The organism is Paracoccus homiensis (genome assembly GCF_900111675.1).
GTDB classification, from domain to species: Bacteria; Pseudomonadota; Alphaproteobacteria; order Rhodobacterales; family Rhodobacteraceae; genus Paracoccus; species Paracoccus homiensis.
Genome location: NZ_FOHO01000006.1, coordinates 56231 through 111985 on the forward strand (window position 1 = coordinate 56231; position 55755 = coordinate 111985).

52 protein-coding genes and 1 pseudogene (1 of these 53 running past the window's edge) are annotated in these 55755 nt (G+C 64.3%); 22 read left to right on the forward strand and 31 right to left on the reverse strand.

What is annotated here, in order from left to right; all coding sequences use genetic code 11:
- The 4 genes in view from BMX67_RS09885 to BMX67_RS09900 are tightly spaced (at most 60 nt apart) and all read right to left on the reverse strand, a layout consistent with a single transcriptional unit that may run on beyond the window.
- A protein-coding gene (locus BMX67_RS09885; protein WP_217645832.1) for an ornithine cyclodeaminase crosses the window boundary here: on the reverse strand, positions 1 to 533 show its 5' portion. 517 nt of this gene lie to the left of the window's left edge; only the first 533 of its 1050 coding nucleotides appear in the window; the start codon lies at positions 531 to 533; its stop codon lies beyond the left edge, outside the window.
- Complete coding sequence (locus tag BMX67_RS09890) at positions 533 to 1435, reverse strand: DMT family transporter (RefSeq protein ID WP_090734509.1); 903 nt, start codon at positions 1433 to 1435, stop codon at positions 533 to 535. Before BMX67_RS09890 ends, BMX67_RS09885 begins: the two co-directional genes overlap by 1 nt.
- Positions 1436 to 1457: 22 nt before the next feature.
- Positions 1458 to 2084: a cysteine hydrolase family protein gene (locus BMX67_RS09895; protein ID WP_090734511.1), complete on the reverse strand. Its 627-nt coding sequence runs from the start codon at positions 2082 to 2084 to the stop codon at positions 1458 to 1460.
- 60 nt (positions 2085 to 2144) lie between these two features.
- Positions 2145 to 2453 carry a hypothetical protein gene (locus BMX67_RS09900; protein WP_090734513.1) on the reverse strand — a complete coding sequence of 103 codons (309 nt, stop codon included), beginning with the start codon at positions 2451 to 2453 and terminating at the stop codon, positions 2145 to 2147.
- Between BMX67_RS09900 and BMX67_RS20050 the strand changes: the two are divergent.
- The 9 genes and pseudogenes from BMX67_RS20050 to ftsY all read left to right on the forward strand — a co-directional run.
- Positions 2404 to 2811: pseudogene (locus BMX67_RS20050) on the forward strand (transposase); the annotation flags it as partial. The gene BMX67_RS09900 and the pseudogene BMX67_RS20050 sit on opposite strands and share 50 nt — an antisense overlap.
- A 339-nt stretch (positions 2812 to 3150) precedes the next feature.
- The gene (dusA, locus tag BMX67_RS09910; RefSeq protein WP_090734517.1) at positions 3151 to 4143 is read left to right on the forward strand and encodes a tRNA dihydrouridine(20/20a) synthase DusA; all 993 of its coding nucleotides are present in this window, start codon (positions 3151 to 3153) and stop codon (positions 4141 to 4143) included.
- Between the two features lie 45 nt (positions 4144 to 4188).
- Positions 4189 to 4998: a sulfite exporter TauE/SafE family protein gene (locus BMX67_RS09915; protein ID WP_090734518.1), complete on the forward strand. Its 810-nt coding sequence runs from the start codon at positions 4189 to 4191 to the stop codon at positions 4996 to 4998.
- A 55-nt stretch (positions 4999 to 5053) separates the two neighbouring features.
- Entirely contained in the window at positions 5054 to 6250 is a 1197-nt protein-coding gene (locus BMX67_RS09920) for an RSP_2647 family RNA methyltransferase (RefSeq protein WP_090734520.1), read from the forward strand.
- Complete coding sequence (locus BMX67_RS09925; RefSeq protein ID WP_090734522.1) at positions 6247 to 6786, forward strand: RSP_2648 family PIN domain-containing protein; 540 nt, start codon at positions 6247 to 6249, stop codon at positions 6784 to 6786. Before BMX67_RS09920 ends, BMX67_RS09925 begins: the two co-directional genes overlap by 4 nt.
- Before the next feature lie 60 nt (positions 6787 to 6846).
- Positions 6847 to 8298, forward strand: coding sequence for a glucose-6-phosphate dehydrogenase (gene zwf / locus BMX67_RS09930; RefSeq protein WP_090734778.1), 1452 nt, complete (start codon positions 6847 to 6849; stop codon positions 8296 to 8298).
- 2 nt (positions 8299 to 8300) lie between these two features.
- Entirely contained in the window at positions 8301 to 8972 is a 672-nt protein-coding gene (gene pgl / locus BMX67_RS09935) for a 6-phosphogluconolactonase (RefSeq protein ID WP_090734524.1), read from the forward strand.
- Positions 8973 to 8981: 9 nt separating this feature from the next.
- Entirely contained in the window at positions 8982 to 10592 is a 1611-nt protein-coding gene (gene pgi, locus BMX67_RS09940; protein WP_090734526.1) for a glucose-6-phosphate isomerase, read from the forward strand.
- Between the two features lie 121 nt (positions 10593 to 10713).
- Positions 10714 to 11730: a signal recognition particle-docking protein FtsY gene (gene ftsY / locus BMX67_RS09945; RefSeq protein ID WP_090734528.1), complete on the forward strand. Its 1017-nt coding sequence runs from the start codon at positions 10714 to 10716 to the stop codon at positions 11728 to 11730.
- A 26-nt stretch (positions 11731 to 11756) separates the two neighbouring features.
- On the opposite strand, the gene hisG is transcribed toward ftsY, so the two are convergent.
- Genes hisG through hisS form a run of 3 tightly spaced genes read right to left on the reverse strand, consistent with a single transcriptional unit; the run spans position 11757 to position 14976 of the window.
- Positions 11757 to 12437: an ATP phosphoribosyltransferase gene (gene hisG / locus BMX67_RS09950; RefSeq protein WP_090734530.1), complete on the reverse strand. Its 681-nt coding sequence runs from the start codon at positions 12435 to 12437 to the stop codon at positions 11757 to 11759.
- Positions 12434 to 13492, reverse strand: coding sequence for an ATP phosphoribosyltransferase regulatory subunit (locus tag BMX67_RS09955; protein ID WP_090734779.1), 1059 nt, complete (start codon positions 13490 to 13492; stop codon positions 12434 to 12436). The genes hisG and BMX67_RS09955 overlap by 4 nt, the downstream gene beginning before the upstream one ends.
- Complete coding sequence (gene hisS, locus BMX67_RS09960) at positions 13492 to 14976, reverse strand: histidine--tRNA ligase (protein WP_090734531.1); 1485 nt, start codon at positions 14974 to 14976, stop codon at positions 13492 to 13494. The genes BMX67_RS09955 and hisS overlap by 1 nt, the downstream gene beginning before the upstream one ends.
- Before the next feature lie 57 nt (positions 14977 to 15033).
- Between hisS and BMX67_RS09965 the strand changes: the two genes are divergently transcribed.
- The 5 genes from BMX67_RS09965 to ispG all read left to right on the forward strand — a co-directional run bounded on the left by BMX67_RS09965 (position 15034) and on the right by ispG (position 18891).
- Positions 15034 to 15252 carry a SlyX family protein gene (locus BMX67_RS09965; RefSeq protein WP_090734533.1) on the forward strand — a complete coding sequence of 73 codons (219 nt, stop codon included), beginning with the start codon at positions 15034 to 15036 and terminating at the stop codon, positions 15250 to 15252.
- A gap of 195 nt (positions 15253 to 15447) precedes the next feature.
- A complete protein-coding gene (locus BMX67_RS09970) occupies positions 15448 to 16740 on the forward strand; it encodes an adenylosuccinate synthase (protein ID WP_090734535.1) in 1293 nt (430 codons plus the stop codon).
- 69 nt (positions 16741 to 16809) lie between these two features.
- Positions 16810 to 17022 carry a DUF2842 domain-containing protein gene (locus BMX67_RS09975; protein ID WP_090734537.1) on the forward strand — a complete coding sequence of 71 codons (213 nt, stop codon included), beginning with the start codon at positions 16810 to 16812 and terminating at the stop codon, positions 17020 to 17022.
- Complete coding sequence (locus BMX67_RS09980; protein ID WP_090734538.1) at positions 17019 to 17684, forward strand: thiamine diphosphokinase; 666 nt, start codon at positions 17019 to 17021, stop codon at positions 17682 to 17684. The genes BMX67_RS09975 and BMX67_RS09980 overlap by 4 nt, the downstream gene beginning before the upstream one ends.
- Before the next feature lie 76 nt (positions 17685 to 17760).
- Entirely contained in the window at positions 17761 to 18891 is a 1131-nt protein-coding gene (gene ispG, locus BMX67_RS09985; RefSeq protein ID WP_090734540.1) for a flavodoxin-dependent (E)-4-hydroxy-3-methylbut-2-enyl-diphosphate synthase, read from the forward strand.
- Positions 18892 to 19074: 183 nt separating this feature from the next.
- Here ispG and moaA read toward each other — a convergent pair whose 3' ends face one another.
- Positions 19075 to 20088: a GTP 3',8-cyclase MoaA gene (gene moaA / locus BMX67_RS09990; protein WP_090734542.1), complete on the reverse strand. Its 1014-nt coding sequence runs from the start codon at positions 20086 to 20088 to the stop codon at positions 19075 to 19077.
- A gap of 123 nt (positions 20089 to 20211) precedes the next feature.
- Here moaA and BMX67_RS09995 point away from each other — a divergent pair, with 123 nt between their 5' ends.
- Positions 20212 to 20736 (forward strand): hypothetical protein, encoded by a 525-nt coding sequence (locus BMX67_RS09995; protein WP_090734543.1) that lies wholly within the window; start codon positions 20212 to 20214, stop codon positions 20734 to 20736.
- A 110-nt stretch (positions 20737 to 20846) separates the two neighbouring features.
- Here the strand turns inward: BMX67_RS09995 and groL are convergent, their stop codons facing one another.
- Together groL and BMX67_RS10005 are read right to left on the reverse strand one after the other, a co-directional pair.
- The gene (gene groL / locus BMX67_RS10000) at positions 20847 to 22499 is read right to left on the reverse strand and encodes a chaperonin GroEL (protein WP_090734545.1); all 1653 of its coding nucleotides are present in this window, start codon (positions 22497 to 22499) and stop codon (positions 20847 to 20849) included.
- A gap of 51 nt (positions 22500 to 22550) precedes the next feature.
- Entirely contained in the window at positions 22551 to 22838 is a 288-nt protein-coding gene (locus BMX67_RS10005) for a co-chaperone GroES (protein WP_090734546.1), read from the reverse strand.
- A gap of 189 nt (positions 22839 to 23027) precedes the next feature.
- Between BMX67_RS10005 and BMX67_RS10010 the strand changes: the two genes are divergently transcribed.
- On the forward strand, positions 23028 to 24050 hold the full coding sequence (locus BMX67_RS10010) for a TraB/GumN family protein (protein WP_090734781.1): 1023 nt from the start codon (positions 23028 to 23030) through the stop codon (positions 24048 to 24050).
- Here the strand turns inward: BMX67_RS10010 and BMX67_RS10015 are convergent.
- Positions 24047 to 25984, reverse strand: a complete 1938-nt coding sequence (locus BMX67_RS10015; RefSeq protein WP_090734548.1) for a monovalent cation:proton antiporter-2 (CPA2) family protein — start codon at positions 25982 to 25984, stop codon at positions 24047 to 24049. The two genes, BMX67_RS10010 and BMX67_RS10015, sit on opposite strands and share 4 nt — an antisense overlap.
- The gene (locus BMX67_RS10020; RefSeq protein ID WP_175479874.1) at positions 25984 to 28653 is read right to left on the reverse strand and encodes a hypothetical protein; all 2670 of its coding nucleotides are present in this window, start codon (positions 28651 to 28653) and stop codon (positions 25984 to 25986) included. Before BMX67_RS10020 ends, BMX67_RS10015 begins: the two co-directional genes overlap by 1 nt.
- Before the next feature lie 219 nt (positions 28654 to 28872).
- On the opposite strand from BMX67_RS10020, the gene BMX67_RS10025 reads away from it, so the two are divergent.
- Complete coding sequence (locus BMX67_RS10025) at positions 28873 to 29730, forward strand: SIMPL domain-containing protein (protein WP_090734551.1); 858 nt, start codon at positions 28873 to 28875, stop codon at positions 29728 to 29730.
- A 143-nt stretch (positions 29731 to 29873) separates the two neighbouring features.
- On the forward strand, positions 29874 to 31148 hold the full coding sequence (locus BMX67_RS10030; protein ID WP_090734552.1) for an MFS transporter: 1275 nt from the start codon (positions 29874 to 29876) through the stop codon (positions 31146 to 31148).
- A 16-nt stretch (positions 31149 to 31164) separates the two neighbouring features.
- Here BMX67_RS10030 and BMX67_RS10035 read toward each other — a convergent pair whose 3' ends face one another.
- The 3 genes from BMX67_RS10035 to BMX67_RS10045 form a co-directional block, all read right to left on the reverse strand.
- Entirely contained in the window at positions 31165 to 32451 is a 1287-nt protein-coding gene (locus tag BMX67_RS10035) for an O-acetylhomoserine aminocarboxypropyltransferase/cysteine synthase family protein (RefSeq protein WP_090734554.1), read from the reverse strand.
- Between the two features lie 69 nt (positions 32452 to 32520).
- Positions 32521 to 33684 (reverse strand): CaiB/BaiF CoA transferase family protein, encoded by a 1164-nt coding sequence (locus BMX67_RS10040; protein WP_090734556.1) that lies wholly within the window; start codon positions 33682 to 33684, stop codon positions 32521 to 32523.
- Between the two features lies 1 nt (position 33685).
- Positions 33686 to 34528, reverse strand: a complete 843-nt coding sequence (locus tag BMX67_RS10045; RefSeq protein WP_090734557.1) for an AAA family ATPase — start codon at positions 34526 to 34528, stop codon at positions 33686 to 33688.
- 183 nt (positions 34529 to 34711) lie between these two features.
- Between BMX67_RS10045 and dksA the strand changes: the two genes are divergently transcribed.
- Together dksA and BMX67_RS10055 are read left to right on the forward strand one after the other, a co-directional pair.
- Positions 34712 to 35134, forward strand: coding sequence for an RNA polymerase-binding protein DksA (gene dksA, locus BMX67_RS10050; protein ID WP_090734559.1), 423 nt, complete (start codon positions 34712 to 34714; stop codon positions 35132 to 35134).
- A gap of 109 nt (positions 35135 to 35243) precedes the next feature.
- Positions 35244 to 36371: an FAD-dependent monooxygenase gene (locus tag BMX67_RS10055; RefSeq protein WP_090734560.1), complete on the forward strand. Its 1128-nt coding sequence runs from the start codon at positions 35244 to 35246 to the stop codon at positions 36369 to 36371.
- On the opposite strand, the gene glmM is transcribed toward BMX67_RS10055, so the two are convergent.
- The 7 genes from glmM to BMX67_RS10090 form a co-directional block, all read right to left on the reverse strand.
- A complete protein-coding gene (glmM, locus tag BMX67_RS10060; RefSeq protein WP_090734562.1) occupies positions 36368 to 37711 on the reverse strand; it encodes a phosphoglucosamine mutase in 1344 nt (447 codons plus the stop codon). The genes BMX67_RS10055 and glmM overlap by 4 nt on opposite strands.
- The gene (gene folP / locus BMX67_RS10065) at positions 37708 to 38694 is read right to left on the reverse strand and encodes a dihydropteroate synthase (RefSeq protein WP_090734564.1); all 987 of its coding nucleotides are present in this window, start codon (positions 38692 to 38694) and stop codon (positions 37708 to 37710) included. Before folP ends, glmM begins: the two co-directional genes overlap by 4 nt.
- The gene (locus tag BMX67_RS10070; protein ID WP_245739411.1) at positions 38691 to 39476 is read right to left on the reverse strand and encodes a dihydroneopterin aldolase; all 786 of its coding nucleotides are present in this window, start codon (positions 39474 to 39476) and stop codon (positions 38691 to 38693) included. The genes folP and BMX67_RS10070 overlap by 4 nt, the downstream gene beginning before the upstream one ends.
- Before the next feature lie 53 nt (positions 39477 to 39529).
- A complete protein-coding gene (locus tag BMX67_RS10075) occupies positions 39530 to 40174 on the reverse strand; it encodes a cell wall hydrolase (RefSeq protein ID WP_245739412.1) in 645 nt (214 codons plus the stop codon).
- A gap of 287 nt (positions 40175 to 40461) precedes the next feature.
- The gene (locus BMX67_RS10080) at positions 40462 to 42987 is read right to left on the reverse strand and encodes a putative PEP-binding protein (RefSeq protein WP_090734567.1); all 2526 of its coding nucleotides are present in this window, start codon (positions 42985 to 42987) and stop codon (positions 40462 to 40464) included.
- Between the two features lie 95 nt (positions 42988 to 43082).
- Positions 43083 to 43679 carry a peptidylprolyl isomerase gene (locus BMX67_RS10085; protein WP_090734569.1) on the reverse strand — a complete coding sequence of 199 codons (597 nt, stop codon included), beginning with the start codon at positions 43677 to 43679 and terminating at the stop codon, positions 43083 to 43085.
- Entirely contained in the window at positions 43672 to 44178 is a 507-nt protein-coding gene (locus BMX67_RS10090) for a peptidylprolyl isomerase (protein ID WP_090734570.1), read from the reverse strand. The genes BMX67_RS10085 and BMX67_RS10090 overlap by 8 nt, the downstream gene beginning before the upstream one ends.
- 164 nt (positions 44179 to 44342) lie before the next feature.
- On the opposite strand from BMX67_RS10090, the gene BMX67_RS10095 reads away from it, so the two are divergent.
- A complete protein-coding gene (locus BMX67_RS10095; RefSeq protein ID WP_090734572.1) occupies positions 44343 to 45536 on the forward strand; it encodes a phosphoglycerate kinase in 1194 nt (397 codons plus the stop codon).
- Between the two features lie 70 nt (positions 45537 to 45606).
- Here the strand turns inward: BMX67_RS10095 and BMX67_RS10100 are convergent, their stop codons facing one another.
- Positions 45607 to 46074, reverse strand: coding sequence for a hypothetical protein (locus BMX67_RS10100; protein ID WP_139206482.1), 468 nt, complete (start codon positions 46072 to 46074; stop codon positions 45607 to 45609).
- A 221-nt stretch (positions 46075 to 46295) separates the two neighbouring features.
- Between BMX67_RS10100 and BMX67_RS10105 the strand changes: the two genes are divergently transcribed.
- Positions 46296 to 47222 carry a class I fructose-bisphosphate aldolase gene (locus tag BMX67_RS10105; protein WP_090734575.1) on the forward strand — a complete coding sequence of 309 codons (927 nt, stop codon included), beginning with the start codon at positions 46296 to 46298 and terminating at the stop codon, positions 47220 to 47222.
- Between the two features lie 63 nt (positions 47223 to 47285).
- Here the strand turns inward: BMX67_RS10105 and BMX67_RS10110 are convergent, their stop codons facing one another.
- The 8 genes from BMX67_RS10110 to BMX67_RS10145 all read right to left on the reverse strand — a co-directional run bounded on the left by BMX67_RS10110 (position 47286) and on the right by BMX67_RS10145 (position 55706).
- On the reverse strand, positions 47286 to 47789 hold the full coding sequence (locus BMX67_RS10110) for a lytic transglycosylase domain-containing protein (RefSeq protein ID WP_090734576.1): 504 nt from the start codon (positions 47787 to 47789) through the stop codon (positions 47286 to 47288).
- Positions 47782 to 49170, reverse strand: coding sequence for a dihydrolipoyl dehydrogenase (gene lpdA / locus BMX67_RS10115; protein ID WP_090734578.1), 1389 nt, complete (start codon positions 49168 to 49170; stop codon positions 47782 to 47784). Before lpdA ends, BMX67_RS10110 begins: the two co-directional genes overlap by 8 nt.
- Before the next feature lie 72 nt (positions 49171 to 49242).
- On the reverse strand, positions 49243 to 49632 hold the full coding sequence (locus BMX67_RS10120) for an MAPEG family protein (protein ID WP_090734579.1): 390 nt from the start codon (positions 49630 to 49632) through the stop codon (positions 49243 to 49245).
- A 1-nt stretch (position 49633) separates the two neighbouring features.
- Positions 49634 to 49888: a hypothetical protein gene (locus tag BMX67_RS10125; protein ID WP_090734581.1), complete on the reverse strand. Its 255-nt coding sequence runs from the start codon at positions 49886 to 49888 to the stop codon at positions 49634 to 49636.
- Between the two features lie 26 nt (positions 49889 to 49914).
- Positions 49915 to 50796, reverse strand: a complete 882-nt coding sequence (locus tag BMX67_RS10130; protein ID WP_090734583.1) for a sulfotransferase family 2 domain-containing protein — start codon at positions 50794 to 50796, stop codon at positions 49915 to 49917.
- Between the two features lie 98 nt (positions 50797 to 50894).
- Positions 50895 to 52388, reverse strand: a complete 1494-nt coding sequence (gene odhB / locus BMX67_RS10135; protein ID WP_090734584.1) for a 2-oxoglutarate dehydrogenase complex dihydrolipoyllysine-residue succinyltransferase — start codon at positions 52386 to 52388, stop codon at positions 50895 to 50897.
- Between the two features lie 4 nt (positions 52389 to 52392).
- Positions 52393 to 55359: a 2-oxoglutarate dehydrogenase E1 component gene (locus BMX67_RS10140; RefSeq protein WP_090734586.1), complete on the reverse strand. Its 2967-nt coding sequence runs from the start codon at positions 55357 to 55359 to the stop codon at positions 52393 to 52395.
- Between the two features lie 44 nt (positions 55360 to 55403).
- Entirely contained in the window at positions 55404 to 55706 is a 303-nt protein-coding gene (locus BMX67_RS10145; RefSeq protein ID WP_139206485.1) for a hypothetical protein, read from the reverse strand.
- Positions 55707 to 55755 lie beyond the last annotated feature (49 nt).

Below are 55755 nucleotides of genomic sequence, written 5' to 3' on the forward strand. Positions count from 1 at the left end.
TTGCGTGTCGCGACGGGGTCGATGTCGTACAGACGTACGGTGTCGATGCCGCAGACGGCCTTGAAGGCAAGGCATTGAAACTCTGCCTGCGCACCATTGCCGATCATCGCCATGCAGCGCGACTGTTCCGGCGCCAGATGCCGCGCAGCCATGGCCGAGGTGGCGGCGGTGCGCAGCGCCGTCAGCAATGTCATTTCCGTCAGCAGCTTGGGATAGCCTGTTTCGACATCGGCCAGCAACCCGAAGGCCGTGACGGTTTGCAGCCCCTCGCGGGTGTTCTTGGGATGGCCATTCACATATTTGAAGCCATACATCTGGCCGTCGGATGTGGGCATCAGTTCGATCACGCCGACGGGCGAATGCGACGCGACGCGCGGCGTCTTGTCAAAGCTTTCCCAGCGCCGGAAATCGCCCTCGATCTCGGTCGCCAGATCCAGAAGCATTTTCTCGATGCCGATCTCATGGACAAGGCCCATCATGTGCTGGACAGAAACGAAGGGCACAAGCGCACGATCAGAGGGAAGCAGGGTCATCAGGTTTCTCTTTTCTGAAGAAGGGACATCGCCAGGCCCGCGGTCGTGATGACGGCGATGCCTGCCCAGGCAAGGCTGGTCGCCGCAACACCCCAAAGCAGAAAGCCCCAGAGGCAGGCGAAGACGAGAAAGGAATATTCAAAGACCGAAACGAAGGCGGGCGTCCCGATCCGGTAGGCCTGCGCAATCAAGGATACGGCGATCACCGCGCCAATGGCCTGAAACAGGGTCAGACCCAGAAAGCGCGGGCTGGGCGTTACCCAGGCACGGGTCAGGAACGGCCCGGTTGTATCCGCGCCGGGTGACAGGCTGACAAGGGCCAGCATGGCGGCCGCGATCGTCCCGATGACAAGGAAGATCCCCACAGCCATCGTCAGTGCGGTTTCAGACGCGCAGATATGGCGGGTCAGAAGCATGCCGAAGCCATAGAACAACCCGGCGGCCAGGGGCATCAGCGATGCGGGGCCGAGGGCGGCCGGATCGGGTTGCAGCAACATCAATGCGCCCCCGAACCCTGCCAGGATCGCAAGCAGTTGCAGGCCGCCAAGACGGGTGCCGAACAGGATGGCCGACAGCAGCAGAACCCAGATCGGTGCGCTGAAAAGTCCCGCGCCGGCCTGTGCGACAGGCAGCGTTCCCAAAGCCGCGAAATAGATCAGCAGACCGGTCGAAACCGCCGCGCTGCGCAGGGCCAGACGGCTTGGGCTTGCCGCCCTGATCGGCTGGCGGAACAGCCGCGCCGCCAGAAACAGGATCGGCAGGGCAAAACCGGCGCGAAACAGCTGGAATTGCCACAACCCTGCCTCTTGTGACACGGCAAGGACGAAATTGTCGATGAAGCTGAGGATTGCCGAGGCCGCCAGTGCCAGACAGGCGGCCGCGACATTGCCGTTCGTCGTCATGTTGCAGGGTTCCGTTCGACGATCAGGCGCCCACGTGATCCATGGCGGCCAGAACCTCGTCGATGGGCCGAATGGCGCCGTGCTGAAGATATTCCATCGCCTTCAGCGAAGCCTCATGCGCCTCGAGGCTTGAACCGGCAACGCAATCTTCGACCACGCGGCAGAAATAATCGCCCTGATGGCCGTCGACAAAGGTGTAATGGACGCAGACATCGGTCAGGCCGCCGGTCAGGATCAGCGTTTCGGCCTTCAGCCCGCGCAGCAGGATTTCCAGATCGGTCCCGTAGAACGCCGAATAGCGCCGCTTCGAGATCCGATAGTCGTCGGGCCGCATGCCAAGCTCTTCTTCGGCAAAATCGGTCAACGGATTGCTGTCAAGGCAATGCACCGTTTCGTCGCCATCCAGTTCGCGCCCGAAATCGACCAGATCCGCACGGTGGATTTCCTGGATGAACACGACCGGAATGCCTTTTTCGCGGGCTTTGTCGATCACCACCTTGCTGCGTGCCATCCGTGCGGCATAGTCGGGCATATGTGCGATTGATCTCTCATCGTCCGGGATCGGGGCAAAGGTTGATTTCTGAATGTCGATGACGATCACTGCGGCGCGACCTTCGATCAGTGCGCGCTTGTTCTGGGTAGCATTCATCGGGGGAAAACCTTCTGGAAGTGCGTAAAGGGATATGCGGGATGACGGAAAGGCTGCGGGTCAGGCGGCCTTTCGGGGCTGTCCTGTCGGGACCACGTCGCGTGGCCGCAGATGTGGCAGATAGCGTTTTTCGGCCATGCGAAAGGCAAACGAGATCAGGAAGACGATCGCCATGTAGAACAGCATCGCGGTGACGAAACCTTCGTAGGCCAGGTAATAGCGTCCGTTCAGCCATCGCCCGACGCCCAGCAGATCCTGTAGCGTGACGGTACTGGCGACGACCGATCCGTGCAGCGTGAAGATCACTTCGTTCGAATAGGCGGGCACGCTGGAGGCCGACTTCTGTGTCGAGGCGCTGACCGAGGCCATCCACAAGTTCGGCCCGCCAGAGATAATGAATACGGATCAAGGGTCCCAGTTCACGTCCTTTGCCTGGACGGACCGGCTCCGACGATCTGGCGTGCGCATATCGATGGATGGGAAGGGCGTTCGCAAGCTCACCCTCGACAACATCTTCATCGAGAGGCTGTGACGCACTCTCAAATACGAGTGCGTCTACCTGCATGCCTGGGAGACCGATTCGGAGACAAAGGCGGCCATTCGGAAATGGATGACCTTCTACAACCACCAGCGCCCGCATTCAGCCCTGGGCGGCAAGCCTCCGGCGCTGGCCTACTGGCAGAGAAATGATATCCCCCCCCCCCCGATCAGCAGGTGCAAAGAGTAGCTTAATTTACGCCAGATCCTGTCCAAGAGATGGGAAGTAGCTTAATCTGCTTCTGTCGCTTCTGTCGCTTCTGTCGCTTCTGTCGCTTCTGTCGCTTCTGTCGCTTCTGTCGCTTCTGCGCTCAGCGTTCTGCCTCTTTATGAGTAGGAAAGGTTTGGCTTTCGTTGAAGTTGGCGCTGCGACGTATGATTTGTGCTAGGAATTTTATCCCACCCCTAGTGTTGTGTGTCACTATCGTAGCCATGTATGACTTTTGATCATGCTCACGGCGAGAACGAGACAAAACAAGAGCAAGCGGCGTATGATCCGCCACCTAATCGAGCGGCAGATAAAAGAGAAATGCATCTTAAATCATTGACTTGTATCGATCCTCTTCTTTCTGTAGCCCCGATGATGGACTGGACGGATCGCCACTGTCGGGTGTTTCACCGGCTGATGAGTCGTCATGCCCTGTTGTATACGGAAATGGTGACCGCGCCGGCGATCGTGCATGGCGACCGGGCCAGATTGCTGGATTATGACGCAATCGAACATCCGGTCGCGTTGCAGCTGGGGGGATCGGATCCGGCCGAACTGCGTCAGGCGACGCAGATTGCCGCGGATTGGGGCTATGATGAGATCAACCTGAATGTCGGGTGTCCCAGCGATCGCGTGCAATCGGGGCTGTTCGGGGCGGTGCTGATGAAGACGCCCGATCTGGTCGCCGAATGCGTCAGCCAGATGATGGCCGTCAGCCCGGTCGAGGTGACCGTCAAATGCCGCATTGGCGTCGACGATCAGATCGCCGAAGAGGTGCTGCCGCATTTCGTTGCGACGATGCGCGATGCCGGGGTGCGGCGGATCGCGATTCATGCCCGCAAGGCGTGGCTGCAGGGTCTTAGCCCGCGCGAGAACCGTGAAATTCCGCCGCTGGACTATCCGCTGGTGCATCGCATGAAGCAGGACTTCCCGGATCTGCACCTGTCGCTGAACGGGGGCGTCGCCTCGCTGGACGAGGTGCGCGAGCATCTGCGCGTGATGGATGGGGTGATGGTCGGGCGCGCGGCCTATCATCAACCGTGGGACATTCTGGGTGCCGCAGACCGCCTGTGGGAAGATACGCCGCCTTACGCATCGGGGGTCGAGGTGGCGCAGGCCATGCGGCCCTATATCCTTGACCATCTGGCGACGGGTGGCCGGCTGCACCAGATCACGCGGCACATGCTGGGCCTGTTTCACGGTCAGCCGGGGGCACGGGGCTGGAAACGCACCCTGTCCGAAGGCGCCTCACGGGGCGGGATCGAGGTCTATGATGCGGCACTGGCCCAGATCACCACGGCGCTTGCCGCCTAGTCAAAGGGGCTGGCAACGCGCGGGCCACCGCGCTATGGCGCTGACATGGCGGAATATCTGATCCCTCTTCTGACCTTGCTGGCGACAGGTGCCTTTGCCGGCGTGCTGGCAGGATTGCTGGGCGTGGGCGGCGGCATCGTGCTGGTGCCCGCGTTTCTGTTGGTGTTCACCGGCGCGGGCTATGACGGCCCCGATGTCATGCAGATCTGTCTGGCGACCTCGCTTGCGACGATCATTGTCACCTCGATCCGGTCCGTCATGGCGCATCACCGGCGCGGCGCGGTCGACTGGCAGATCCTGAAAACCTGGGCCATCGGCATCGGCATCGGCGCGGTCATCGGCGTGCTGACGGTCGGCGCGCTGCGGACCGAGATGTTGCAGGTCATCTTTGCCGTTCTGGTGGTGATCATCGCGACCTATATGGCGATTTCGCGATCCCACTGGCGGCTGGCCAAGGATATGCCCAAGGGGCTGCGTCGCGCGATCATCGCCCCGATGATCGGCTTTGTTTCGGTTTTGCTGGGCATCGGCGGCGGCAGCATCGGCGTACCGCTGATGACGCTGCATGGGCGCAGCGTGCATCGCGCGGTGGCGACGGCGGCGGGTTTCGGGGTGCTGATCGCCGTGCCGTCGGTCCTGACATTTCTGGCCTATCCGGCAGATGGCGCGCCGCCCTACACGATAGGTTCGGTGAATATCCCGGCCTTTCTGGTCACCATTTCGATGACGTTGCTGACTGCGCCGCTTGGCGCGGCGCTGGCCCATCGGACGGATGCGGCGCGGCTGAAACGTTATTTCGCCATCTTCCTGATGCTGGTCGCGGCGAACATGCTGCGCAAGGCGCTGACAGGCTAGGGCGCTTGTGCGCAGGCGGGGGCCGTGCCAATTGGGCTGCGAAAGGAATCCCGCCATGACCGATATCCCAGTTATCCGACTTCGTCCCAAATCCAAGCCGCAGGCGATCCGCCACGGCTTTCCCTGGGTCTTTGCCGATGAGGCGGTGCTGGATCGCCGCACCCGCAACCTGCTCGCGGGCGGCTTTGCCCTGCTGGAAGACCCCGAGCGGCGGCCAATGGCGCTGGTGACGGTGAACCCGAATTCCAAGATCGTGGCGCGGGTGATGGATGCCGATCCGCAGGCGGTGATCGACACCGAATGGCTGAAGGTTCGGTTGGCGCGGGCGCTGGCCATGCGACAGCGGTTGTATGGTGCCCCGTTCTATCGGTTGATCCATGCCGAGGCCGACGGCCTTCCGGGGCTTGTCATCGACCGTTTCGGCGAGACGGCGGTGATGCAGCCCAATGCCGCCTGGGCCGATGTGATGGCCGAACAGATTGCGGATGCGCTTGTGCAGGTCACCGGCGTGTCGCGCGTGATCCTGAACGGGCAGGGCCGCGCCCGCGGTCTGGAGGGCCTGGATGAGCGGATGGAGGTTCTGCGCGGCAGCGCCCCCGATCAGCCGGTTCCGGTGCAGATGAACGGCGCGACATATCTGGCCGACGTGATGGGAGGGCAGAAGACCGGGCTGTTCTTTGACCAGCGGCCCAACCATGCCTTTACGCAGCAACTGGTCAAGGACGCGCGGGTGCTGGACGTGTTCAGCCATGTCGGCGGGTTCGGCCTTGCCGCGCTGGCCGCCGGGGCCAAGGCGGCAACCTGCGTCGATGGCAGCGCCCCGGCGCTGGAACTTGCCAAGGGCGGTGCGCAGGCCATGGGCATGGCGGATCGGCTGGATCTGGTTCAATCCGATGCCTTCAAGGCGATGGAGCGGATGGCCGAAGAGGGGCAGCAATTCGATGTCGTCATTTGCGACCCGCCTGCCTTTGCGCCCTCGAAACCCGCGCTGGAGGCTGGCCTGCGGGCCTATGAACGTGTGGCCAAGCTGGCCGCGCCGCTGGTCGCGCCGGGTGGCTATCTGGTTCTGTGCAGTTGTTCCCACGCGGCCGATCTGACCCAGTTCCGCAATGTCAGCGCGCGGGGGATCGGTCGTGGGGGGCGGCGTCCGGTGCTGATCCATACCGGTCAGGCCGGGCCCGACCATCCGACGCTGCCGCAATTGGCGGAAACAGGTTATCTGAAGGCGCTGTTCTTCCGGCTGGACGGATGAAGGCAGTCCTGGACGCCAATGTCCTGTTCCCGACGATCCTGCGGGAAATACTGACCGATCTGGCTGCGGCGGGGCTGTATGCACCGCTGTGGTCGGATCGCATTCTGGCGGAATGGCGGCACGCCGCCGCCCGGCTTGGCACAGATCAGGATGCCGTCGCCGGGGCCGAAATCGCGCTGCTGTCGGCGCGGTTTCCCGCCGCCTCGATGCCCGATGACGGCGATGCCTGCGTCGACCTGAACCTGCCCGATCCTGCCGACCGGCACGTGCTGGAAGCCGCGATCGCGGGGCGCGCGGACCTGATCGTCACCGCAAATCTGCGTGATTTTCCGGAAGGCATCATGCGCGGGATCGGCCTGCGCGCCCTGCATCCCGACGCGTTTTTGCTGGATTGCCACGCCCGCGCGCCCGGTCTTGTCGCCGATGCCGTCCATGCCGCGCGTGACAAGGCGGCACGGATGGGGGGTGACATCCCACTGCGCGACATGCTGAAACGCAGCAGGCTGCCCCGACTTGCACGCGCATTGAAAGGTTGAACCAGATTGCTGTTATCGCTAACAAAGGATATGGCGGACGCCAGTGATAAGGAGGACAGCATGGTCTCGCGTGTCATTCCGGTCGATGATTTCGACCTCGTGATTTTCGGCGCTACGGGCGATCTGGCGCATCGCAAGATTCTGCCGGGGCTTTTCCGGCGCTTTGTCGCAGGGCAGATCCCCGAAACGTCGCGCATCGTGGGTGCCGCCCGGACCCAGATGGATGACGGCCAGTTCCGCGACGAGGCCGCCAAGGCCATCTGCGAATTTGCCAAGGTCAAGAAGAACGACCCCCGCCTGGCGCAGTTTCTGGAACTGCTTGGCTACACCCCGATCGACGTCAAGGGCGAGGGCGGCTGGAAAGAGCTGAAGTCGCGGATGCGCGACGGCGCGGTGCACGCCTTCTATTTCTCGGTCGCGCCATCGCTGTTCGGGGATATCGCCGAACGCCTGTCGGGGCATGGCATCGCCGATGACAACAGCCGCATCGTCGTGGAAAAGCCCTTCGGTCGCGATCTGGCCAGCGCCAAGGCACTGAACGCGACGTTGGCGCAGCATTTCCACGAAAGCCAGATCTACCGGATCGACCATTATCTGGGCAAGGAAACCGTCCAGAACCTGATGGCGGTGCGTTTCGCCAATGTTCTGTTCGAACCGCTGTGGAACGCGCAATATGTCGATCACGTCCAGATCACCGTGGCCGAGACGGTCGGCGTCGGTGGCCGCGGCAGCTATTACGACAAATCCGGCGCGATCCGCGACATGGTCCAGAACCACATGATGCAGCTTCTGTGCCTGATCGCGATGGAACCGCCCTATCATTTCGATCCCGACGCGGTGCGTGACGAAAAGCTGAAGGTGATCCGGGCGCTGGAACCTGTGCTGCCCGAAGATATCGTCCGCGGTCAGTATCAGGCCAGCGGCGATCAGCCCGGCTATCTGGAGGATGCCGAAAACCCGGACTCGCGGACCGAAAGCTATGTCGCGATGAAGGTCCGCATCTCGAACTGGCGCTGGCAGGGGACGCCGTTCTACCTGCGCACCGGCAAGAAGCTGCGCGCCCGCACCAGCGAAATCGCCATCACCTTCAAGGAACCGCCGCATTCGATCTTTGACGATACCGGTGCGCCCAAGGCCAATGAACTTGTCATCCGTCTGCAACCCAACGAGGGTATGAACCTGAAGGTGATGATCAAGGAACCCGGACCGGGCGGCATGCGTCTGGTTCAGGTGCCCTTGGACATGTCCTTTGCGGATGCGTTGGGGGCCGAGGGGTCGGACATGCCGGATGCCTATGAACGCCTGATCATGGATGTGATCCGGGGCAACCAGACGCTGTTCATGCGTGGTGACGAGGTCGAGGCGGCCTGGGCCTGGACCGACCCGATCATCGAGGCGTGGGAAGACAGCAAGCGCGCGCCCGAACCCTACGACCCCGGTTCATCGGGCCCGGAAGAGGCGCTGCGCCTGATGCACCGCGACAACCGGCGTTGGAGAGAGATCAGATCATGAGCATGGATTTCCGCGAATATCCCGACCGCGAAATGCTGGCCCTGTCGCTGGCCGACCGGATCGCGTCGCAGGTCGCGCAGCATCTGCGTGGCAATGACGGCGCCAGCCTGTGCGTGCCCGGCGGGACATCGCCCATGCAGGTGTTCGAAACGCTGAGCGGTGCGGATATCGACTGGGGCCGGGTCACGGTCTTTCTGGGTGACGAACGCTGGGTCGATGGCGACCACAAACGCTCGAACGGGCGGTTGCTGCGGCGGCATCTGTTGAAGGACAAGGCCGCCGGGGCGAACTATATCGACCTTTATACCGGCGATGCGCGTCCCGATGACGCGGCGGATGCGCTGGAACAGGCATTGCAACCGCATCTGCCGATCACGGTCGCGCTGCTGGGCATGGGCAATGACATGCACACCGCCAGCCTGTTTCCCGGTGCCGATCATCTGGCCGCGGCCATGGCGAATGACGCGCCCGCGCTGATGCCGATTCGCGCAGAGGGCGCAGAAGAGCCGCGCATCACCATGACGCGTCCGGTTCTGTCGGATGCGATGAACATCCATGTGCTGATCATGGGCCCGGAAAAGCGCGAGGCGCTGGAACGCGCGCAGAAGCTGGACCCGATCGAGGCGCCGATCCGCGCCTTTCTGGACAACGCGACCGTCCACTGGGCGGAGTAGGAGCCTGACATGCCTGCAAACTGGACCCGCCTGAAGGATCATCGCGCCGCTCAGGGCGATGCCCGCATTTCGGATCTGTTCGACGCCGATTCCGATCGCGCCACTGGCTTTTCGGTATCTGCCGACGATCTGGTCCTTGATTATTCCAAGACCATGATCGACGCGAAGGCCCGCGATCTGCTGATCGAGCTGGCGGTCGGTGCGGATGTCGAGGCGCGCCGCGAGGCGATGTTCAGCGGCGAGAAGATCAACGAAACCGAAGGCCGCGCGGTTCTGCATACCGCGCTGCGCAACCTGTCCGGCAGCGTGACGGTCGACGGTCAGGACGTCATGCCGGCCGTTCGCGCCACGCATGACCGCATGAGCCGTTTTGCCGATCAGGTCCGCTCGGGTGCCTATAAGGGGCAAGGCGGCAAGATCACCGATATCGTCAATATCGGCATCGGCGGATCGGATCTGGGGCCGCTGATGGCTGTTCTGGCGCTGGCCCCCTATCACGACGGCCCGCGCGCGCATTTCGTCAGCAATGTCGATGGTGCCGATATCGCGGACACGCTGGCCGGGCTGAACCCGGAAACGACGCTGGTGATCGTGGCGTCAAAGACCTTCACCACCATCGAGACGATGACCAATGCCCGCACCGCGCGGGATTGGATGGCCACCAGGGTTGCCGAGCCTGCCGCGCAATTCGCCGCGCTGTCCTCGGCGGTGGACAGGACGGCGGAATTCGGCATCGACGACTCGCGGGTCTTCGGGTTCGAGGATTGGGTTGGCGGGCGGTATTCCGTCTGGGGTCCGATCGGATTGTCGCTGATGATCGCGGTGGGGCCGCGGGGTTTCGATCGGTTTCTGGCAGGCGGCGCGGCGATGGATGCGCATTTCCGTCAGGCACCCTTGGCACAGAACCTTCCGGTCATGCTGGCCCTGACCGGGATCTGGCATCATCAGATCTGCGGGTACCCGACCCGCGCCGTGCTGCCCTATGACAACCGGTTGATGCGGCTGCCGGCCTATTTGCAACAGCTTGAGATGGAATCGAACGGCAAGCGGGTGGCGACGGATGGCGGCGATCTGGCCGTCGTGTCGGGCCCGGTTGTCTGGGGTGAACCCGGCACCAATGGTCAGCACGCATTCTACCAGTTGATCCACCAGGGCACGATGCCTGTTCCGTGTGAATTCATCCTAGCCGCACGCGGCCATGAGGACGATCTGGGTCATCATCACATCCTGCTGGCCGCGAATTGTCTGGCTCAGTCCGAGGCGCTGATGCGGGGGCGCAATCTGGATGAGGCGCGGGCGCTGATGCAGGCAAAGGGTCTGGAAGGTGCCGAACTTGACCGTCAGGCGCGGCATCGGGTGTTTCCTGGCAACCGGCCCTCGACCACCTTGCTGATCCAGCAGCTGACGCCCTTTGCGCTGGGACAGATCGTCGCGCTGTATGAGCATCGCGTCTTTGTCGAGGGGATGATCCTGGGCATCAACAGCTTTGACCAATGGGGGGTCGAGCTGGGCAAGGAACTGGCGTTGAAGGTCGAGCCACTGCTGACCGGGCAGGAAGCGCCGGGGCATGACCCGTCGACGCTGCGTCTGGCAAGCCTGTTCCGGGCGATGCGCGGGTAGGGCAGGCCGGAGGCGCTTCGCCCCCCGGACCCCCAGAGGATATTTGCACCAAGGCAATGGTCGGCCGCTTTTCCTTGCGGGCCAGACGGTTTAGGGTCCGGCCGACCAGAAGGAAGCAGATATGTCGTTTTTCTCGAAACTGCGCGATAGGCTGACGCGGTCCTCGTCGAAGATCGGGGACGGGTTGGACGATATCGTCGCCGAAGCATCGCCCGAGTCGGTTGCCGAAGCACCGGCGCCGCCGCCGGAGCCCGCACCGGGTGGCGGCATCGTCGGGCGTCTGTTCAAGGGTGCCGAGGCAGAGCCGCGCCGCGCGCTTGATGACGCGATGCTGGAAGATCTTGAGGATATGCTGGTTCAGGCGGATATGGGGGTCGAGACCGCGCTGCGGATCACCGCCAATATCGCGGAAGGGCGCATGGGGCGTCGGGTATCCTCGACCGAGCTGAAAGAGCTGCTGGCCGAAGAGATCGCGCGCATCATGGGATCGGTCGCGCGGCCCTTGCCGCTGTATCCGAAGAAGCCGCAGGTCGTTCTGGTCGTGGGTGTGAACGGATCGGGCAAGACCACCACCATCGGCAAGCTTGCCAGCCAGTTCAGGGCGGCGGGCAAGAATGTCGTGATCGCGGCGGGCGACACGTTCCGCGCCGCGGCGGTCGAGCAGTTGCAGGTCTGGGGGCAGCGCGCGGGGGTTCCGGTGATGGTTGCGGCGCAGGGTTCGGATCCGGCAAGCTTGGCGTTCGATGCGATGGTCAAGGCCGAGGCCGACGGCGCGGATCTGTTGATGATCGACACGGCCGGGCGGTTGCAGAACCGCCAGGACCTGATGGAAGAGCTGGCAAAGATCGTGCGGGTCATCCGCAAGAAGGACCCCGAGGCACCGCATAACACGCTTTTGGTGCTGGACGCGACGACGGGGCAGAACGCGTTGAGCCAGGTCGAGACCTTCCGCAAGCTGGCCGATGTTTCGGGTCTGGTGATGACCAAGCTGGACGGGACGGCCCGTGGCGGCGTTCTGGTCGCGCTGGCGGATCGGTTCGGGCTGCCGATTCACGCGATCGGTGTGGGCGAGCAGATCGACGATCTGGACGCCTTCGACGCGCGTGACTTTGCGCGGGCGTTGGTCGGGCTGGCGTGAAAAAGGGGGCCGGCGGCCCCCCTTCTTTAACCCGTAATTTTCAGCAGGCGCAGGAACCCGTCAAGTTCCGACCCCATCGCGGTGCGGGCGGCAAACAGCGTCGCCTGGGACCGCAGGACCGGTTCCTCGTCCAGGATGCGCAGGTTGTTCGCGCGCAGCGTCGCCCCGGACGAGGTAATGTCCGCGATTGCCTCGGCGGTCTGGTTCGCGACCGTGCCTTCGGTCGCGCCCTGGCTGTCGACCAGCTGGTAATCCGCGACCTCGTGCTCGGCCAGCCACGCGCGGACGAGGCGGTGATACTTGGTCGCGATGCGCAGCCGGAAGCCGTGCTGGGCGCGAAAATCACGAGCGATGGCGGCGAAATCGTCCAGATCGCGGCAATCGCGCCAGCAATCGGGCACGGCGATGATCAGGTCGGCATGGCCGAAGCCCATCGGCGCGACCTCGGACACCAGGTCGCGCCAGCCGGCCAGCTTCTCGCGCACCAGGTCGGTGCCGGTCACGCCCAGCTCGATCCGGCCCGCGGCCAGTTCGCGCGGGATCTCGCCCGCCGACAGCAGCACCAGCGAGACGCCCTCGGCCCCCTCGACCCGGCCCGCATATTCGCGGTCCGAGCCGCTGCGCGACAGGGTGACGCCACGATCCGCGAACCAGTCGAAGGTCTGTTCCATCAGCCGCCCCTTGGACGGCACGCCAAGGCGGATCATGCTGCGCCCTCCAGTTCGGCAACCAGGCCGGGGCGGATGATGCCGCCGACGGCGGGAATTTCGCGGCCCTTGCCCAGCACCCGCGTCAGTGCGTCATAGCGACCGCCCGACGCGACATCGGGCCAGCCCGCGCGGTCGGCGGCGAAGCTGAAGGTGAAGCCGTCGTAATATTCCAGCGTGGTGCGCCCGTGGCTGGCATCGAAGGTGATGGCCGACAGGTCGATGCCGCGATCCGCGATGGCCTGAAGCCGCGCCGCGATGCGGTCCACGGCGGGGGCGATCGCGGGCATGTCCTGCGCCAGATCGCGCAGCAGCGGCGTGACCTGATCTGCGGGGGCCTGCAGCGCGAACAGGCGGTCCAGACGTTCTGACCAGATCGGCGCCAGCGGCGCGACGGCGGCATCGGCGTTCAGGCGCGCGATGCGGCGGATCATCTCGTCCTCGGACCGCAGGCCCGCCCAAGGGGCGTCGCTTTCGGGGAAATCGCGCGGGGTCGTGGGTTGACCGAAGCGCGCCAGAAGGCGGCGGAAGCGGCCGGGCCGCCAGATGTGGTGCATCAGCGCATCGCGGCGCGCGTCGGGCAGGGGCAGGGCCGCCACGGCGTCCAGCAGCAGGCCCATGTCCCCGATCTCGGCCCGCAGGTTCAGCGGCGCAAGCAGGTCGTGGAATAGCGCGAACAGTTCGGCATCGGCATCGGGATCGCGGCTGAACAGCTCGAACCCGGCCTGAAGATATTCGTTGTCGCGCGGATTCTCGGGGTGGGTGTCGCCCATGTCCTGCTTGCGGAAGACCTCGCCCAGGTAACAGTAGCGGGCGGGCTCCGCGCCGTTCTGCATATGCGCCTGCACGACCGGGACGGTGAAATCCGGGCGCAGCATCATCTCGCCCCGGATCGGGTCGGCGGTGACATAGGCGCGGGCGCGGATATCCTCTCCGTACAGGTCCAGCAGGCTTTCGGCGGGCAGCAGCAGGTCGGGCGCGACCTCGACCCCGCCCGCATCGCGGAAGGCGGCCAGAAGGCGCTGGCCGACGCTCTGCTTGTCGCGCTTGGGGATCATGAGAGGATCCGCCGCACTTCGGCCACCAGATCGGCGCGGGCGACCTCGGTCTGGGCGGGCTGGGATTTCCATTCGTCCAAGCTGGCCTCGGCCGCGATCTTTGCACCCAGGATCAGGTCCTTGACCTGCACGACGCCGCGCTCGGCCTCGTTGCCGCCCTGGATGATGGCGACGGGTGCGCCGCGCTTGTCCGCGTATTTCAGCTGGTTGCCGAAGTTCTTGGGATTGCCCAGATAGACCTCGGCCCGGATGCCCGCCGCGCGCAGCTCCGCGGCCATTGCCTGGTAATCGGCCATGCGGTCGCGATCCATCACGGTCACGACGACCGGACCCTGGCTGTCGGCACCCGCCAGCCCCTTGGCGCGCAGCGCGGCCAGCAGGCGGTCCACGCCGATGCTGACGCCGGTGGCGGGAACCTTCTGGCCGGTGAAACGCTCGACCAGGCCGTCATAGCGACCGCCGCCCGCGACGCTGCCGAATTGGCGCTTGCGGCCCTTCTCGTCCAGGATCTCGAAGGTGAGCTCGGCCTCGAAGACGGGGCCGGTGTAATACCCAAGGCCCCGCACGATCGAGGGGTCGATCACGGCGCGATCCTCGGCCACGCCCATCGCGGCGAGCATGTCGGCGATCTGCGACAGCTCGTCCACGCCCTCGGCGCCGATGGCCGATGCACCGACGGCGGCGCGCAGGTTCGCCAGCGTGGCCGCGTTGTCGTCGCCCTTGGACGTCAGGAAGGCCAGCACGGGCTGGGCCTGGTCCACCGACAGGCCGACGCCGTCGATGAAGGCGCCGCTGTCATCCTTGCGGCCTTCGGTCAGCAGGGCCAGCACGCCGTTGCGGCCCACCTTGTCGAACTTGTCGATCTGGCGCAGCACGTCCTCGGCCTGGTCGGCGCGGACCTCTGCGGCCTCGAGCACGCCGTTCAGGACCTTGCGGTTGTTGATCCGCACGATGTAGTCGCCGCGCGCGATCCCCACGCCTTCCAGCGCATCGGCCAGCATGGCGCAGATCTCGGCATCCGCCGCGACGGACGCGCTGCCCACCGTGTCGGCATCGCATTGATAGAACTGGCGGAAACGGCCCGGGCCCGGTTTCTCGTTGCGCCAGACGGGGCCCATCGCGAAGCGGCGATAGGGGCTGGGCAGATCGTTGCGATACTGCGCCGCCACGCGCGCCAGCGGCGCGGTCAGGTCATAGCGCAGTGCCAGCCAGTCGCCTGCGGTGCCGCCACCGGGGACGGCCTCTTCCTGCCAGGCGAACACACCCGCATTCGGGCGGTCCACGTCGGGCAGGAACTTGCCCAGGGCTTCGACGGTCTCGACCGCGCTTGTTTCCAGCGGCTCGAAGCCGTGGCGATGATAGATCGCCGCGATGCGGTCCAACATCGACTTGCGTTCTGTCACCTCCGCACCGAAATAGTCGCGGAAGCCCTTTGGCGTCTCTGCCTTGGGGCGGGGCTGTTTCTTCTGATCTTTCGCCATGGTCTTGTTGCCTTTACGGGGCCAAATCCGAGGGACGCCTTAACGGAAGGACACGATATGGACAAGAAGACAGAGCCACGGCTTCTCGCACTCGAGGAAACCGTGGCACATCTCAGCCGCGTCACCGACGACCTCTCCGAGGTGATCGCAAGGCAGGACCGCATCATCGACCGGATCTCGAAACGCCTGCAGATGCTGGTCGAGGCCGAGGCACAGCGTCAGGCCGATGACAGCGGCACGATCCCCCTGGCCGATCAGCGCCCGCCACATTACTGACGACTTCTTCTTTGCGCGAAATACCCCGGGGGAATCGCGCGGCACGCGCGATGGGGGCTGGCCCCCCCCCGTGGCCCTTCATGCCGACCCGTGGCCCTTCATGTCGATCTTGCTCGCCAGAAGCTGCTTTCCCCTGCGGCTGCAATGCGCTAGAGGCGTGTCGAAAAGCATTTCGGTGAAACGGAAGGACGGCTCATGGCCAACGTGGTGGTTGTCGGCGCCCAGTGGGGCGACGAAGGGAAGGGCAAGATCGTGGACTGGCTCAGCGAACGAGCTGATGTCATTGCGCGCTTCCAGGGCGGCCACAATGCCGGCCATACGCTGGTCATCGGCGAAAAGGTGTTCAAGCTGTCGCTGCTGCCCTCGGGGATCGTGCGCGAAGGCAAGCTGGCCGTGATCGGCAACGGTGTCGTGCTGGACCCCTGGGCGCTGTTCTCGGAAATCGACAAGCTGACCGGGCAGGGCGTCAAGATCTCGACCGAGAGCCTGATGATCGCGGAGAACACGCCGCTGATCCTGCCGCTGCACCAGGACCTGGACAAGCTGCGCGAGGAAGCAGCGGGCAAGGCAAAGATCGGCACCACCGGTCGCGGCATCGGCCCGGCCTATGAGGACAAGGTCGGCCGCCGGTCAATCCGCGTCGCGGATCTGGGCGACGAACAGACGCTGGACGATCGCCTGGACCGCCTGCTGGCCCATCACGACGCACTGCGTCAGGGCCTGGGCGCCGAACCGATCGACCGCGACGCGCTGAAGGCGAAGCTGCAGGAAATCGCGCCCAAGCTGCTGCCCTATGCCCAGCCGGTCTGGAAGACCATGGCCGAGGCCCGCAAGGCCGGCAAGCGCATCCTGTTCGAAGGCGCGCAGGGCAGCCTGCTGGATATCGATTTCGGCACCTATCCCTATGTCACCTCCTCGACCACGATGTCGGGGGCGGCGGCGTCGGGCACCGGCATGGGGCCGGGCGCGATCGACTTCGTGCTGGGCATCGTCAAGGCATACACGACCCGCGTGGGCGAAGGCCCGTTCCCGACCGAACTGGACGATGCCGACGGTCAGCGCCTGGGCGAACGCGGACATGAATTCGGCACCGTCACGGGTCGCAAGCGTCGCTGCGGCTGGTTCGATGCGGTCCTCGTGCGCCAGACCTGCGCCATCAGCGGCGTGAACGGCATCGCGCTGACCAAGCTGGACGTGCTGGACGGGTTCGAGAAGCTGAAGATCTGCGTCGGCTACGAAATCGACGGCGTGAAATACGACTATCTGCCGACCGCTGCCGCGCAGCAGGCCCGCGTCACCCCCATCTACGAGGAAATGGACGGCTGGCAGGAATCGACCGCCGGGGCACGCAGCTGGGCCGATCTGCCCGCCGCCGCGATCAAGTATGTCCGCCGCGTCGAGGAACTGATCCAGTGCCCCGTCGCGCTGCTCTCGACCAGCCCCGAGCGTGACGATACCATCCTTGTGACCGATCCCTTCGCGGATTGATGACCTTTGCCGCCGTCGGGTTCGCCCCGGCGGCGGCCCATCCCGAGACAGCCGGAAAGGGCAGGACATATGCAGCTGAAAACCCGCAAGCGCCTGTCGCTTCTGGTCCTGATGCTGGGCATGCCCGCCTATGTGGTGCTGGCGGTGACGCTGGTGAACTGGATGGACGCGCGATTTGGCCGGCAGCCGATCTGGATCGAGCTGGCGATCTATGTCGTGCTGGGCATCCTGTGGATCCTGCCGCTGAAACGCGTTTTCCGTGGGGTCGGTCGCGGCGAATGACCGGAGCGGTCGTGCAATCGCGTCATGGCGTTACCGTGATCGGCGGCGGTCTGGTCACGCCCGAGGATCTGGCATTGGCGTTGCGCGTCGCCCCGACGCTGGTTGCCGCAGATGGTGGCGCCGACCGTGCCTTCGCGCTGGGGATGCCGCCCGATTGGGTCATCGGCGATCTGGACAGCATCAGCGATTCGGCGCGCGGCCGTATGCGCCCGGACCGCGTGCTGCATATCAGCGAACAGGACAGCACCGATTTCAGCAAATGCCTGACGCGGATCGACGCGCCCTTCGTCGTGGCCGTCGGCTTTGCGGGTCTGCGTCTGGATCACACGCTGGCCGCGCTGACCACGCTGATCCGTGCCGAGCATCCACGGGTGATTCTGCTGGCATCGGACGATATCGCCTTTCCTGCGCCGCGACGTCTGACGCTGCCCTTGATGCCGGGCACGCGGGTATCGCTGTATCCGATGGGGCCTGCGCGCGGGACCAGCAGCGGGCTTGAATGGCCGATTGACGGCATCGAATTTTCCCCGGCTGGGCGTGTCGGCACCTCGAACCGCGCGAATGGTCTGGTCAGCCTTCAGATCGAGGGGCCGATGCTGATCCTGTTGCCGCGCGACTGCTTGTCGACGGCGCTGAATGCGCTGGGGCTGGGGGCGGCGTAATCCTGTCACAGCCCCGTGTGGCGGTTGCCGTTTGCGCGGTGATGACCTATCTGTGGCACGTAATCCGGAGGCCCGAATGTCGCTGAACCCGATCCGTCCCTGGCGCAATATCGAACGCCGGAAGTCCCGTCAGATCATGGTCGGCAATGTGCCCGTCGGTGGCGACGCGCCGATCAGCGTGCAGACCATGACGAATACCGATGGCCATGACGTGCGCGCCACATTGGATCAGGTGATCCGCGCCGCCGAGGCCGGAGCCGATATCGTTCGGATTTCCGCGCCCGATCAGGACACCACGCGGGCCCTGAAGGAAATCTGCCGCGAAAGCCCGGTGCCCATCGTGGCCGATATCCATTTCCACTACAAACGCGCGATCGAGGCCGCCGAGGCGGGTGCCGCCTGCCTGCGTATCAATCCCGGCAATATCGGCAGCCCGGACCGCGTCCGCGAGGTCATCAGGGCCGCCCGCGATCACGGCTGTTCGATCCGCATCGGCGTGAATGCGGGCAGTCTGGAAAAGCACCTTCTGGAAAAATACGGCGAGCCGTGCCCCGATGCGATGGTGGAATCCGGGCTGGATCACATCAAGATCCTGGAAGACAACGACTTCCACGAATTCAAGATCAGCGTGAAGGCCAGCGACGTATTCCTGGCTGCCGCCGCCTATCAGCAACTGGCCGAGGCGACCGATGCGCCGATCCATCTGGGCATCACCGAGGCGGGCGGCTTTGTCGGCGGAACGGTGAAATCCGCGATCGGTCTGGGCAACCTGCTGTGGATGGGGATCGGTGATACGATCCGCGTCAGCCTGTCGGCTGATCCGGTCGAAGAGGTGAAGGTCGGCTTCGAGATCCTGAAATCGCTGGGTCTGCGGACGCGCGGGGTCCAGATCATTTCCTGCCCCTCTTGCGCGCGACAGGGGTTCGATGTGATCAAGACCGTCGAGACGCTGGAAAAGCGGTTGGAACATATCAAGACGCCGATGAGCCTGTCGATCATCGGCTGTGTCGTGAACGGCCCCGGCGAGGCGTTGATGACGGATCTGGGCTTTACCGGTGGCGGCGCGGGCAGTGGCATGGTCTATATGGCCGGGCGCCAAAGCCACAAGATGTCGAACGACCAGATGGTCGATCACATCGTCGATCTGGTCGAGAAACGCGCCGAAAAGCTGGAGGCCGAGAAGGCTGCTATCGAGGCAGCCGAATAAATTGCGTCCCGCGATGGCCGGGGGCGCTTTGCCCCCCGGACCCCCAGAGGGTATTTGTCCAAAGAAGAAATCGGTGTTACGGCGGGCTGTGCGATAAGCCGCCGCTGGCGGGCAGGAGTTTTGGGACAGGATCCGGACCAGCAGATGCCGGTCGCGGCGGGGAGTGTCGGGTATGTGAGGGCGCTAGCCGCCAGTATGGCTCATGTGGCGGGTCATCTGGCCGCCGACCTTCTGGCGCGAATAGTCGAAATCATGGCCCTTCGGTTTGCGGGCGATGGCGTCGCGGATGCGGTCGCGCAGAAGCCGATCATCCCCGCTGGCGCGTAAGGGGGAACGCAGGTCGGCGCGGTCTTCCTGTCCGAGGCACATGTAGAGTTCGCCGGTGCAGGTCACGCGCACGCGGTTGCAGCTTTCGCAGAAATTATGGGTCAGCGGTGTGATGAAGCCGATCTTCTGTCCGGTTTCCTGAAGGCGCACATAGCGGGCGGGGCCGCCCGTACGTTCGGCCAGGTCGATCAGGCTGTACCGCTGACTGAGTTGTTCGCGCAGGTCCGAAAGCGACCAGTATTGATCCAACCGGTCTTCGTTGCCCAGATCGCCCATCGGCATGACCTCGATGAAGGTCAGGTCCAGCCCCTCGTCGGCGCACCATTTGGTCAGGGTGAACAGTTCATCATCGTTCACGCCTTTCAGCGCGACGGCATTGATCTTGATCTGCAGGCCGGCGGTTTTGGCGGCCGTGATGCCTTGCAGCACCTGGTCCAGCCGGCCCCAGCGGGTGATGCGGGAAAACTTGTCGGCATCCAGCGTATCCAGTGAGACATTGACGCGGCGCACGCCGCAATCGACGAGTTCCTGTGCGTAACGGCCCAATTGGCTGCCATTGGTGGTCAGCGTCAGTTCATCCAGCCCCTGACCCAGATGGCGTGACATATTGCGAAAGAACTGCATGATGTTGCGCCGAACCAAGGGTTCGCCCCCGGTGATGCGCAGTTTGCGGACGCCAAGATCGACGAAGCTGGAACAGAGGCGATCCAGTTCTTCCAGTGTCAGAAGCTCGGCCTTGGGCAGAAACTGCATATGTTCGGCCATGCAATAGACACAGCGAAAATCGCAGCGGTCGGTGACCGACACCCGCAGATAGGTGATGGGGCGGGCGAAGGGGTCGATCAGGGGGGCGGGCGCTGCATTTTCCATGCCGTCAATCTATGCCCCTGCTTTCGTTCGCACAAGATGCTGCCGATCACGCAAGCGGTGGTGGACGGCCCGCCGCCGCCCGGTTTAGGCTTTCGCGCAAGGAACGACAGCAAGGAGCCTTGGATGCGGAAGATTGAAACCGTTGCGGTGCTGGGTCTTGGGCTGGTGGGGCTGGCTGCCTGCACGCCTGCCGCGACCACCACGACCAGTAAACCGGCGAATGCCACGGCGCCTGCGGGCAAGGTCGAGACCAGCCTGTCGGCCGAGCAGGTCGCCGCCGCCACCGCGATCACCCGCGCGCCGGCCCCTGCGCCTGTGGCCCGAGCTTCGGCCGCGCAGCTGGATACGACGACGACCGAACAGCGGACCGAGGCCGCGAAGGCACCCGAGGTTGCGGAAACGCGACTGGGCACGACCATCGCCTCGCTTGGCGATCCGACCGAGGGCGGGTTCTGGATCAAGACGCCGCTGGTCAAGGCGCGCGGTATCGGACGGATCGTGAATCCCGCGAATGGAAAATCGGCGCGGGTCGATCTGATCCCGCTGGACGGGAAACAGGGGGGCGGCAGTCAGGTGTCGTTGCCTGCATTGCAGCTGATCGGGGTGTCGCTGACAGATCTACCCACGATCGAGGTCTTCAAGTCCTGATCACCAATGAAGCCGACGTAAAGAGGCCGCCATCGCATTACGCGCTGGCGGCCTTTCCATGTGCCGGGAAGGCGAACCTTCCCGGCGATCTGCCATGGGACAGGGGCTGATTACATCATGCCGCCCATGCCACCCATGCCGCCCATGCCACCCATGTCGGGTGCGCCGCCCTGGCCCTTCGGCTCGGGCTTTTCGGCGATCATGGCTTCGGTGGTGATCAGCAGGCCTGCAACCGATGCTGCGTCTTCCAGCGCGGTGCGGACGACCTTTGCGGGGTCGATGACGCCGAATTTGAACATGTCGCCATATTCTTCGGTCTGCGCGTTGAAGCCAAAGGCCTTGTCGGTCGATTCGCGGACCTTGCCGGCAACGACAGCGCCGTCGACGCCAGCGTTTTCAGCGATCTGACGCATCGGAGCTTCCAGAGCGCGGCGAACGATCGCGACGCCAGCATTCTGGTCGCTGTTCTCGCCCGTGACGCCTTCCAGAGCCTTGCCGCCCTGAACCAGAGCCACACCGCCACCGACGACGACGCCTTCCTGAACGGCCGCGCGGGTTGCGTTCAGCGCGTCATCGACGCGGTCCTTGCGCTCTTTGACTTCGATTTCGCTCATGCCGCCGACGCGGATGACTGCGACGCCGCCGGCTAGCTTGGCCACGCGTTCCTGCAGTTTTTCCTTGTCGTAATCCGACGAGGTTTCTTCGATCTGCTGACGGATCTGTGCGACACGTGCTTCGATCTCGGCCTTGTCACCATTGCCGTCGACGATGGTGGTATTGTCCTTGTTGATCGACACTTTCTTGGCCGTGCCCAGCATGTCGATGGTCACGTTTTCCAGCTTCATGCCCAGATCTTCGCTGATGACCTGACCGCCGGTCAGGATCGCGATGTCCTGCAGCATGGCCTTGCGGCGATCGCCGAAGCCCGGTGCCTTGACGGCTGCGATCTTCAGACCGCCGCGCAGCTTGTTGACGACCAGCGTGGCCAGGGCTTCGCCCTCGACGTCTTCACCGATGATCAGCAGCGGCTTTTGCGACTGGATCACCGATTCCAGCAGCGGAACCATCGGCTGCAGCGAGGACAGTTTCTTTTCGTGCAGCAGGATATAGGCGTCTTCCAGCTCGGCGACCATCTTGTCGGGGTTGGTCACGAAGTAGGGCGACAGGTAGCCGCGGTCGAACTGCATGCCTTCGACGACTTCGACTTCGGTTTCCATGCCCTTGTTTTCTTCGACGGTGATCACACCCTCGTTGCCAACTTTCTGCATGGCGTCAGCGATCTGACGGCCGATCGAGGCTTCGCCATTGGCCGAGATGGTGCCGACCTGCGCGACTTCGTCGCTGTCGTTGACCGGACGTGCAGCAGCCTTGATCGCCTCGACGACTTTCGAGGTCGCCAGGTCGATGCCGCGCTTCAGGTCCATCGGGTTCATGCCGGCCGCAACGGCCTTCATGCCCTCTTTCACGATCGCCTGCGCCAGAACGGTCGCGGTCGTGGTGCCGTCGCCGGCCTCGTCATTGGTGCGCGAAGCGACTTCGCGGACCATCTGGGCGCCCATGTTCTCGAACTTGTCGGACAGTTCGATTTCCTTGGCGACCGACACACCGTCCTTGGTGATGCGCGGGGCACCGAAGGATTTGTCGATGACGACGTTGCGGCCTTTGGGGCCCAGGGTCACCTTGACGGCATCCGCCAGGATGTTGACGCCTTTCAGCATCCGGTCGCGGGCGTCGGTGTTGAACTTGACTTCTTTACCAGCCATTTGAATCTCCTGAAATTATCGTGGAAGGGTGCGTGTCCGTGGACCGGCTGATCAGCCGATGATGCCCAGGATGTCGCTTTCCTTCATGATCAGCAGCTCTTCGCCGTCGACCGTCACTTCCGTGCCCGACCATTTGCCGAACAGAACGCGGTCGCCTGCCTTGACTGCCGGAGCGATCAGCTCGCCCGAATCCTTGCGTGCGCCTTCGCCGGTCGAGATGACTTCGCCTTCCGCGGGCTTTTCCTTGGCGCTGTCGGGGATGATCAGACCGCCCTTGGTCTTTTCATCGGACTCGACGCGGCGGACCAGGACGCGGTCATGCAGCGGTTTGAATGCCATGTTGAACACTCCGTGTTTCAGGTTCCAGTGTCTTGTTGGCACTCATTTGGCCTGAGTGCCAATGACGCTGATCTAGGGTCGCGGGAAGGGGCTGTCAACAGGGAAGCGCACAGTTTTCGGTGGTCCTGCGCCTGCATTCGTGCCAGCCTTGCGGCGGGATCGCGAAGCGACATGAAGGGTCTGAAATACATGCGAAATATACTGGCGCTGCTGGTTGGTTGCCTGGCGGGTGCGGCGGTCGGAACGGCGGCGGTCGGGCAATGCGTGGGCACGAATCTGATCGAGGCCTTGCCGCAGGACAATCGCGCGCGGATCGAGGCCGCCGTCGCGGATGTGCCTTATCATCGCGGGTTGCTGTGGCAGGCCAGCAGGGGGGATGCCGTGATCACGCTGGTCGGCACCTATCACTTTGCCGATCCGCGCCATCAGCGGATGATGGACCGCCTTGAGGACATCCTGTCCGACGCGCAGGCGCTGTATGTCGAGGCAGGCCCCGAAGAAGAAGCCCGGCTGACGCGCGCGCTCAGCGATGATCCGACGCTGATGGTTGCGACCGAGGGGCCGACATTGCCCGAGCGACTGTCGGCCGAGGAATGGCAGACCCTGTCGAATGCCATGGCGGACCGTGGCACGCCATCGGTCATGACGGCCAAGCTGCGGCCGTGGTATGTCGCCCTGATGCTGGGCGTGTCGCCCTGCATGTTGAACGCGGCACAGGCGGGCGACATGGCCGGTGGTCTGGATCATCTGCTGACCGACCGGGCCGGGGAACTGGGCGTGCCGGTCCGCGCATTGGAACCGTGGGACACCGTATTCACCCTGTTTGCAGATCTGACGCCGGAACAGGAACTGGACATGATCCGCGCGTCGTTGACGGCAGCGTCCCATGCCGATGATTACGCGGTGACGCTGACCGACGCGTATTTCGGCGGTGATGTGTGGACGATCTGGGAATTCGGGCGTTTCGATGCCTACCAGAATTCGGGTCTTTCGAAAGAGGCGGTCGATCAGCAGATGGAATTCGCCCAGACCCAGTTGATGGATCAGCGCAACGAAAGCTGGATCGCCCCGCTGGAACAGGGCGCCGATCGCGCGGCCCAGGCGGGCAAGGGGATCGTCGCGGGCTTCGGTGCCCTGCACCTGCCGGGGGATCGTGGCGTGCTGCGTCTGCTGGAGGATCGCGGCTGGCAGATCCGGCGGCTGGACGGCTAGAACCGCCCGCCGGGGCGGGCGCGGTCGCGATTGCGGCGCAGCCCGTGTTCGGGTTCATCCTCGGCTTCGTCCCCGTCCGGTTCATGCCCGCTGCCGAGGCTGTTGGCAAAACGCTCCATCAATGCCGATTCCAGCGTGCGGTTCATTTCGTGGCTGCGCTGCATGTAGGCCGGGTTCTCATCCAGCGGCACGCCGGGCTGCCAGACCTCGGCCAGTTCGCGCAGTGACGCACGGTCGAGCCGATAGTAGATTTTTTCCAGCTCGGATGCCTCGTATTCGGAAAGTCCCGCGTTTTCCAGAACATAGCGCGCCGCCCGCAACGAACTGTCAAAGGTTTCGCGAACGATGTCGTCCGCGCCCGCCGCATAAAGCTGATAGACATTCACCCGGTCGCGCGCCCGCGCGATGATATGCAGGTCGGGACGACGTTCGCGGGCATAGTTGATCAGCTTCAAATTGGCCGCCGGATCATCCAGCGCGGCCACAAGGATGCGGGCATTGTTCAGGCCGGCGGCGGTCAGGATCTCGGGCCGGGTCGGGTCGCCGAAATAGCCCTTGAAGCCGAAATGGCGCATCAGCTGGATCAGCTTCAGGTCGTGGTCCAGCACCGTGGTCTGAAACCCCGACATGGTGACCATGCGGTTGATGACCTGCCCGAACCGCCCGATACCCGCGATGATGATGGGCTGCTGGTCGCGGATATCCTCGGCCAGGTCCCCCTTGTCGCCGGTCGTGTCGGCAAAGCGCCGCATCCATTGTTCATGCAGGATGAACAGCAGCGGCGTCGCCAGCATCGACAGCGCGATCACCAGAAGGGTCGCGCGGGCCAGGTTGCCGGGCAGGATCGCCAGCGACACCGCAAAGGACACCAGCACAAAGCCGAATTCGCCCGCCTGCGCCAGCGACAGCGTGAACAGCGACCGGTCGTGACGTTTCATCTTGCCGGTCCGCGCGATCAGCCACAGCACGCCCCATTTTCCGGCGATCAGCAGCGCGGTCGCCGTCAGGATCGGCACCGGATCCTGCGCCAGCATCCCGAAATCCATGCCCGCGCCGACAGTGATGAAGAACAGGCCCAGCAGCAGCCCCTTGAACGGTTCGATATGCGATTCCAGGGCGTGCCGAAATTCCGAACCTGCCAGCATGACCCCCGCCAGAAAGGTGCCAAGCGCGGGCGACAACCCGACAAGGATCATCAACGAGGCGATGCCGACCACGATCAGCAACGACATCGCGGTTTCCATTTCATGCAGATGCGAGGCGACGACAAAGCGGAACACCGGGCGGATCACATATTGTCCGATCAGGATCACCACCAGAACCGCCGCCAGCGTCGTCAGCGTCGCGGCCCAGCCGGGCAGACCCGCCATGAACGCCTGTCCCAGATGTTCCTCGCCATGCCCATCGCCGCCATGCCCGGCGCCCGTTGTCAGCAGGGGCATCAGCGCGATCATCGGAATGACCGCGATATCCTGGGTCAGCAGCACCGCGAAGGACGACCGCCCGCCCGCCGTCTGCATCAGCCCCTTTTCCGTCAGGGTCTGCAGGACGATCGCGGTCGAGCTCAGCGACAGGATCATCCCCAGCGCAACCGCGATCTGCCAGCTTTGCCCGAAGGCCAGCGCGACCACGGTGATAAGCCCCATCGTCAGACCGATCTGCGCGCCACCCAGACCCAGCAGCTTGTGACGCATGTTCCACAGGCTGCGGGGTTCAAGTTCCAGCCCGATCAGGAACAGCATCATGACGACGCCGAATTCGGCGAAATGCTGCAACTCGGTCATTTCGCTGCCGGTCAGGTGCATGACCGGACCGATCAGGATGCCGCAGATCAGGTAGCCAAGGACCGATCCCAGACCCAGCCGCGCCGACACCGGGACGGCGATCACCATCGTGATCAGATAGACCGTCGCCAGTAGAAGGAACTGTTCCATTACTGCCCGTTCAGCACCGAAAGCTGCTGGCTGCGACCGCCTTTGGAATAGGTGATCCGGCTGTCGCCGATGGCGGTGATGGTGCCGCCATTAATCTTGTCACCCAACCGCAAGGTCAGAACGCGCCCGTTCGAAAGCCGCACCAGCGCCCGGCTGGCCTTGCCGGCGCCGATGGTGCCGATGATCTGGGTCCGGTTGATGTGGATGCCGTCCTTGACCGTCGCCGCCGCGGCGACCGAGGCTGCGGTGCGGCCTTCGGGGATGGTGCTGGCGATTTCGGGCTCTTTTTCGGCCTCGGGCGGGGCATAGTTCTGTTTGCGCGACGCGGCGGCGCGGGCCTCGGCCTCGGCCTGTGCGCGGGCGCGGGCCTCGGCCTGGGCGCGCGCCTGTGCCTCGGCACGGGCGTCCTCGGCGGCGCGGGCACGGGCGCGGGCCTCGGCCTGGGCCTGCAGTTCCGCATCGTTGCGACGCTGTTCTTCAATCCGGCGCTGTTCCTCGGCGGCCTGGCGCAGGTCGTCGGCTGATGGTGCCGCAGGTGCCGCCGGGGCCGAGGCGGGGGCCGATTGCGAGCGGTTCGGCCGTGGCGGCAGCGCAGATGAACGAAGCGCCGTCAAAGCGACGGCGCCTGCACCAGCGGATGAATTTTCAACGGCGGACGCGATGGCGCCTTCGACCGCTTGTCGCGACAGGCTGGCACTGCGAGATCCCGCGCCCGATCGGGGCTTTTGCGCGGGTCTGACCGACTGCGCCAGCGATGCCGCATCTGTGCGGCTGGCAGGTGCGGCATCCTCGCGCGCTTCGGGGCGATCAGAACTGCTGACGGCCTGATCCACTGCCTGTTCGACCGCCCGGCGCGACGGACCGCTGATCGACAGCGGCTTGTGCAGGGGTCTGGCCTGCGCAAGCTGGAACACCGCGCCCCGTTCGGCCTTGCTGAACCCGGCATCACCCGCCTGCGCGGTGCGCAAATCGCGCAACAGCTGTTCCAGAGATGCACGTTCGGCCTGTGTCAGGCGGGTCGGCTGGCCTTCTTCTGCGGCGCTGCCTTCTTCCAGAAAGGACAGGTCCTGCGGACGCGAGGGTGGGCGCACGGCCTGCGGGGCCGGGCGTGCGGGGCGCAGATCAGAGGACGCGGGCTCTGCCGCGGGGCTTGCGGGGGGCGCCGGTGCCGCGGGGCGCGACGGCGGGCGCAGACCCGTGACGCGGGCGGGTTCGGGCTGCGTGCGCTGTGCGTAGGGCTGCGGGTTCGCGGGGACGGCGGGGCGCGCATCAGGGGCCGAGGGTTGGGCCGTTCTGGCAGGCGCGGGCGCCTTTGGCGGGCGGGCCGAGCGTGACAGGCTTTGCGAGACTTCACGCAGCGGCACGATGGCGGGCGCTGTAGCTGCGGCCTTCTGCACAGACTCGGGCGTGGCGGCCTCGGGCGGGGTTTCTTCTGCCGTCTGCGGCTGAGGGGCGGCAGGTGTCGCGTTCAGCAGGCCCGTCGCGGCGGTTGCGGCGGCAACCAGCGCGGGATCGACAGGTGCGGGGTCAACCGCAGCCGCTGTGGCCGGTGCCTCGGCAGCGGCCAGCGCCTCGTCCAGCGCGGCGGTCAGGGCATCTTCGACGGGGGGCTGCGGCGCGGGCGCGATCTCGGCGGTGGCGGCGGGCTGCGGTTCGACCGCCGTTTCGCGCGCGTCAGGTGCCGGGACAGGTGTCGCGACCGGTGCCTGTTCGGTAGGCGCAGCAGGGGCCGAGGCGATCTGCGTCGGCTGATCCTCGGTCGGTGCGGTCGCCGGGGGTGCCCCGAAGAAGATCAGCGTCACCAGCAGCAGAAAACCCAGACCCGCCAGCATCACGCCCAGGGTTCCGGGCATCCGGTCCTGTAGACGGGTCAGCATCGCGACGACGCCGGTCGCGGCGGGTGCATCTTCCGCTGTCTGGTCCTGCGTCGCGCGGGCGGCGGCGGCGCGGGCATGGAAGGCGCGGGCGCGTTCGGACATCTTGTCGGTCGCCGCGCGGCGATCCCCGTGACGGATCACGCTGGGGGCGGCGGCGGCGTCAACGGGCGCCGCGATCGTGCCGTGGGCGGACGCAACGTAGTGGGGCGTGATGCGCGAAATGGTGACGGTTTCGGCCTGCGTCTCGACGATTTCGATCCGGTCCGAGGTGATCGCGGCCTGATGCAGGTCGGGCTTGCTGAAAGGGCGCTGCACGACCAGATCCTGCGCCATCCGCGACAGGCCGAAATCGGGTTGGCCGTCGAAGCGCTCATCTTCCGGGCGGGCGGTAAAGCCGGCGGGTTCGAACCCTTGCAGGCGGGCGAATTCCTCGGCCTCTTCCAGCGTCTTTTGCGCGACAACGGCCACACGCAGGCTGTCGATCTTGCCATCGGTATCCGGGCACCAGTCAAAGACCAGTTCCTCGGCGCGGTAGGGGGTCATGCCTTCCAGCGCACGGGCGATGGTCGCGCGAAGATCGGCACCGGGCGACACGGTCAGGCGCGTATACAGGATCTGGTCATCGGGAATGACCAGCAGCGTTTCGGCACTGTCGCCGGGGGTGCTGGCCTCGTCGCGCAGATCGCGCAACGACGCACCCAGATTTCCCGCGGCGAAACAGACCTGGCCCAGCATGTTCCAGCCCAGTCCGTCGCGTCGTTCCAGCAGCACGGCCTCTTGGGTGAAACTCATGGCAAATTCGGGGGCGGCGTGTTTATTCATGTGTTATCGTCGCTCAAATAATCATCGCGGCGTCCCTGCGTCGCGATGTGGTGGCCTCATATTAGAACTATCGCAATTTCTAGTGTTGGAAAAGTGAAACTGGCGTATCTGTGAACGCTTTTGGGGGAACGTGTGGTGCAATTTTCACGGAATGCACGCAGACTGCCGTCAAATCAGAAGGACGCTTTCATGACGACAGTTTTTTCGCCTTTCAGACCTTCGATGCTTGCGGTCGCGACGGGGTTGGTTCTGGCCAGCGGCGCAGGGGCGCAGGCCATGCCGAAGGGGCATCACGGCTGCGCGACATCGACCCTGAACGTGACCGGGCAGGGCGAGGCGCGTGTCGCGCCCGATCTGGCGGTGGTGACCCTTGGCGTGACCACGCAGGCCGACAGCGCCGCCGAGGCGATGCAGCAGAATGCAGGCCAGCAGCGCGCGGTGATCGACGCCCTGAAAGCGGCCGGGCTTGCCGCCGAGAATATCCAGACCTCTGGGCTGAACCTGAACCCGATGCGCGACTACGGCGAAAATCGCCAGCCCGAGGTGATCGGATACGAGGCCAGCAACATGGTCTCGATCCGGGTCAGCGACATCGACCGGCTGGGCGAGGTGCTGGACACCATCGTCGCCGCCGGGGCGAACCAGATCAACGGCATCGATTTCCGCCGTGAAGATGCCGGCCAGACACAGGATGACGCCCGCCGCGCCGCAGTCGAGGACGCCCGTCACAAGGCGCAGATCCTTGCGGAGGCCGCCGGGGTCCAGTTGGGGCACGTGATCCAGATCGGCGATGTCGATACCGGGCATGGGCCGTCGCCGATGCGGATGATGGCCGCCGACATGGCGAAGGAAGGCGGAACGCCGGTCGAACCCGGACAGCTGTCGATGTCGGCGCAGGTGCAGATGAAATTCGCCCTGATCGACGACAGTTCGCCCTGTGCCGACCATCGCCGCAAAACCGAACCGGCGGGTGACATGCCGCCGCCGCATGGCACCGATACCGGCGCGGTCGCGCCCGGCGAACCTGTCGTTCCCGACGGCAACTAGTCACCCTGCGGTGCCCGGCAAGACCGGGCATCGCCCCTGACGGGCGGATGTCGCAAATCATCCGCAGAAAGGCGTTGCCGGAACCTTTCGCCCGCCATTGCCATGTCATGCCTTTGGCGGAACCCAACCGATAGAGGCGTGGCATGATTCAGGTGTTGTCTGGTGTCTGGGCCCTTTTGACCGGGATCGTGCTGATCATGCTGGGCAACGGGATGCAATCGACGCTGGTTGGTTTGCGCGGCGGCCTGGAAGGGTTCAGCGCGACCGAGCTTGCGGTTGTCACCTCGGGCTATTTCATGGGCTTTCTGTCGGGGGCGCAGATCGCACCGCGCATGATCCGGCGCGTGGGCCATGTCCGGGTCTTCGCCGCGCTTGGTAGCTTCATGTCCGCCGGTCTGATCGCCATGCCCCTGCTGACCGAGCCCTGGGCCTGGACGTTGCTGCGGCTGCTGGTCGGGTTCTGCATGTCGGGCATCTATGTCACCGCCGAAAGCTGGCTGAACGACGCGGCCACCAACGAAACGCGCGGCAAGGTCCTGTCCGCCTACATGATCGCGCAGACCCTGGGCATCATCGGCGCGCAGGGGCTGCTGACGCTTGGCGATGCGGGCACATCGGCGCTGTTCATCGTTGCCTCGATCCTCGTGTCGGTGTCTTTCGCGCCGATCCTGCTGTCGGTCAGCCGTGCGCCCGCGACCGAACTGGCCCGACCGATGGGCCTGCGGCAGCTGTTCTCGGGCTCTCCGCTAAGTACGGTGGGGATCTTCATGCTGGGCAGCGTCTATGCCACCCAGGCGGGGATGGCCCCTGTCTTTGGTACCCTGATCGGCATGACCACGCCCCAGATCGCGCTGTTCGTGGCGATGCTGTTCGGGGGCGCGTTACTGCTGCAATATCCGATCGGCTGGCTGTCGGACCGGATCGACCGGCGCAAGCTGATCTTCGGGGCGTCGCTGCTGGGGGCGCTGTGCTGCGCGGCGGGTTGGTCGCAGGGCGGCAACCTGTGGGCGCTGATGGGCGCGGCCTTTCTGGCGGGTGGCGTCACGACGCCGCTTTACGCGCTGTTTCTGGCCTATACGAATGATTACCTGCCGACCGAGGATATGGCCGCGGCTTCGGGTGGATTGGTGTTCACCTTCGGTCTGGGCGCGATTCTGGGGCCGCTGGTCACGGGCTGGGCGATGGAATTTTCCGGCCCCTTCGCATTCTGGATCGTGTTGGGCGGCACCTTCGCCGGCATCGCGACCTATGCACTGTACCGCATGACCCAGCGGTCGATCCCTTCGGTCGAGGACACGGAAAGCTATATCAGCGTCCTGCCGACCGCATCGCCGGTCGCGGTCGAAGCGGCGGGCGCATGGTCCGCCGCCCAATCCGACCCAGAGGGCGGTGAGGACGGCGCATCACAACAGGCGTGACGCGCCGTCCCGGCAATCAGGCCGTGGCCGTGCTCAGCGCCTGATCCAGATCCGCGATCAGGTCGTCGGCATTCTCGATCCCGATGGACAGGCGCAGGATTTCAGGTCCCGCACCCGCGGCGCGCTGCTGTTCTTCGGTCAGCTGCCGATGGGTGGTCGAGGCCGAATGGATCACCAGCGACCGGGCATCGCCCAGATTTGCGACATGGCTGAACAGTTTCAGCGCATCGACCAGCTTGACCGCCGCGTCATATCCGCCCTTGATCGAAAAGGTGAACAGCGACCCGGCGCCCTTCGGATACAGCCGCTTGGCGGTGTCGTTCCACGGCGACGAGGCCAGGCCGGCATAGGTCACCGCATCGACGCGCGGATCCCGTTCCAGCCATTCCGCGACCTTCTGCGCGTTTTCCACATGGCGCGGCATACGCAGGCCCAGTGTCTCGATCCCCATCAGGGTGTAATGCGCGCCCTGCGGGTTCATCGTCATGCCCAGATCGCGCAGGCCGATGGCGATGCCGTGGAAGGTAAAGGCCAGCGCACCGAAAGTCTCGTGGAATTTCAGGCCGTGATAGGCGGGTTCAGGGGCGGACAGGCTGGGGAACTTGTCGCTGGCCGACCAGTCGAACTTGCCGCTGTCGACCACGACGCCGCCGGTGACGGTGCCGTTGCCGGTCATGAACTTGGTCAGGCTGTGCACGACCAGTGTCGCGCCCATCTCGATCGGGCGGCACAGATAGGGGGTGGCCAGCGTGTTGTCGACGATCAGCGGGATGCCCGCTTCGTCCGCGATCTTGGCGACGGCGGGAATGTCGGTGACATAACCGCCCGGATTGCTGATCGATTCGCAGAAGATCGCGCGGGTGTTTTCGTCGATCGAGGCGCGCAGCGCGTCCAGATCGTCCAGATCGACGAAATTCGCCGACCAGCCGAACCGCTTGATCGTCTGGCTGAATTGCGTGACGGTCCCGCCGTAAAGCCGGGTCGAGGCGACGATATTCTTGCCCGGCCCCATCAGCGGGAACAGCGCAAGGATCTGCGCCGCGTGACCCGATGAACAGCAGACCGCGCCCGCGCCACCTTCCAGTGCGGCAACGCGCGTCTGCAGCGCGGCAACCGTCGGGTTCGTCAGGCGCGAATAGATATAGCCCACCTCTTGCAGGTTGAACAAACGCGCCGCGTGATCGGCATCGCGGAACTGATAGGATGTGGTCTGATAGATCGGCGTCTGCCTTGCGCCGGTCGCCGGGTCGGGTTCTGCGCCTGCGTGAATCGCCAGCGTGTCGAAATCGAGATTGTCGGTCATGGTCCCCTCCGTCTGTGTCGGGCGCAGACTAGTCTTGGCGATGGACCGGCGGCAATCCCGATTTCGCAATCAGCGACCGGTCGCGTCGGTATCCAGCCAGTCCAGAATCTGCTGGCGGTCCTGGTCCAGGCGCGGGGCGGGCGGGCGCGTGGTCCCATCGGGCAGGTCGCTCATCTTGATGGGGTTCCCGGCCGCGACAAAGGCGGGGCGATCCCCGTCGGTCTGCAGGGTCACCACCATGTTGCGCGACAGGATCTGTGGATCGCGCAGCACCTGCGCCATGTTCTGCACCCGCCCGGTCGGAACGCCCGCATGTTCAAGGACCGCGATCCAGTGATCGACATCGCGGGTCAGCGTGATGGTTTCGATCAGCCGTTTCAGAAGGTCGGGACGCTGGCAGCGGGCGGTGTTGGTGGCATAGTCGGGATCGTCGGGCAGATGATCCAACCCCAGTGCCGCGCAAAGCCGCGCGAAGATCGCATCATTGCCCGCCGCGATCACCACAAAGCCGTCGCGCGCCCGATAGGTCGCGAACGGTGTGATCGTGGGGTGACGCGCCCCCGTGGGACCGGGCGGCACGCCGGTTGCGCCGGTGATGGCGATGGCATGTTCCTGAATGGCCAGTTGCGCATCCAGCATCGAGATATCGACCTTCTGGCCCAGCCCGCTTTGCCCCCGCGCTATCAGCGCCGCCAGAATGCCCTGGGTCAGGTACATCCCCGCGACCACATCCCCGATCGAGGCCCCCACGCGCACCGGCGGACCGCCGGTTTCGCCGGTGATCGACATGACACCGCCACGGGCCTGAACGACCATGTCATAGGCGGGCTTGCCCGCCTCGGGGCCGGTATGCCCGAACCCCGAGACCGCGCCATAGATCAGCCGCGGCAGGCGGGCATGCAGATCGTCCCAGCCATAGCCCAGCCGCTCCATCACGCCGGGGCGATAATTTTCCAGCACCACATCGGCCCGCTGCAGAAGCCGCTCGAAGATCTCGCGATCATCGGCCGCCTTCAGGTTCAGCGCGATCGAGGATTTGCCGTGATTGAGCGCGGCGAAATAGGCGCTTTCACCGTCAAGGAAGGGCGGAAAGGCGCGGGTGTCGTCGCCAAGACCGGGGCGCTCGATCTTGATGACCCTTGCGCCCAGATCGACCAGTTGCGTCGAACAGAACGGCCCGGCCAGAACATGGGTCAGGTCCAGCACCACCAGACCGGCAAGCGGCTTGGCCATCCTAACGGGCCTGCCGCCGGGCCATGAAGGCCAGCTTTTCGAACAGGGCGACATCCTGTTCGTTCTTCAGCAGCGCCCCATGCAGACGCGGCAGCATATCACCCGGATCGCGGCGCAGATCCTGTGCGTCCAGATCCTCGGCCAGAAGCAGTTTCAACCAGTCAAGAAGTTCGCTTGTCGAAGGTTTCTTCTTCAATCCCGGCACGTCGCGCAGGTCCAGAAACTGGCGCAACGCCTCGTCCAGAAGGGCAGGTTTCAGGCCGGGGTAATGCAATTCGACAATTGTTTTCAATGTGTCTGCTTCGGGAAAGCGGATATAATGGAAAAAGCACCGGCGCAAAAACGCATCGGGCAATTCCTTTTCGTTGTTCGATGTAATGACGACGACCGGGCGATGGCGTGCGCGAATGGTTTCCCCAGTCTCGTAGACATGGAATTCCATCCGGTCCAATTCCTGTAACAGGTCGTTGGGAAATTCGATATCGGCCTTGTCGATCTCGTCGATCAGCAGCACGGTTTTCCGGTCCGCCTCGAAGGCCTGCCACAGCTTGCCCTTGCGGATGTAATTGGCAACCTCGTGAACGCGTTGATCGCCCAGCTGACTGTCGCGCAACCGGCTGACGGCGTCATATTCATACAGGCCCTGCTGCGCCTTGGTCGTTGACTTTACATGCCATTCGATGATCGGCATTCCAAGGCTTGCGGCGACCTGACGGGCCAGTTCGGTCTTGCCGGTGCCCGGTTCCCCCTTGACCAGCAACGGACGTTCCAGCGTGACCGCGGCATTGACGGCGACCGCCAGTTCGGGGGGCGCGACATAGCGATCGGTCCCGGTAAACTGCATCGAAACTCTCCTCTTCGTATCGGGTCTGCCCGCAAAGATGCCAGCGCGACGAACATCCTGATCAATATGTGTCATTTGCGCGAATAGCGGGCTTTGCCCTAGTGACAAGCATCACGTCATACTTTAAGTGGGCCGACAAGGTGCCGGATCTTACTTTCCTGCCCGGCGCCGCCGGAGGACCTAATGAAAGCCCAAACCTTTCTTCCACAGGATTATCGCCCCGCCGAGGACGAGCCGTTCATGAATGATCGGCAGCTTGAATATTTTCGTCGCAAGCTGGAGGCATGGAAGCAAGAGTTGCTGGACCAATCGGCCGAGACGCTGGAAGGGCTGCAGGACAGCGCCCGTTCCGTGCCGGACCTGGCTGATCGCGCTAGCGAGGAAACGGACCGCGCGCTGGAATTGCGCACCCGTGATCGTCAGCGCAAGCTGGTCAGCAAGATCGACTCGGCCCTGCGCCGCATCGAGAACAACGAATATGGTTATTGCGAAATGACCGGCGAGCCGATCAGCCTGAAACGGCTGGATGCCCGCCCGATCGCGACCATGACGCTGGAAGCCCAGGAAAAGCACGAACGTCGCGAGCGGGTTCACCGCGAGGGCTGATCCGGGCGCTCCGGGGCCGTCCGCGGCAGACCGGACGGCACGACATTCCCTGGAACGCCCCCGCCGGTCCCGTCATCGGCGGGGTTTTTCATGACCTCACGAGGTGCCCATGTCCCATGCGCTGACCGATCGGGCCGCCACCATCATTGGTGCGGGCGTGGCCGGGCTGACCGCCGCCATCGCGCTTGCGCAACGCGGGGCGCGGGTGCGGGTCCTTGAACGGGCCAGTGAGGTGCGGGAATTCGGCGCGGGATTGCAGCTGTCGCCAAATGCGGTGCGGGTGCTGGACGCGCTTGGACTGGGGGCGCAACTCCGCCGGGTCGCGCTGCGCAGCCATGCGGTGCAGTTGCGCGATCACGCGGGCGCGCATGTCGCCCGGCTTGATCTGATGCGCCATCGCCCGGATGACGGCTTCTACCTGGTGCAGCGGCCCGCCCTGATCGCGCTGCTGGCCGACGGTGCAAGACAGGCGGGCGCGACCCTGCAGACCGGTCACGCCGTCACCCAACCGCCCGAAGGCGCGCTGATCATCGGCGCCGACGGGTTGCACAGCGTGATCCGTCCGGCCCTGAACGGGCGCGAGGTGCCCTTTTTCACCCATCAGACGGCATGGCGTGCGGTGATTCCCGATCCCGAGGGCCCGCCCGAGGCACAGATCTTCATGGGACCGCGCCGCCATCTGGTCAGCTATCCGCTGCTCGGCGGGCTGCGAAACCTTGTCGCGGTCGAGGAACGATCGGGCTGGCACAAGGAAGGCTGGTCCCATCGCGACGACCCGGCCAATCTGCGTCGCGCCTTTGCCGGGTTTGGCGGGCCGGTCCCCGATTGGTTGTCGCGGGTTCGCGATCTGCATGTCTGGGGCCTGTTCCGCCATCAGGTCGCGCGGCGCTGGCAGGACGGGCGGATGGTGCTGATCGGGGACGCGGCGCACCCGACCCTGCCTTTCATGGCGCAGGGTGCGGTCATGGCGATCGAGGATGCCTGGTTGCTGGCCGCAAGCCTGGACCGAGAGCCGGATCAGGCGGCGGCGCTGGCGGCGTTCCAAACATTGCGCGACGCCCGCGTACGCCGCATCGTCGAAGCCGCGAATGGCAATGCCCGCAACTATCACCTGACAGGCCCAAAGAAACTGGCCGCCCACATGGTGTTGCGGACGGCCAGCAGAGTGGCGCAGAAGCGGCTGATCGGGCGGTTCGACTGGATCTATGACTACGATCCTGTCGCCGCGCTGTCCTAGGCGGCCTGTTCGACGGCGGCGACGATTCCGTCCACCACCTCGCGCAGGACGGTTTCATCCTCGGCCTCGGCCATGACGCGGATCAGGGGTTCCGTACCGGATTTGCGGATCAGAACGCGGCCCTTCGCGCCCAGCCGCGCCTCGGCGGCGGCGATCACGGATTTCACATCCTCGACCGCCAGCGGATCGGCACCCGCCGCATAGCGCACATTCTTCAACAGCTGCGGCACCGGATCGAACTGCGAGACAAGATCGCTGGCCGGCTGGCCGGTGTCTGACAGCGCGGCAAGGAATTGCAGTGCCGCGATCAGGCCGTCGCCGGTGGTGGCGTAATCGGTCATGACAATATGGCCCGACTGTTCGCCGCCCAGATTGAAGCCCGCCTCGCGCATTTTCTCGACGACATAGCGGTCGCCGACCTTGGTGCGTTCCAGTCGCAGGCCGTGGCCCTGAAGGAAGTTTTCCAGCCCAAGATTGGACATTACCGTCGCCACAAGCGCATCGCCCCGCAGCCGGCCCTGTTCAGCCCAACGCGCGGCCAGCAGCGCCATGATCTGATCGCCATCCGCAAGACGGCCCTTTTCGTCGATGATCAGAACCCGGTCGGCATCGCCGTCCAGCGTGATGCCCAGATGCGCGCCGTTCTGGATCACCGCCTGTGCGCAGGCTTCGGGATGGGTGCTGCCGACACCGTCATTGATGTTGAAGCCGTTCGGTTCGACCCCCAGCGGGATCACATCCGCGCCCAGTTCCCACAGAACCTCGGGCGCGGCGCGATAGGCCGCGCCATGGGCGCAATCGATCACGACCTTCAGCCCGTCCAGCCGCTGACCGGCGGGAAAGGTGGTCTTGGCATATTCGACATAGCGGCCCCGGCCGTCGTCGATGCGCTTGGCGCGACCGATATTCTGGGGCTGGGCGGGGTCGATCTGCGCCTCGACGATGGATTCGATCTCGGCTTCGGCGTCATCGGACAGCTTGAACCCGTCGGGACCGAAGAACTTGATGCCGTTATCGGCGGCGGGGTTGTGGCTGGCCGAAATCATGATGCCCAGATCGGCCCGCATCGAGCGGGTCAGATACCCCACCGCAGGCGTCGGAACCGGACCAAGCAGCAGCACATTCATCCCGGTGCTGGTCAGACCGGCGGTCAGCGCGTTTTCGATCATATAGCCCGACAGGCGGGTGTCCTTGCCGATGACGACGCGGTGGCCGTTGCGCCCGTCGCGGCGAAAGAATCGGCCCGCTGCCGCGCCCAGCCGCAGCGCCATTTCCGCGGTCATCGGATGGGTGTTGGCGCGGCCACGCACGCCGTCGGTGCCAAACAGCTTTCTGCTCATTCTTCTTCTGCCCCTTCGTTGTCTTTGACGGCCTGCCACAGCCGTAGTCCCTGCCTGATCGCCGCCACATCGTGGACACGGTGGATCTGCGCACCTTGCGCCACCGCAGCCAGTGTCAGCGCCAGCGTGCCGGGCATCCGGTCAGGCGCGTGTCCGGCCTTGCCGATATTGCCGATAAAGCGTTTGCGCGACACGCCCAGCAAGATCGGGCAGCCCAGCCCGTGATACAGCGACAGCCGCCGCAGGATGGCCAGATTATGCGTCTGCGTCTTGCCGAATCCGATCCCCGGATCGATCACGATTTGTGACCGGGGAATGCCCGCCTGTTCCGCCCGCGTGATCCGGGCCTCCAGCGCGTCATAGACATCCAGAACCACATCGTCATAGCGCGGATCGTCCTGCATGCTGTCGGGCAGGCCCTGGGCATGCATTAGGCAGACCGGCAGACGCGCCGCGGCCACCACATCGGGCAGGTCAGGGTCGAAATCGAAGCCCGACACATCGTTGATCATCGCCGCGCCCAGACCGATGCCGGCCCGTGCCACCGCTGCCTTGCGGGTATCGACCGAAATCGGGATCCGGTCCGACAGCCCCGCAACGACGGCCGAGATACGGTCGATTTCATCCTGAACCGGTACTTCAAGTGCGCCGGGGCGGGTGGATTCGCCGCCGATATCCAGAATGTCCGCACCTGCCGCGATCAGCGCCTGTCCCTGTGCCAGCGGGGCATAGCTGCCACCGTCGGAAAAGCTGTCGGGGGTCGCGTTCACGATGCCCATGATCCGCGGCCGATCCATGCCAAGCCCCATCAGGCTTGCGCGCGGCGCTGTCAGGCGGGTCAGCACATCCTCGGGGATCTGATCGGTGATGGCCGGGGCGCGGCCGCGCTCCAACCGTTCGACCTGGGAAAAGCGGACCCAGCCGCCCGCAAGGGACCAGCACCCGCCGAGTTCTTGCGGGATGGGGCGATAATAGACGGTCATGCGCCCGCGCCGGGCAGCGGTCGCAAGGCGATCTGCGGCAGGACGGGATCGGGCGACGGATCGGTCGCCGCGATCGTCACATGGTCCGAGCCCAGACGATCGGCCAGCCAGCTTGCCAGATGCAGCGGCAGGGCCGGGATCGCGGCATCGGCGGCCAGCTTGGTAGGGGCCCAGATCACCGGTTGGCCGGCACGGATCGCGGCATCCAGTTCCGTCTGGCTTTCGGCGATTTCCAGCCCCAGCTGACCCGACAGCGCCCATGCCGCCTGATCCAGCGCCAGCAGGGCGATGCGCCGCTGATCGCCGCCCTGCGGCACGGGCAGATCGGGTGCGGGCGGGCACAGGATCGCGGCCCCGGTCGGCGGTGCCATCCCCGGCGACCACAGGATCACATCGACGGGCAGGGCAGTCCTGTCGGGGCTGACCCGTCCGGCGCGTCGGTGAATGGTGATGCCAAGGGCGCCGGGTCCGCGATCCAGTTTTTCGACGCTGACGGTGATCGCGGCCGCGCGGGGGTGATCCAGAACCTCGGCAGCGATCTTTTCGGCCAGCGTCTCGACCAGATTGTAGCGCTGATCGGCAAGGGCCGCCGATATGGCATAGATCAGCACGTCATAAGACAGCACGCTGTCGACCTGATCGTCGCGGCTGGCGCCGATATCGCGCAGATCGACGGTCAGATTGAAGCGCAGCCGCTGATTGCGGCCGCGTTCGGATTGAAATGCACCGATATCGGCGGCGACCACATGGTCGCGAAGGTGAATGCGATCAGCTTGTTCCATGACCGTCATTCATCGCAAATCGCGCCATCAGGCAAGCACGGTTTCCAGAATCTTCAGTTCGAGGCGACGCGCTGGCCGGTGCTGTAGAAGATATGGCGACCGATGGTGGCAGTGCGCTGAAAGCGATGCGACCATTTCGGGCGCACGGCAGGGGTGTGGAAATAGGTGGCGCCCCCGGTCAGCACGCGCGGCGCCCCGGCCAACGCGGCCTCGGCCACCTTGCGGACGCGCAGATAGACTGCCTTGTTGCGGATCGGCTTGGCACCGCCGATGGTATAGCTGAACTGGCTGGGCTGGTTCACGACCGCGCAGACGCTGGACGGAAAGCGGCGGCTATCGACGCGGTTCAGGATCACTTCGGCGACGGCGGCCTGACCCTTGGCGCCTTCGCCGCGGGCTTCGTGATAAAGCGCTTCGGCCAGGCAATTCAGATCTTGCTGAGAAAACTGCGCACTGCTACTGGCGCGAGTCAGATAGACCTGTTCCGGCCCACCCTCGATCGCGACGGGTTCGGCGCCGGTGTAAAGAAGAGGCTTGGGACGCGGCAGACCCATCGGGTCCGAATTGGCACCATAGATATTGGCATTCGCAGAGAACAGCGATCCGTTCCCTTCGGCGGTCGCACTGGTCGTTACAACTGGCAGCGTGGCAGCGACACAGATACAGACCTGCATCAGCCGTGAAAGCAGCTTTGGCATGTACAGTCCTATAATCGTGACCCGTTGATCGGGCGTTAAATCCGCACCCGCCGGAGCAGTCGGTTGGCGCGAAAATTCCGCGAATGCATATTGGTTTCCGACTTGACGGTTCCACCACACATCCGCGTCAGCCCGCGAATCCGGTCGCAAAGCATCGATATGGGCAAAAATTTGCCGAGCGTGCAGATTGGTTCTGGCAAGATTCAGCAAGTCACGTGGCGAAGTTGCCGTGTGAAATTCATCCGTGGATTGTGCGACCTGATGTCGATGTGATTCGGCCAAGCCGCCTAGGGCATGCGGATCTGTGCCTGTGCGGCGGCCAGACGGGCAACCGGCACCCGGAACGGCGAGCAAGAGATATAGTCGAACCCGGCCTCGTGGCAGAAGGTGATCGATTCCGGGTTGCCGCCATGTTCGCCGCAGACCGAGATGGTGATGTCGGGCTTTTGCGTGCGCGCCCGTTCTGCCCCGATCAGCAGCAGTTCGCCGACCCCGTCGGTATCCAGAATATGGAACGGATCCTCGGCATAGACGCCCTGGGTGACATAGGGGCCCATGAAGCGCCCGGCGTCGTCGCGCGACAAGCCGTAGGTCATCTGCGTCAGGTCATTGGTGCCGAAGGACAGAAAGGCCGAATGGGCGGCAATGTCACCCGCACGCAGTGCCGCGCGTGGCGTTTCGACCATGACGCCCAGCCGATAGGTGAAATCGACGCGCCGTTCGTTGCGCACGGCGGCGGCCACGGCATCAATGCGGTTCTTGACCAGTTCGACCTCGCGCATGGCGCTGACCAGCGGGATCATGATTTCGGGCACGACCGCATCGCCGCTGCGGCTGGCCTCGATCGTGGCCTCGAAGATCGCGCGAGCCTGCATGTCATAGATTTCGGGCACGGTGATGCCCAGCCGCACCCCGCGCATTCCCAGCATGGGGTTGAATTCCGACAAGGCATCGACGCGCCGGGTCACATCCGACAGCGGCAGGTCCATCGATTCGGCCAGTTCGCGCAGCCCCTCGCGGTCATGCGGCAGAAATTCGTGCAAAGGCGGGTCGAACAGGCGGATGGTGACCGGAAGCCCGGCCATGATCTCGAACAGGTCGATAAAGTCGCGCCGCTGCATCGGCAGGATCCGGTCCAGCGCAAGCTTGCGATCTTCGGGACGGTTGGCGAAGATCATCTCACGCATGGCGGGCAGACGTTCGGCGTCAAAGAACATATGCTCGGTCCGGCACAGCCCGATGCCCTGAGCCTGAAACTTGCGGGCGGTGCGAGCATCTTCCGGGGTATCGGCATTGGCGCGGACGCCCATGCGGCGATAGCTGTCGGCCCAGGTCAGCAACTGGTTGAAATTTTCGTCCAGCGCAGGTTCCAGCATCGCCGCCGCGCCCAGCAGTACCTCGCCCGAACTGCCGTCGATGGTGATTTCATCGCCCTCGCGCAGGCTGTGGCCATTTACGGTCAGCTTGCGGTTGCGCCCGTCGATGGCGATGCCGGTCGCGCCGACAATGCAGGGCAGTCCCATGCCGCGCGCGATCACGGCGGCATGACTGGTGGTTCCGCCCCGTTCGGTCAGTACCGCGACCGAGGCGTGCATGCCGCGAATGTCCTCGGGCACGGTTTCGCGCCGGGCCAGAACGCAGGCCTCGCCACGGGCAGAGGCGGCTTGCGCGGCGGCGGCGCTGAACACGATCTTGCCCGTGGCGGCGCCGGGGCTGGCATTGATGCCGCGCGCCAGAACCTGTCGCGGGGCACGCGGATCGACCTGATGGTGCAGCAATTCCGACAGGGCGCGCGGCTCGACCCGCATCACGGCCTCTTCGGGGGGGATGACCCCGTCGCGGGCAAGCGCGACCGCGATCGCCACGCTGGCACGGGAACTGCGCTGCACCCGGACCGCATCGATCAGCGACACGGTGGAATCGCTGATGACGAATTCGATCTGCATTTCTTCGCGAAGACGTTCGCGGGCGGCGACGCCAAAGCGGATCAGATCGGCAAACACCTCGGGTGCGATGTCCTGCAGGGCCGATCCGCGCTGATCCTGGGTCAGATACAGCGTTTCCGCCCCGATGCCGATGGCCTTGCCATAGCTTTGGCCGCGAAACCGCCCGGTGATGCGGGACTGACCGGTCACTGAATCGACGAACTGGATCGTCCCCGAACCACAAAGGCCCGGCCCCATCGCCAGCGCCATCTGCTGCACGACCAGACCCAGCGGCGCATCGGGCGGGGCACCCTTGGCCTGACGCAGCAGCCGCGCGGTCGGCCCGTCCCATGCGCGCGCCATCGACCGTAGAACCTCGGCCAGTTGCCGTCGGGGGTCCTGGGGGAAGGGCTCGTCCATCTCATCGGCATAGCAGCGCAGGGCGTCGCGCAATGCGTTGTCGCCATCCTGCGCGAACATGTCCGGGTCCAGACGCGCGATATTGATCGCATAGCTTTGCACGAAGGACAGGTAGATCGCATCGGCATTGCCCTTGCCGATCCGCTGCGCCAGCCGGGCATGGGTGTCGTCATTGATGCCCACGTTCAGCACCGTTCCCGGCCCACCCCATTCGGGCATCAATGCCGAGGGGCGCACGCTGACCAGACCGTCGCCATCACTGAACAGCCGGTCAAGCGGCGACAGATCCACCGGTTGCCCCGCCGCGATGGCCTGCACGATCAGGGCGGGCAGGGCAAAGCTGTCGGGCACGGGCAGATCCATGCGGATCAGCCGTTGCAGGCATTTTGCGCGAAATCCGAACCGCGCCCGGTCGATCGGGGCGGCCGGGGCAATCATCGTGATCTGGTCGGTCAGCGGCATGGTCATGGCGCATCAGACTATGACCCGCGGGCCGCATGCCGCAAGTGCGAAAAAGGGGGCCGAGGCCCCCTTTTCCTGTCAGGCAGATACCGAAGAACGGTTCATTCCTGAATGCTGACCTTCGCCATGTAGTCGGGGGTATCCACCGCGCCATTGGCCGAGGCGTCACCCTTCTTGATGGCGTTCAGCACGTCCCAGCCGTCGACCAGCTGGCCGACAACGGTGTACTGGCCGTCAAGGAAGGTCGCCGGTGCCAGGTCGATGAAGAACTGGCTGTTGGCGCTGTTGGGGTCCTGCGAGCGGGCCATGCCGACGGTGCCGGGCTGGAACGAGACGTCGTTGAACTCGGCCTCTAGGTCGGGCAGATCGGATGCGCCCATCCCCGCGCGCGAGGTGTCGCCACCCTGCTTGCCGTACTGGACATCGCCGGTCTGGGCCATGAAGCCGTCGATCACGCGGTGAAACACGACGCCGTCATAGGCGCCCGATTTCGCCAGCTCGGTCAGGCGTGCGACATGGGCCGGGGCCTTGTCCGCATACAGGTCCAGCGTGATCGTGCCCTTGGCGGTGCCATCGGCGCCAGCGACCTCGATCACCATGTTCGGGCCGGGCCCGTCGGTCACGCCGGGCAGACCTTCGGCCTGCGCGGTGCCCGCAACCATCAGCGCGGCGGCGGTCAGGATCGCCTGCTTACGCATCGGCGGCCACCTTGACCGAAATCATGCGGTCGGGTTGTGCAGGCGGCTCGCCGCGGACGATCTTGTCGACATGTTCCATCCCCTGAACCACACGGCCATAGACGGTGTATTGGCCGTTCAGGAAATGATTGTCCTTGAAGTTGATGAAGAACTGGCTGTTGGCGCTGTTGGGGTTCGCCGAACGCGCCGCACCCAGCGTGCCGCGATCATGCGGCAGCTTCGAGAATTCGGCCGGAAGATCGGGCAGGTCCGAGCCGCCGGTGCCTGCGCGACCGGGGTTATAGTCCTTTTCCATATTGGCATTGGCCACGTCGCCGGTCTGGGCCATGAAGCCGTCGATGACGCGGTGGAAGGCGACGTTGTCATATGCGCCCGCACGTGCCAGCTCTTTCATGCGCTCGCTGTGCTTGGGGGCGACATCGGGCAGAAGCTCGATGACGACGGGTCCATCCTTCAATTCGATGATGATCGTGTTTTCGGGGTCCTTGATGTCGGCCATGAGGCCCTCCTTTCCCAAGACTTCGGCCCTGATCTAGTGCAGATCGGCGGGAAAGGGCAACGCGAGAACGCATCACGCCCGCGTCAGAGCCAGCGCGGTTGACCTTGCCGGGTTTGGGTGTGACAACCCCAGCAATGCCCAAAGGGCCCGCAAGAGGACGCGATATGGCTGATTTCAAAACAATTGATGACATGGATCTGGACGGCAAGGTCGTGCTGACCCGCGTCGATCTGAACGTGCCCGTCGATCAGGGCCGCGTAACCGACGCCACGCGGATCGAAAAGATCGTGCCGACCGTCAAGGACATTCAGGAAAAGGGCGGCATTCCGGTTCTGCTGGCGCATTTCGACCGCCCCAAGGGCAAACGCGTCGACAGCATGAGCCTGAAGCAGATCGTGCCCGCGCTGGAAGCCGCGCTGGGTCAGCCCGTCGCCTTTGCCGATGATTGCATCGGCGGCCCCGCCAAGCGTGTCGTCGCGGCGCTGAATCCGGGCGATGTCGCGCTGCTGGAAAACACCCGCTTTCACGAGGGCGAGGAAGGCAACGACCAGACTTTCGCGGCCTCGATGGCGGCCTTGGGCGGCGCCTATATCAATGACGCCTTTTCGGCGGCGCACCGCGCCCATGCCTCGACCGAGGGGTTGGCCCGGCTGCTGCCCGCGGGTGCCGGTCGCCTGATGGAGGCCGAATTGAAGGCGCTGGACGCGGCGCTTGGCAATCCCGAACGTCCGGTCGTGGCGATCGTGGGCGGGGCCAAGGTCTCGACCAAGCTGGAATTGCTGACAAACCTGATCGAGAAGGTCGATCATCTGGTCATCGGCGGCGGCATGGCCAATACCTTTCTGGTCGCCAAGGGCATCGAGGTCGGGAAATCGCTGGCCGAACGTGACATGGCCGACACGGCAAGTGCGATTCTGGAAAAGGCCGATGCAACCGGCTGCCAGATCCACCTGCCGGTCGATATCGTAGTGGCGCGTGAATTCGAGGCAGGTGCGGCCAGCGAAACCTTGCCGGTCGATCAATGCCCTGCCGATGCGATGATCCTTGATGCGGGTCCGGACACGGTGGAACAGCTGCGCGACGTCTTTGGCCGCTGCCGCACGCTGATCTGGAACGGACCGCTTGGCGCGTTCGAGATCGAGCCCTTCGATCAAGCAACGAACGCTGCCGCCAGGGTCGCCGCCGATGCCACGCGCGATGGCACGCTGGTTTCCGTGGCAGGTGGCGGCGATACGGTTGCCGCGCTGAACAAGGCCGGGGTCGCGGGGGATTTCACCTTCATCTCGACCGCGGGCGGCGCGTTCCTGGAATGGATGGAGGGCAAGGAATTGCCGGGCGTCGCGGCGCTGACCGACTGATCGGAACATCCTGCCGAAATGTGAAACCGGGCGGACCAAAATCCGCCCGGTTTTCCTTTGTGCGATCGGATCAGCGCCGGTTCCAGCCCAGCAACGCCCCGAGCAAGCCACCATTATTGGTGTTGCCGTTGGCGGCGGCGGATGCCTGTTGCCCGGTCTGGCTTGCCTGCTGCGACGCCGGGCTGCCTTCTGCCGATTGTGCGTCGCTAGTCGGCGGGGTCGTGCCGTCCGAAGCCGGGGCTGGGGCGCTGTCATCGGATGCCCCGGCCGCGCTGTCCTGCGATGGGGCGGGGGCGTCACTGCCCGCGGCCGCGCGGCGATAGGCGGAATAGCTGGCCAGCCAGTTGTCAAAGCGTTCGTAGTCGTCGGGCACGGCCGTCGTCTCGGCGGTACCGGGATCAGCGGCCACCGTATTTTCGCCGATGGCCGTGATCGGTCTTACAAAGATGCTGCGATGGTCGGCACCGATCTCGGTGCCAAGCGCGTTGATCTGCGCCCCGTAAAGCGGCAGGTAGTAGGTGCTAACATTCGTGCTCATGAACATGCTGCGTTCCCGTTCGGGTTCCAGAAGCTTCCAATGGTGCAGAATGCGCAACCAATGCCAGAAATTACTGGTTACCATTTTATTAATGGCCCTGCCGCGCCAATTGCGCAGCCATCGGCAGAAAGCTGAATTCCCTGTGGAATTGTTAGCGGGAACAACATTGTCTGTGGCGGGTGACATGCTATTCAACCGCCATCACGACAGGAGATGATCTTATGACGATGACCGACACGGTGCGCCGCATTCTGGCCAATTACGAAGGCGAGACGCCGGGCGTGAAGGCACAACTTGCCCGCATGCTGATGACCGGCAAACTGGCGGGAACCGGCAAGATGATCATCCTGCCGGTTGATCAGGGCTTCGAACACGGGCCGGCACGGTCTTTCGCGCCGAACGCCGCCGGCTATGACCCGCATTACCATTACCAGCTGGCCATCGATGCCGGGCTGAACGCCTATGCCGCACCGCTTGGCATGATCGAGGCCGGGGCCGACACCTTTGCCGGTCAGATCCCGACCATCCTGAAGGTCAACAGCGCCAACAGCCTGATGTCGGACACCGCAGGCAAGAACCAGGCGATCACCGCCTCGGTCGATGATGCGCTGCGCCTTGGCTGTTCGGCGATCGGCTTCACGATCTATCCGGGTTCGGACATGGCGCTGGACATGTTCGAAGAGATCAAGGAAATGCGCCGCGAAGCCGCTGCCAAGGGCGTGGCGACCGTGATCTGGTCCTATCCGCGTGGCGAAGCCATCAGCAAGGATGGCGAGACCGCGATCGACATCGCCGCCTATGCCGCACAGGTCGCGGCACTGCTGGGCGCGCATATCATCAAGATCAAGCTGTCGACCGACCATCTGGAACTGGCCGAGGCCAAGAAGGTCTACGAAGCCCAGCAGATCGACGTATCCACCCAGGCCAAGCGCGTCGCGCATTGCATGGATGCCTCTTTCGCGGGCCGTCGCATCGTGGTCTTTTCGGGCGGGGCGGCAAAAGGTGCCGATGCCGTTTACGACGATGCCCGTGCGATCCGCGACGGCGGCGGCAATGGCTCGATCATCGGGCGCAACAGCTTTCAGCGGTCGCGCGAAGATGCGCTGGATATGCTGCAAAAGCTGGTGGATATCTACAAGGGCGCGTGATCCGCAGCCTGTCCACGCAAAGGAAAAGGGGGCTTCGGCCCCCTTTTTATTGCCGTCGCAATATCAGCCGCGTAGGCCCGTGGCCTTCAGCAGCCCCTTGCGCTTGGCCTCGTAATAATAGCCGCGCGCATACCAGCCGACGGCCTTGTCGGGGTTGCCATCGGCCACCAGATAGGCGCCGCGCAGATATTTCACGCCATAGCGAAGGTTGGTATCGGCATCCAGCAGACCGGCATCGGGGCCGCGATAGCCCATGGTCCGCGCCGTCTGCGGCAGGATCTGCATCAGCCCGTAGTAAGGGCCGTTCCGCGCCTGCGGTCGGTGCGAGGATTCCCGCAAGACGACCTGCTGCACCAGCGATGTCGGCACCTTGTAATGCGCCGACCAGTAGTTGATCCGCGACCGAAGATAGGGCGTTTCATTGGGATACAGTCCGCGCTGCGCCTTCTTGGACGCCGCGCCTTTGCCGCCCCCGCATGCCGCCAGCGCAAGCACCGACAGCAGTAGACCGCGCCGACCAAGCGTCGGCAGACAGGGGGGCTGTGCCCCCCGTGCCGTGTCAGACATGGATTGCCCCGTCGCCGCAGGCCATGGCGGCTTCGCGCACGGCTTCCGAAGTGGTGGGATGGGCGTGGCAGGTCAGGGCCAGATCTTCAGCCGAGGCGCCGAATTCCATCGCAACGCAGATCTCGTGGATCATCTCGCCCGCATTCGGACCGACGATATGGCCGCCCAGAATGCGATCGGTCTCGGCATCGGCGATCAGCTTCACAAAGCCGTCGGCCTGCATCATCGCCTTGGCGCGGCCATTACCCATGAAGGGGAACTTGCCGACCTTGATCTTGCGGCCACCTTCCTTGGCAGCCTCTTCGGTCAGGCCGACGCTGGCAACCTCGGGGGTGGTATAGACCACGCCGGGGATCACGTCATAATTCACATGGCCGTGCTTGCCCGCGATCACCTCGGCTGCGGCGACGCCTTCGTCTTCGGCCTTGTGGGCCAGCATCGGGCCGGGGACGCAGTCGCCGATGGCATAGATGCCTTTCACATTGGTGGACCAATGCTTGTCGATCTTGACGAAGCCGCGATCGGTCATCTCGATGCCCAGCTTGTCCAGGCCCAGCCCGTCGACGGTCGCGCGACGGCCAGTGGCGACCAGCACGCAATCGGCGTCCAGAACATGTTCGCTGTCATCCTTTTTCAGCGCATAGCTGACCTTGGCCTTGCCGCCGGCGACCTCGGCCGATTTCACGGCGGCACCCATGACGAATTTCAGCCCCTGCTTGGTCAGGATCTTCTGGAACTGCTTTTGCACCTCGCCATCCATGCCGGGGGTGATGACGTCCAGATATTCCACGACCGTGACCTGCGCGCCAAGGCGGGCATAGACCGAGCCAAGTTCCAGACCGATCACGCCCGCGCCGATGACGACCATCGATTTCGGGATCTTCGGCAGAGCCAGCGCACCGGTGGAGTCGACGATGACACCCGCGTCGTTATCGACCTCGACACCTTTCAACGCGGACGGGACCGAGCCGCTGGCGATGACGATGTTCTTCGTTTCATGCACGGTGTCGCCGACCTTGACCTTGCCGGCGGCCTCGATCGACGCCCAGCCCTTGATCCAGTCGATCTTGTTCTTCTTGAACAGGAATTCGACGCCCTTGGTGTTGGCGCCGACGACATCGGACTTGTAGCCCTGCATCTTGGCCCAGTCGACTTTGACCTTGGCGCCCATCAGGCCCATCTTTTCGAAATTCTCGTGCGTTTCATGCAGCATGTGGCTGGCATGCAGCAGGGCCTTGGACGGGATGCAGCCGACGTTCAGGCAGGTGCCGCCAAGGGTCTCGCGGCCTTCGACACAGGCCACCTTCAGGCCCAGCTGCGCTGCGCGAATGGCACAGACATAGCCGCCCGGGCCCGAACCGATCACGATCAGATCATACATGGATAGTTCCTTCTGTCAGTTGTGGCGAAGGGCCTTCCCCCCGCCACGGAAGCATTTGGACCCTGCCGCGCCCTAGAACAGCGCCGCAAGGATCATGAACAGGGTTGCCGCAAAGCCGATGGCCCAGATCATCGAACGATGCGGCACAAGGCCCAGCACATAGGCCGGGACATAGGCGATCCGCGCCAGCAGATAGACCCAGGCGCAGATCGCGGTAAAGCTGCTTGCCTGCTGGCCAAGGGTGACGACGACCACTGCCAGCGTGAACAGGATCAACCCCTCGAAATGATTGTTCAGCGCCCGTTGCAACCGGCCGGCGCGACCTGTCAGGGCAGGGGCGTGATCGCGCGGACCCATGGCCACGCGGGGCCCGACCTGCCGGTTCGCGGCAACCGAAAAGGCGGTGAACTGTGCGGCCTGCAACAGTCCGGCCAGTGCAAGGACGGTCAGCTCGGTCGTCATGCTAGGCGGTCTCCACGAAATGATGGGAACGGGCGGTGACCCCGGCCTGACTGTCAAAGACCCTGGCCCCGCCATCCAGATAGGCACGCGCGGCCTTGGCGTCGCTGACGCTGAACAAGGCCCAGATGCTGGTCGCCTCTTCGCGCCACAATTGCAGCAGCGACAGGCCGTTCAGGCCGCGATCCTCGGCATCGGCATCGAATGCCGCGCGAAAGGTTGCCTCGTCCCGAATGGTGTAATGCGCGATCATCTGCATATGCGGTCCTTTCCCGTGCCCGCCGCTCACGACGGCTGGTCCGGATCATAGCCCAGCCAGCCGAAATCCTCAGCATAAAGCTGACCGATATGATGGCGATTGGCAGGGGTCAGAAGATCCGCACGATCGCTGCGCCGCGCCTGGCTGTTGGCCTTCGGGGCCGCAAAGCCATCAGGCAGATTGTGACCCAGCCGGTCGGCGACTTGATGGCAGAATCCGGGCATATCCTCGACCCGGCCCAGAATGTCGGGGCGATAGATATCAGGACGGATATTGTCGATCTGGGGGCGCCAATGCGGATCAATGGCCGCCGAGCCCATCTTGTCGCGGGTCAGCTCGACATAGGCCAGAAAGCGGGCCAGCCCTTCCGCCGTGCGGGGATGACGGGTCCAGTCGAAACCGACGGTCGCATTCATCCGCAGCCGGTCGGCGGCAAACCAGCTGTGGCGCAGGTCATGCGACTGACACAGGTAGTCAAAGGCCGACAGGACACGTTCGGTCGGGTGGCGCACGGTCGCGATCCGCAATGCCTTTTGCAGCCGGGCGGGCCCGTTTCTAAGTGCCAGCACGGGGCGAAGGATCCAACCGGTGGCCTGCATGTGGTGGACCACGGAATCGGGATTGATATCCTGCGGCATGTCCCATTCGGTGGTCAGAGGCACGCCGAATTCCAGCCTGAACAGCAATCTGCGCGCCGAACTGGTGCCCGCCTTGCCATTGTTCAGGAACGCCCACCTGCCCGATGCGGGCATGTGGATGCTGCGCAGAAACTGTGCCGCGGCATCGGTATCGGCAAAGCCATCCGCATGGGCGGCTGCGAATTGCTCGGCCTGCGCATTGGCGGGGCCGGGGCGCAAGGGCGGGGCAAAAAAGACGGAATGACCTGCGGCGGCGGCCAGATCGGTCATGGCGCAAACCTTCTTTCGTCTGTCGAGGCGCTTGCCACGAACCCATTCACTGCAGGTAAGGGGGATGCGGGGGCGGCTGGAACCGCCCCCGGACGATCTTACAGATCCATCAGCAGGCGACGGGGATCTTCCAGCGCCTCTTTGACGCGCACCAGGAAGGTCACGGCGCCCTTGCCGTCGACGATGCGGTGGTCATAGGACAGGGCCAGATACATCATCGGGCGAATGACGATCTCGCCGCCGACGACCATCGGACGTTCCTGGATCTTGTGCATGCCCAGGATGCCCGACTGCGGCGGGTTCAGGATCGGGGACGACATCAGCGAGCCGTAGACGCCACCGTTCGAGATGGTGAAGGTGCCGCCCTGCATTTCGGCCATCGACAGCTTGCCGTCGCGACCCTTCTTGCCCAGTTCGGCGATTTCCTTCTCGATCGCGGCAAAGCTTTTCTGATCGGCATCGCGCACGACCGGAACGACCAGACCCGAAGGCGTCCCGACGGCGACACCCATGTTGACGAAGTTTTTGTAGACGACGTCGGTGCCGTCGATTTCTGCATTGACCTCGGGGACTTCCTTCAGCGCGTGGCAGCAGGCCTTCACGAAGAAGGACATGAAGCCCAGCTTGACCTTGTGCTTCTTCTCGAAGGCGTCCTTGTATTCGTTGCGCAGACCCATGACGCCGGACATGTCGGCCTCGTTATAGGTCGTCAGCATCGCCGCGGTGTTCTGCGCGTCCTTCAGACGGCGGGCGATGGTCTGGCGCAGACGGGTCATCTTGACGCGTTCCTCGCGGGCGCTGTCATCGACGGCCTTCGGCGCGGCGGGGGCCTTGGGTGCGGCACCGGCCTTGGCCACGTCTTCCTTCATGACGCGACCGTCACGGCCCGAGCCCTGAACCTGATCGCGGTCCAGACCCTTTTCGGCCATAGCCTTCTTGGCCGAGGGCGCATCCTCGACATCCTTGCGCAGGGTCGGGGTTTCGGGTCCGGCATCGGTCGCCTTTTCATCCGCCGTGGCTGCGGCGGGCTTGGCACCGCCTGCACCTTCGGTGATGACGGCCAGCTTCGCCTTGGCGTCGACCGTGGTGCCTTCGACGGCGACGATCTCGGCCAGCACGCCGGCTGCGGGGGCGGGAACCTCGACCGAAACCTTGTCGGTTTCCAGCTCGCACAGCATCTCGTCGGCGGCGACGGTATCGCCGACCTTCTTGAACCAGGTTGCGACGGTGGCTTCGGTCACCGATTCACCCAGCGCCGGAACCATTACATCGACCGAGGCACCGCCGGTTGCGGGCGCCTCTTCCTTCTTCGGGGCGGCGGCTTTCGGCGCATCGGCCGATTTGCCGCCCGCGGCGCCTTCGCTGATCTGCGCCAGCAGGGCGTTCGGTTCGACGGTCGAGCCTTCTTCGGCGACGATTTCCGACAGCGTGCCTGCGGCGGGGCTGGGCACCTCGACAGTCACCTTGTCGGTTTCCAGCTCGCACAGCATTTCATCGACTTCGACGCGGTCACCGGGCTTCTTGAACCAGGTGGCGATGGTCGCCTCGGTCACGGATTCACCCAGTGCGGGCACACGAACTTCGGTGGTCATCAGATTATCCTTCGATATTCAGCGCTTCGTTCACCAGCGCTTCTTGTTCCGACTTGTGGCGCGAGGCGAGACCGGTCGCGGGCGATGCGGCGGCGTTGCGGCCGACATAGCGCGCGCGGCCGTGCTTGGCACCCAGACGTTCCAGCACCCATTCCAGATAGGGTTCGACAAAGCTCCAGGCGCCTTGGTTCTTGGGCTCTTCCTGACACCAGACGATCTCGGCATGTGCAAAGCGGCCCAGTTCCTTGACCATCGCCTGTGCAGGGAAGGGATAGAACTGTTCCAGACGCAGCAGATAGACATCGTCGATGCCAGCCTCGTCACGGGCTTTCAGCAGATCGTAATAGACCTTGCCCGACGAAATCACGACGCGCTTGATCTTGTCATCGGACGCCAGCTTGGTGGGCGAATTGCCGCGTTGGGCGTCGTCCCACAGGATCCGGTGGAAGGTCGAACCGCTTTGGAACTCTTCGGCCTTGCTGACCGCCAGCGGGTGACGCAGCAGCGATTTCGGCGTCATCAGAACCAGGGGCTTGCGGAAGCCGCGATGGATCTGACGGCGCAGAATGTGGAAATAGTTCGCCGGGGTCGAGCAGTTGGCAACGATCCAGTTATCCTCGGCGCACATCTGCAAAAAGCGTTCCAGTCGGGCCGAGCTGTGTTCCGGTCCCTGACCTTCGAACCCATGCGGCAGCAGCATGACCAGGCCCGACATCCGCAGCCATTTCTTCTCGCCCGAGGAAATGAACTGGTCGAACATGATCTGCGCGCCATTGGCGAAATCGCCGAACTGGGCTTCCCACAGGGTCAGCGTGCCGGGCTCGGCCAGTGAATAGCCGTATTCAAAGCCCAGAACCGCATATTCCGACAGCATCGAGTCGATGACCTCGTAGCGGCCCTGACCTTCCTGAATGTTGTTCAGTGGATAATAGCGGTCTTCGGATTTCTGGTCGATGAAGGCCGAATGGCGTTGGCTGAACGTGCCACGGGTGCTGTCCTGACCCGACAGGCGGACGCCATGTCCTTCGGCGACAAGCGACCCGAAGGCCAGTGCCTCGCCGGTGGCCCAGTCAAAGCCCTCGCCGGTTTCGAACATCTGCTTCTTGGCTTCCAGAAGACGGCCGACGGTCTTGTGCAGGCTCAGCCCTTCGGGAACGGTGGTCAGCGCGGTGCCGACGCGGGTCATCAGTTCGGACGGGATGCCGGTATCGCCGCGAACATATTCGCTGCCTTCGCGTTCCATCCCCGACCACTTGCCGTCCAGCCAGTCGGCCTTGTTCGGCTTGTAGTTCTTGCCGATCTCGAACTCGTCGTTCAGATGCGCCTGGAACGTGGCCTTCATGTCCTCGATTTCGCCCTCGGGGATCAGGCCGTCCTTGACCAGACGGTCGGTATACAGCTGCAGCGTCGTCTTCTGCGCCTTGATCTTGGTATACATCGCCGGGTTGGTGAACATCGGCTCATCGCCTTCGTTATGACCGAAGCGGCGATAGCAGAAAATGTCCAGAACCACGTCCTTGTGGAATTTCTGGCGGAATTCGGTCGCCACGCGGGCGGCATGGACCACGGCCTCGGGGTCGTCGCCATTCACGTGGAAGATCGGCGCCTCGACCATCAGCGCGATATCCGTCGGATAGGGCGAGGTGCGGCTGAAATGCGGCGCGGTGGTAAATCCGATCTGGTTGTTCACGACGATATGGATCGTGCCGCCGGTCCGGTGCCCGCGGATGCCCGACAGCTGCAGACATTCGGCTACCACGCCCTGACCTGCGAAGGCGGCGTCGCCATGCAGCAGGATCGGCAGAACGGCGGTCCGCTCGCCCTGATCGTTCAGCTGGTCGCCCTTGGCGCGTGCCTTGCCCAGAACGACCGGGTTCACGGCCTCCAGGTGGCTGGGGTTGGCGGTCAGCGACAGGTGAACGCTGTTGCCGTCGAATTCGCGATCCGAACTGGCGCCCAGATGGTATTTCACATCGCCCGAGCCATCGACATCCTCGGGCTTGAAGCTGCCACCTTGGAATTCGTGAAAGATCGCGCGATAGGGTTTGGACATCACGTTCGCCAGAACCGACAGGCGGCCCCGGTGCGGCATGCCGATGACGATCTCCTTCACACCCAACGCACCGCCGCGCTTGATGATCTGTTCCATCGCCGGGATCAGGGCTTCGCCGCCGTCAAGGCCAAAGCGCTTGGTGCCCATGTACTTGACATGCAGGAACTTTTCAAAGCCCTCGGCCTCGACCAGCTTGTTCAGGATGGCGCGGCGGCCATTCTTGGTGAACTGGATTTCCTTGCCGTAACCCTCGATCCGCTCTTTCAGCCATGCGGCTTCGTCGGGGTTCGAGATATGCATGTATTGCAGCGCGAAGGTGCCGCAATAGGTCCGCTCCATCAGATCGGCGATCTGGCGGATCGTGGCGACTTCCAGACCCAGAACATTGTCGATGAAGATCGGGCGATCCAGATCGCCGTCGTTGAACCCGTAGGTCGAGGGGCGCAGCTCGCCGTGATCGGGGACGTTGCGCAGACCCAGCGGGTCCAGTTGCGCGTGATAGTGACCGCGGATCCGGTAGGCACGGATCAGCATCAGCGCGCGGATGCTGTCCAGAACCGCCTGACGCATCTGCTCGGCGCTCAGCGAAACGCCCTTTTCCTCGGCCTTCTTAGCGATCTTCTTCATCGCGGCGTCGGCTTCGGCCTTGTCGGCCTGCGGCCATTCGCCGGTCAGTGCGGCGGTGTAATCGTCATTGGGGACCGGCGGCCAGTCGGCGCGTTTCCAGCTTGCGCCCTGTGCCTCGCGCACGGCGTCGGCCTCGGCATCGCCCAGCCCGCGGAAAAAGCTGTCCCATGCCTGATCGACCGCGGCGGGATCCTTGGCCCACTGTCCGTAAAGCTGTTCCACATAGGCCGCGTTATGGCCCTGCAGGAAAGAGGAATCGTGGAAATCTGCGTTCTTTGGGTGCTCGGTCATTTGGTCATCCCCGGTAGAGGGCGAAAAGGGTGTCTGGCGATGGGTCAGGCACAGTGGATATCTAGGATTACGGCGCCGGGATCGGCGGTCGGGTCGGTGCGCGGTATCGGGTCAATGCCTGCGACGCGGCGGCGTTCCAACGCGCACAGGGCGGCGGCTGCCCGCGTTCCGGCCCCGGCAGGCGCGCGGGACGGATGATAGATCAGGCGCCAGCCATAATCCTTGCGCGATACGGTGCGCACGGATTCGGGCGGCAGGGTGCTGGCCTGATGAAGGTCGGTGCGGGCGGGAACGCGGTTCAGGACCAGATCGGTGCTGCGGTCGCCGCAGGCCGACAGGGTCAACATCGCGACCAGGGAAAAGGGCGCAGCGTGACGGCACGCCAACCGACCGGCC

Excerpts from the sequence above, each read along its gene's own strand:
- BMX67_RS09890 (WP_090734509.1), bottom strand. The coding sequence starts at position 1,435 with ATGACGACGAACGGCAATGTCGCGGCCGCCTGTCTGGCACTGGCGGCC.
- BMX67_RS09895 (WP_090734511.1), bottom strand. The coding sequence starts at position 2,084 with ATGAATGCTACCCAGAACAAGCGCGCACTGATCGAAGGTCGCGCCGCA.
- BMX67_RS09900 (WP_090734513.1), bottom strand. The coding sequence starts at position 2,453 with ATGGCCTCGGTCAGCGCCTCGACACAGAAGTCGGCCTCCAGCGTGCCC.
- dusA (WP_090734517.1), top strand. The coding sequence starts at position 3,151 with ATGCATCTTAAATCATTGACTTGTATCGATCCTCTTCTTTCTGTAGCC.
- BMX67_RS09915 (WP_090734518.1), top strand. The coding sequence starts at position 4,189 with ATGGCGGAATATCTGATCCCTCTTCTGACCTTGCTGGCGACAGGTGCC.
- BMX67_RS09920 (WP_090734520.1), top strand. The coding sequence starts at position 5,054 with ATGACCGATATCCCAGTTATCCGACTTCGTCCCAAATCCAAGCCGCAG.
- BMX67_RS09925 (WP_090734522.1), top strand. The coding sequence starts at position 6,247 with ATGAAGGCAGTCCTGGACGCCAATGTCCTGTTCCCGACGATCCTGCGG.
- zwf (WP_090734778.1), top strand. The coding sequence starts at position 6,847 with ATGGTCTCGCGTGTCATTCCGGTCGATGATTTCGACCTCGTGATTTTC.
- pgl (WP_090734524.1), top strand. The coding sequence starts at position 8,301 with ATGGATTTCCGCGAATATCCCGACCGCGAAATGCTGGCCCTGTCGCTG.
- pgi (WP_090734526.1), top strand. The coding sequence starts at position 8,982 with ATGCCTGCAAACTGGACCCGCCTGAAGGATCATCGCGCCGCTCAGGGC.
- ftsY (WP_090734528.1), top strand. The coding sequence starts at position 10,714 with ATGTCGTTTTTCTCGAAACTGCGCGATAGGCTGACGCGGTCCTCGTCG.
- hisG (WP_090734530.1), bottom strand. The coding sequence starts at position 12,437 with ATGATCCGCCTTGGCGTGCCGTCCAAGGGGCGGCTGATGGAACAGACC.
- hisS (WP_090734531.1), bottom strand. The coding sequence starts at position 14,976 with ATGGCGAAAGATCAGAAGAAACAGCCCCGCCCCAAGGCAGAGACGCCA.
- BMX67_RS09965 (WP_090734533.1), top strand. The coding sequence starts at position 15,034 with ATGGACAAGAAGACAGAGCCACGGCTTCTCGCACTCGAGGAAACCGTG.
- BMX67_RS09970 (WP_090734535.1), top strand. The coding sequence starts at position 15,448 with ATGGCCAACGTGGTGGTTGTCGGCGCCCAGTGGGGCGACGAAGGGAAG.
- BMX67_RS09975 (WP_090734537.1), top strand. The coding sequence starts at position 16,810 with ATGCAGCTGAAAACCCGCAAGCGCCTGTCGCTTCTGGTCCTGATGCTG.
- BMX67_RS09980 (WP_090734538.1), top strand. The coding sequence starts at position 17,019 with ATGACCGGAGCGGTCGTGCAATCGCGTCATGGCGTTACCGTGATCGGC.
- ispG (WP_090734540.1), top strand. The coding sequence starts at position 17,761 with ATGTCGCTGAACCCGATCCGTCCCTGGCGCAATATCGAACGCCGGAAG.
- moaA (WP_090734542.1), bottom strand. The coding sequence starts at position 20,088 with ATGGAAAATGCAGCGCCCGCCCCCCTGATCGACCCCTTCGCCCGCCCC.
- BMX67_RS09995 (WP_090734543.1), top strand. The coding sequence starts at position 20,212 with ATGCGGAAGATTGAAACCGTTGCGGTGCTGGGTCTTGGGCTGGTGGGG.
- groL (WP_090734545.1), bottom strand. The coding sequence starts at position 22,499 with ATGGCTGGTAAAGAAGTCAAGTTCAACACCGACGCCCGCGACCGGATG.
- BMX67_RS10005 (WP_090734546.1), bottom strand. The coding sequence starts at position 22,838 with ATGGCATTCAAACCGCTGCATGACCGCGTCCTGGTCCGCCGCGTCGAG.
- BMX67_RS10010 (WP_090734781.1), top strand. The coding sequence starts at position 23,028 with ATGCGAAATATACTGGCGCTGCTGGTTGGTTGCCTGGCGGGTGCGGCG.
- BMX67_RS10015 (WP_090734548.1), bottom strand. The coding sequence starts at position 25,984 with ATGGAACAGTTCCTTCTACTGGCGACGGTCTATCTGATCACGATGGTG.
- BMX67_RS10020 (WP_175479874.1), bottom strand. The coding sequence starts at position 28,653 with ATGAGTTTCACCCAAGAGGCCGTGCTGCTGGAACGACGCGACGGACTG.
- BMX67_RS10025 (WP_090734551.1), top strand. The coding sequence starts at position 28,873 with ATGACGACAGTTTTTTCGCCTTTCAGACCTTCGATGCTTGCGGTCGCG.
- BMX67_RS10030 (WP_090734552.1), top strand. The coding sequence starts at position 29,874 with ATGATTCAGGTGTTGTCTGGTGTCTGGGCCCTTTTGACCGGGATCGTG.
- BMX67_RS10035 (WP_090734554.1), bottom strand. The coding sequence starts at position 32,451 with ATGACCGACAATCTCGATTTCGACACGCTGGCGATTCACGCAGGCGCA.
- BMX67_RS10040 (WP_090734556.1), bottom strand. The coding sequence starts at position 33,684 with ATGGCCAAGCCGCTTGCCGGTCTGGTGGTGCTGGACCTGACCCATGTT.
- BMX67_RS10045 (WP_090734557.1), bottom strand. The coding sequence starts at position 34,528 with ATGCAGTTTACCGGGACCGATCGCTATGTCGCGCCCCCCGAACTGGCG.
- dksA (WP_090734559.1), top strand. The coding sequence starts at position 34,712 with ATGAAAGCCCAAACCTTTCTTCCACAGGATTATCGCCCCGCCGAGGAC.
- BMX67_RS10055 (WP_090734560.1), top strand. The coding sequence starts at position 35,244 with ATGTCCCATGCGCTGACCGATCGGGCCGCCACCATCATTGGTGCGGGC.
- glmM (WP_090734562.1), bottom strand. The coding sequence starts at position 37,711 with ATGAGCAGAAAGCTGTTTGGCACCGACGGCGTGCGTGGCCGCGCCAAC.
- folP (WP_090734564.1), bottom strand. The coding sequence starts at position 38,694 with ATGACCGTCTATTATCGCCCCATCCCGCAAGAACTCGGCGGGTGCTGG.
- BMX67_RS10070 (WP_245739411.1), bottom strand. The coding sequence starts at position 39,476 with ATGGAACAAGCTGATCGCATTCACCTTCGCGACCATGTGGTCGCCGCC.
- BMX67_RS10075 (WP_245739412.1), bottom strand. The coding sequence starts at position 40,174 with ATGCCAAAGCTGCTTTCACGGCTGATGCAGGTCTGTATCTGTGTCGCT.
- BMX67_RS10080 (WP_090734567.1), bottom strand. The coding sequence starts at position 42,987 with ATGACCATGCCGCTGACCGACCAGATCACGATGATTGCCCCGGCCGCC.
- BMX67_RS10085 (WP_090734569.1), bottom strand. The coding sequence starts at position 43,679 with ATGCGTAAGCAGGCGATCCTGACCGCCGCCGCGCTGATGGTTGCGGGC.
- BMX67_RS10090 (WP_090734570.1), bottom strand. The coding sequence starts at position 44,178 with ATGGCCGACATCAAGGACCCCGAAAACACGATCATCATCGAATTGAAG.
- BMX67_RS10095 (WP_090734572.1), top strand. The coding sequence starts at position 44,343 with ATGGCTGATTTCAAAACAATTGATGACATGGATCTGGACGGCAAGGTC.
- BMX67_RS10100 (WP_139206482.1), bottom strand. The coding sequence starts at position 46,074 with ATGAGCACGAATGTTAGCACCTACTACCTGCCGCTTTACGGGGCGCAG.
- BMX67_RS10105 (WP_090734575.1), top strand. The coding sequence starts at position 46,296 with ATGACGATGACCGACACGGTGCGCCGCATTCTGGCCAATTACGAAGGC.
- BMX67_RS10110 (WP_090734576.1), bottom strand. The coding sequence starts at position 47,789 with ATGTCTGACACGGCACGGGGGGCACAGCCCCCCTGTCTGCCGACGCTT.
- lpdA (WP_090734578.1), bottom strand. The coding sequence starts at position 49,170 with ATGTATGATCTGATCGTGATCGGTTCGGGCCCGGGCGGCTATGTCTGT.
- BMX67_RS10120 (WP_090734579.1), bottom strand. The coding sequence starts at position 49,632 with ATGACGACCGAGCTGACCGTCCTTGCACTGGCCGGACTGTTGCAGGCC.
- BMX67_RS10125 (WP_090734581.1), bottom strand. The coding sequence starts at position 49,888 with ATGCAGATGATCGCGCATTACACCATTCGGGACGAGGCAACCTTTCGC.
- BMX67_RS10130 (WP_090734583.1), bottom strand. The coding sequence starts at position 50,796 with ATGACCGATCTGGCCGCCGCCGCAGGTCATTCCGTCTTTTTTGCCCCG.
- odhB (WP_090734584.1), bottom strand. The coding sequence starts at position 52,388 with ATGACCACCGAAGTTCGTGTGCCCGCACTGGGTGAATCCGTGACCGAG.
- BMX67_RS10140 (WP_090734586.1), bottom strand. The coding sequence starts at position 55,359 with ATGACCGAGCACCCAAAGAACGCAGATTTCCACGATTCCTCTTTCCTG.
- BMX67_RS10145 (WP_139206485.1), bottom strand. The coding sequence starts at position 55,706 with ATGTTGACCCTGTCGGCCTGCGGCGACCGCAGCACCGATCTGGTCCTG.